53 protein-coding genes (1 of these 53 cut by a window edge) are annotated in these 57,671 nt (G+C 37.2%); 44 read left to right on the top strand and 9 right to left on the bottom strand.

What is annotated here, in order from left to right; all coding sequences use genetic code 11:
• Both AC3WTI_RS19490 and map read right to left on the bottom strand, forming a co-directional pair.
• A partial coding sequence (locus tag AC3WTI_RS19490; RefSeq protein ID WP_492304389.1) for a SpaA isopeptide-forming pilin-related protein occupies positions 1-8,678 on the bottom strand: 8,678 nt, incomplete at its 3' end.
• An 827-nt stretch (positions 8,679-9,505) separates the two neighbouring features.
• Entirely contained in the window at positions 9,506-10,300 is a 795-nt protein-coding gene (gene map, locus AC3WTI_RS19495; RefSeq protein ID WP_142286715.1) for a type I methionyl aminopeptidase, read from the bottom strand.
• A 157-nt stretch (positions 10,301-10,457) separates the two neighbouring features.
• Here map and AC3WTI_RS19500 point away from each other — a divergent pair, with 157 nt between their 5' ends.
• Genes AC3WTI_RS19500 through AC3WTI_RS19515 form a run of 4 tightly spaced genes read left to right on the top strand, consistent with a single transcriptional unit; the run spans position 10,458 to position 13,815 of the window.
• A complete protein-coding gene (locus AC3WTI_RS19500) occupies positions 10,458-11,360 on the top strand; it encodes an ABC transporter ATP-binding protein (RefSeq protein WP_087959156.1) in 903 nt (300 codons plus the stop codon).
• A complete protein-coding gene (locus AC3WTI_RS19505) occupies positions 11,357-12,091 on the top strand; it encodes an ABC transporter permease (protein WP_253621698.1) in 735 nt (244 codons plus the stop codon). Before AC3WTI_RS19500 ends, AC3WTI_RS19505 begins: the two co-directional genes overlap by 4 nt.
• Positions 12,092-13,216, top strand: coding sequence for a sensor histidine kinase (locus tag AC3WTI_RS19510; protein ID WP_087959158.1), 1,125 nt, complete (start codon positions 12,092-12,094; stop codon positions 13,214-13,216).
• Positions 13,213-13,815 (top strand): response regulator transcription factor, encoded by a 603-nt coding sequence (locus tag AC3WTI_RS19515; protein ID WP_000619264.1) that lies wholly within the window; start codon positions 13,213-13,215, stop codon positions 13,813-13,815. Before AC3WTI_RS19510 ends, AC3WTI_RS19515 begins: the two co-directional genes overlap by 4 nt.
• 138 nt (positions 13,816-13,953) lie before the next feature.
• On the opposite strand, the gene AC3WTI_RS19520 is transcribed toward AC3WTI_RS19515, so the two are convergent.
• Positions 13,954-14,271 (bottom strand): bacillolysin, encoded by a 318-nt coding sequence (locus AC3WTI_RS19520; RefSeq protein WP_306298348.1) that lies wholly within the window; start codon positions 14,269-14,271, stop codon positions 13,954-13,956.
• A 546-nt stretch (positions 14,272-14,817) separates the two neighbouring features.
• On the opposite strand from AC3WTI_RS19520, the gene AC3WTI_RS19525 reads away from it, so the two are divergent.
• Together AC3WTI_RS19525 and papR are read left to right on the top strand one after the other, a co-directional pair.
• Positions 14,818-15,681, top strand: a complete 864-nt coding sequence (locus AC3WTI_RS19525; protein WP_087959159.1) for a helix-turn-helix domain-containing protein — start codon at positions 14,818-14,820, stop codon at positions 15,679-15,681.
• 147 nt (positions 15,682-15,828) lie between these two features.
• Positions 15,829-15,975 (top strand): quorum-sensing peptide PapR, encoded by a 147-nt coding sequence (papR, locus tag AC3WTI_RS19530; RefSeq protein ID WP_000734740.1) that lies wholly within the window; start codon positions 15,829-15,831, stop codon positions 15,973-15,975.
• Between the two features lie 17 nt (positions 15,976-15,992).
• On the opposite strand, the gene AC3WTI_RS19535 is transcribed toward papR, so the two are convergent.
• From AC3WTI_RS19535 to cls, 3 genes are all read right to left on the bottom strand, one after another.
• Positions 15,993-18,671 (bottom strand): DUF4084 domain-containing protein, encoded by a 2,679-nt coding sequence (locus tag AC3WTI_RS19535; RefSeq protein ID WP_097840443.1) that lies wholly within the window; start codon positions 18,669-18,671, stop codon positions 15,993-15,995.
• Positions 18,672-18,799: 128 nt separating this feature from the next.
• A complete protein-coding gene (gene uvsE, locus AC3WTI_RS19540; protein WP_142305793.1) occupies positions 18,800-19,753 on the bottom strand; it encodes a UV DNA damage repair endonuclease UvsE in 954 nt (317 codons plus the stop codon).
• A 32-nt stretch (positions 19,754-19,785) separates the two neighbouring features.
• Complete coding sequence (gene cls / locus AC3WTI_RS19545) at positions 19,786-20,979, bottom strand: cardiolipin synthase (protein ID WP_087959161.1); 1,194 nt, start codon at positions 20,977-20,979, stop codon at positions 19,786-19,788.
• Between the two features lie 307 nt (positions 20,980-21,286).
• Here cls and AC3WTI_RS19550 point away from each other — a divergent pair, with 307 nt between their 5' ends.
• From AC3WTI_RS19550 to pyrG, 8 genes are all read left to right on the top strand, one after another.
• Positions 21,287-23,398 (top strand): (Fe-S)-binding protein, encoded by a 2,112-nt coding sequence (locus AC3WTI_RS19550; RefSeq protein ID WP_097840444.1) that lies wholly within the window; start codon positions 21,287-21,289, stop codon positions 23,396-23,398.
• A 9-nt stretch (positions 23,399-23,407) separates the two neighbouring features.
• Positions 23,408-24,691 (top strand): acetyl-CoA C-acetyltransferase, encoded by a 1,284-nt coding sequence (locus AC3WTI_RS19555; protein WP_142286716.1) that lies wholly within the window; start codon positions 23,408-23,410, stop codon positions 24,689-24,691.
• Between the two features lie 52 nt (positions 24,692-24,743).
• Positions 24,744-25,595, top strand: coding sequence for a 3-hydroxybutyryl-CoA dehydrogenase (locus AC3WTI_RS19560; protein ID WP_097840445.1), 852 nt, complete (start codon positions 24,744-24,746; stop codon positions 25,593-25,595).
• Positions 25,596-25,667: 72 nt separating this feature from the next.
• Complete coding sequence (locus AC3WTI_RS19565; RefSeq protein ID WP_048528031.1) at positions 25,668-26,798, top strand: acyl-CoA dehydrogenase; 1,131 nt, start codon at positions 25,668-25,670, stop codon at positions 26,796-26,798.
• 21 nt (positions 26,799-26,819) lie between these two features.
• Positions 26,820-27,959, top strand: a complete 1,140-nt coding sequence (gene acdA, locus AC3WTI_RS19570; protein WP_048528032.1) for an acyl-CoA dehydrogenase AcdA — start codon at positions 26,820-26,822, stop codon at positions 27,957-27,959.
• A gap of 66 nt (positions 27,960-28,025) precedes the next feature.
• Positions 28,026-28,655: a TetR/AcrR family transcriptional regulator gene (locus tag AC3WTI_RS19575; protein WP_000238599.1), complete on the top strand. Its 630-nt coding sequence runs from the start codon at positions 28,026-28,028 to the stop codon at positions 28,653-28,655.
• A gap of 152 nt (positions 28,656-28,807) precedes the next feature.
• Positions 28,808-29,338, top strand: a complete 531-nt coding sequence (gene rpoE / locus AC3WTI_RS19580) for a DNA-directed RNA polymerase subunit delta (RefSeq protein ID WP_087959164.1) — start codon at positions 28,808-28,810, stop codon at positions 29,336-29,338.
• 257 nt (positions 29,339-29,595) lie between these two features.
• Complete coding sequence (gene pyrG / locus AC3WTI_RS19585; protein WP_048528034.1) at positions 29,596-31,203, top strand: CTP synthase; 1,608 nt, start codon at positions 29,596-29,598, stop codon at positions 31,201-31,203.
• 31 nt (positions 31,204-31,234) lie between these two features.
• Here pyrG and AC3WTI_RS19590 read toward each other — a convergent pair whose 3' ends face one another.
• Positions 31,235-31,759, bottom strand: a complete 525-nt coding sequence (locus AC3WTI_RS19590) for a DUF2529 domain-containing protein (protein WP_097840446.1) — start codon at positions 31,757-31,759, stop codon at positions 31,235-31,237.
• 201 nt (positions 31,760-31,960) lie between these two features.
• On the opposite strand from AC3WTI_RS19590, the gene spo0F reads away from it, so the two are divergent.
• The 14 genes from spo0F (at position 31,961) to AC3WTI_RS19660 (ending at position 45,042) form a co-directional block, all read left to right on the top strand.
• Positions 31,961-32,329: a sporulation initiation phosphotransferase Spo0F gene (gene spo0F / locus AC3WTI_RS19595; RefSeq protein WP_000398594.1), complete on the top strand. Its 369-nt coding sequence runs from the start codon at positions 31,961-31,963 to the stop codon at positions 32,327-32,329.
• Between the two features lie 210 nt (positions 32,330-32,539).
• Entirely contained in the window at positions 32,540-33,397 is an 858-nt protein-coding gene (locus tag AC3WTI_RS19600) for a class II fructose-bisphosphate aldolase (RefSeq protein WP_001131852.1), read from the top strand.
• A gap of 331 nt (positions 33,398-33,728) precedes the next feature.
• The gene (gene murA / locus AC3WTI_RS19605; RefSeq protein WP_087959167.1) at positions 33,729-35,018 is read left to right on the top strand and encodes a UDP-N-acetylglucosamine 1-carboxyvinyltransferase; all 1,290 of its coding nucleotides are present in this window, start codon (positions 33,729-33,731) and stop codon (positions 35,016-35,018) included.
• 116 nt (positions 35,019-35,134) lie between these two features.
• Entirely contained in the window at positions 35,135-36,100 is a 966-nt protein-coding gene (glpX, locus tag AC3WTI_RS19610) for a class II fructose-bisphosphatase (protein ID WP_000442336.1), read from the top strand.
• Between the two features lie 266 nt (positions 36,101-36,366).
• Entirely contained in the window at positions 36,367-37,638 is a 1,272-nt protein-coding gene (rho, locus tag AC3WTI_RS19615; RefSeq protein ID WP_001053898.1) for a transcription termination factor Rho, read from the top strand.
• 511 nt (positions 37,639-38,149) lie between these two features.
• Complete coding sequence (locus tag AC3WTI_RS19620; protein ID WP_000643433.1) at positions 38,150-38,395, top strand: type B 50S ribosomal protein L31; 246 nt, start codon at positions 38,150-38,152, stop codon at positions 38,393-38,395.
• Positions 38,396-38,503: 108 nt separating this feature from the next.
• The gene (locus tag AC3WTI_RS19625) at positions 38,504-39,091 is read left to right on the top strand and encodes a thymidine kinase (protein ID WP_000280862.1); all 588 of its coding nucleotides are present in this window, start codon (positions 38,504-38,506) and stop codon (positions 39,089-39,091) included.
• Positions 39,092-39,358: 267 nt separating this feature from the next.
• Positions 39,359-40,426 (top strand): peptide chain release factor 1, encoded by a 1,068-nt coding sequence (gene prfA, locus AC3WTI_RS19630; RefSeq protein ID WP_142286737.1) that lies wholly within the window; start codon positions 39,359-39,361, stop codon positions 40,424-40,426.
• On the top strand, positions 40,426-41,277 hold the full coding sequence (gene prmC, locus AC3WTI_RS19635) for a peptide chain release factor N(5)-glutamine methyltransferase (RefSeq protein WP_097840447.1): 852 nt from the start codon (positions 40,426-40,428) through the stop codon (positions 41,275-41,277). The genes prfA and prmC overlap by 1 nt, the downstream gene beginning before the upstream one ends.
• Before the next feature lie 112 nt (positions 41,278-41,389).
• Entirely contained in the window at positions 41,390-42,253 is an 864-nt protein-coding gene (gene spoIIR / locus AC3WTI_RS19640) for a stage II sporulation protein R (protein ID WP_097840503.1), read from the top strand.
• Positions 42,254-42,302: 49 nt separating this feature from the next.
• Complete coding sequence (locus tag AC3WTI_RS19645) at positions 42,303-42,761, top strand: GNAT family N-acetyltransferase (protein ID WP_144488443.1); 459 nt, start codon at positions 42,303-42,305, stop codon at positions 42,759-42,761.
• A gap of 108 nt (positions 42,762-42,869) precedes the next feature.
• Entirely contained in the window at positions 42,870-43,910 is a 1,041-nt protein-coding gene (locus AC3WTI_RS19650; protein ID WP_087959170.1) for an L-threonylcarbamoyladenylate synthase, read from the top strand.
• Positions 43,911-43,987: 77 nt separating this feature from the next.
• On the top strand, positions 43,988-44,536 hold the full coding sequence (locus AC3WTI_RS19655; protein WP_087959171.1) for a manganese efflux pump MntP: 549 nt from the start codon (positions 43,988-43,990) through the stop codon (positions 44,534-44,536).
• Positions 44,537-44,763: 227 nt separating this feature from the next.
• Positions 44,764-45,042, top strand: coding sequence for a DUF3935 domain-containing protein (locus AC3WTI_RS19660; RefSeq protein WP_087959172.1), 279 nt, complete (start codon positions 44,764-44,766; stop codon positions 45,040-45,042).
• 187 nt (positions 45,043-45,229) lie between these two features.
• On the opposite strand, the gene AC3WTI_RS19665 is transcribed toward AC3WTI_RS19660, so the two are convergent.
• Positions 45,230-45,841 (bottom strand): flavin reductase family protein, encoded by a 612-nt coding sequence (locus AC3WTI_RS19665; RefSeq protein WP_087959173.1) that lies wholly within the window; start codon positions 45,839-45,841, stop codon positions 45,230-45,232.
• Positions 45,842-46,000: 159 nt separating this feature from the next.
• The gene (locus tag AC3WTI_RS19670) at positions 46,001-46,387 is read right to left on the bottom strand and encodes a DoxX family protein (protein WP_029441077.1); all 387 of its coding nucleotides are present in this window, start codon (positions 46,385-46,387) and stop codon (positions 46,001-46,003) included.
• A 387-nt stretch (positions 46,388-46,774) separates the two neighbouring features.
• Between AC3WTI_RS19670 and AC3WTI_RS19675 the strand changes: the two genes are divergently transcribed.
• From AC3WTI_RS19675 to atpD, 16 genes are all read left to right on the top strand, one after another.
• Complete coding sequence (locus AC3WTI_RS19675) at positions 46,775-47,272, top strand: PTS sugar transporter subunit IIA (protein WP_000473666.1); 498 nt, start codon at positions 46,775-46,777, stop codon at positions 47,270-47,272.
• Positions 47,273-47,518: 246 nt separating this feature from the next.
• A complete protein-coding gene (locus AC3WTI_RS19680; RefSeq protein ID WP_087959174.1) occupies positions 47,519-47,959 on the top strand; it encodes a low molecular weight protein arginine phosphatase in 441 nt (146 codons plus the stop codon).
• 96 nt (positions 47,960-48,055) lie between these two features.
• Positions 48,056-48,499 carry a ribose 5-phosphate isomerase B gene (gene rpiB, locus AC3WTI_RS19685; protein WP_000869919.1) on the top strand — a complete coding sequence of 148 codons (444 nt, stop codon included), beginning with the start codon at positions 48,056-48,058 and terminating at the stop codon, positions 48,497-48,499.
• A gap of 66 nt (positions 48,500-48,565) precedes the next feature.
• Positions 48,566-49,138, top strand: a complete 573-nt coding sequence (locus AC3WTI_RS19690) for a TIGR01440 family protein (RefSeq protein WP_087959175.1) — start codon at positions 48,566-48,568, stop codon at positions 49,136-49,138.
• Between the two features lie 216 nt (positions 49,139-49,354).
• The gene (gene glyA, locus AC3WTI_RS19695) at positions 49,355-50,596 is read left to right on the top strand and encodes a serine hydroxymethyltransferase (RefSeq protein WP_142286717.1); all 1,242 of its coding nucleotides are present in this window, start codon (positions 49,355-49,357) and stop codon (positions 50,594-50,596) included.
• Positions 50,597-50,868: 272 nt separating this feature from the next.
• Entirely contained in the window at positions 50,869-51,498 is a 630-nt protein-coding gene (upp, locus tag AC3WTI_RS19700; RefSeq protein ID WP_000517539.1) for a uracil phosphoribosyltransferase, read from the top strand.
• Between the two features lie 372 nt (positions 51,499-51,870).
• On the top strand, positions 51,871-51,984 hold the full coding sequence (locus tag AC3WTI_RS19705; protein WP_000232962.1) for a DUF4024 domain-containing protein: 114 nt from the start codon (positions 51,871-51,873) through the stop codon (positions 51,982-51,984).
• A gap of 26 nt (positions 51,985-52,010) precedes the next feature.
• Positions 52,011-52,235 (top strand): AtpZ/AtpI family protein, encoded by a 225-nt coding sequence (locus AC3WTI_RS19710; RefSeq protein ID WP_001171223.1) that lies wholly within the window; start codon positions 52,011-52,013, stop codon positions 52,233-52,235.
• The gene (locus AC3WTI_RS19715) at positions 52,235-52,627 is read left to right on the top strand and encodes an ATP synthase subunit I (protein ID WP_000567600.1); all 393 of its coding nucleotides are present in this window, start codon (positions 52,235-52,237) and stop codon (positions 52,625-52,627) included. Before AC3WTI_RS19710 ends, AC3WTI_RS19715 begins: the two co-directional genes overlap by 1 nt.
• Positions 52,628-52,634: 7 nt before the next feature.
• Entirely contained in the window at positions 52,635-53,354 is a 720-nt protein-coding gene (gene atpB / locus AC3WTI_RS19720) for a F0F1 ATP synthase subunit A (RefSeq protein ID WP_016085476.1), read from the top strand.
• 56 nt (positions 53,355-53,410) lie between these two features.
• Complete coding sequence (atpE, locus tag AC3WTI_RS19725) at positions 53,411-53,629, top strand: F0F1 ATP synthase subunit C (RefSeq protein WP_000052064.1); 219 nt, start codon at positions 53,411-53,413, stop codon at positions 53,627-53,629.
• 129 nt (positions 53,630-53,758) lie between these two features.
• On the top strand, positions 53,759-54,265 hold the full coding sequence (gene atpF, locus AC3WTI_RS19730; protein ID WP_001142618.1) for a F0F1 ATP synthase subunit B: 507 nt from the start codon (positions 53,759-53,761) through the stop codon (positions 54,263-54,265).
• A complete protein-coding gene (atpH, locus tag AC3WTI_RS19735; RefSeq protein WP_000064683.1) occupies positions 54,262-54,804 on the top strand; it encodes a F0F1 ATP synthase subunit delta in 543 nt (180 codons plus the stop codon). Before atpF ends, atpH begins: the two co-directional genes overlap by 4 nt.
• 11 nt (positions 54,805-54,815) lie before the next feature.
• Positions 54,816-56,324 (top strand): F0F1 ATP synthase subunit alpha, encoded by a 1,509-nt coding sequence (gene atpA / locus AC3WTI_RS19740; RefSeq protein WP_063222514.1) that lies wholly within the window; start codon positions 54,816-54,818, stop codon positions 56,322-56,324.
• Positions 56,325-56,656: 332 nt separating this feature from the next.
• The gene (atpG, locus tag AC3WTI_RS19745) at positions 56,657-57,517 is read left to right on the top strand and encodes a F0F1 ATP synthase subunit gamma (RefSeq protein ID WP_087959177.1); all 861 of its coding nucleotides are present in this window, start codon (positions 56,657-56,659) and stop codon (positions 57,515-57,517) included.
• Positions 57,518-57,634: 117 nt separating this feature from the next.
• Positions 57,635-57,671, top strand: partial view of a F0F1 ATP synthase subunit beta gene (gene atpD, locus AC3WTI_RS19750; RefSeq protein ID WP_087959178.1) — the start only. Its footprint extends 1,373 nt past the window's final position; only the first 37 of its 1,410 coding nucleotides appear in the window; its start codon is at positions 57,635-57,637; its stop codon lies off the right edge, out of view.

A 57,671-nucleotide genomic window follows, 5' to 3' on the forward strand; every position in this document is an offset into this window, starting at 1 on the left:
GTAGTTAAATCAGAACGCACGTCGTTGCCGTTCATATCAACGATTTTAAATACTGCATCTTTAAGAGCGGTACCATCAACATCATCCACTTTAGAAAGTTCAACAGCGCCTTTTGTTAAGCTATTCGTAGCAGTAACGGAAGCGATTTTTTCTTGCCCTTTTTTAACTGTGAACTTAATAGGTGTTTCGTTTAAGTCATAATGAGTAGGAGCTTTTGTTTCGATAAACTCATAGTCTCCTGGTGGTAATTCATCCACAACTAAACGGCCGTTTTTATCAGTAGTTAAATCAGTGCGGACGTCGTGTCCATCCTTATTCACAATTTTAAATACCGCACCCTCAAGTGTTGTGTTTTCTTCAACATCATCTACTTTAATTAACTCCACACTACCTTTCGTTAAGCTGTTCGTAGCTGTAACGAAGACATGTTTTGTTTGACTTCTTTCAATTGTAAACTTAATAGGATCTTCATTTAAGTCATAATGTTTCGGAGCTTTCGTTTCAATAAATTGATAGTCTCCAGGTTGTAAGTCTTTAGCGATGATTTTTCCGTCTTTATTGGTAACTAAATTCGTACGAATATCATTACCGTTCATATCAGTAATTTTAAATACCGCACCTTCTAGCATTTCTTTCGCATCTAAAGAGTCAACTTTCGTTAATTCCACTCCGCCCTTAGTTAAGCCATTTTTAGCAGTAACAGAAACGTGAGTTGTTTGGCTTTTCTCGATAGTGAAAGGAATCGGTGTTTGATTTAAATCATAATGTTTCGGAGCTTTCGTTTCAACGAATTGATAATCTCCTGGTCTTAAATTAGAAGCAGAAACTTTCCCGTCTTTATCAGTAGTTAAATTCGTGCGAACAATTTTACCTTTCGCATCAATGATGTTAAATACTGCATCCGAAAGTTTTGTATCTGGATTTATATCATCCACTTTAATTAATTCAACCGCACCTTCAATTAAGCTATTAGTAGCAGTGACTTGTAGTTTCTCTGCTTGGCTTTTCTTAATTGTAAATTTAAGCGGTGTACTGTCTAATTTGTAGTGTTCAGGAGCTTTTGTTTCAACAAACTGATAGTCTCCTGGACGTAAATCTGGAACAGAGATTTTTCCATCTGCATCTGTCGTAAGATTAATGTGAACATCTTTTCCATTACTTAAATCAATGATATTAAATACTGCGCCTTTAAGGGCAGTGCCATCGACGTCATCCACTTTAGAAAGCTCTACCGCACCTTTTGTTAAACTATTTTTAGCAGTAACAGAAATCGGTTCGGCTTGTCCTTTTTCAATAGTGAAAGGAATTGGTTCTTTATTTAAATCGTAGTGTTTCGGAGCTTTCGTCTCGACGAATTGATAATCACCTGGACGTAAGTTAGAAACGCTAATTTTACCTTGTGAATTTGTCGTAAGGTTCTCGCGAATTACAGTACCTTTCATATCAACAATGCTAAATACTGCGCCTTCAAGTGTAGTACCCTCGACGTCGTCTACTTTAGTAAGTTCCACGCCGCCTTTTGTTAAACTATTTGTCATAGTAACAGTAGCAACATCTTTCTGGCTTTTTTCAACTGTAACTACAATTGGCTTTTTATCTAAATCATAATGTTTAGGAGCCGTTGTTTCGACAAATTGATACGTACCAGGACGTAAGTTTTCAACAATAATTTTTCCTTCACCGTTCGTTTTTAAATCTGTTTTAATTACAGTACCGTTTTGATCTAGTAAATTAAACACAGCATCGGCAAGTTTTGTTTGATCGTTTAAATCATCTACTTTAATTAATTCGATACTACCTTGTTGTAAGCTATTTTTAGCAGTTAAAGAAATAGCTTTCTTCTGTCCTTTTTCAATAGTGAAATGGATTGGTGTTTCATCTAAAACATAATGCTTCGGAGCCTTTGTTTCGATGAATTGATAATCTCCCGGACGTAGGTCATCGATTTCGATTTTCCCTTTACTATTTGTAACAAGATCTTTATGGATTACAGTACCATTCATATCAACAATGTTAAATACTGCACCTTCAAGTTTAGTGCCATCGATGTCATCTACTTTAGAAAGTTCCACTGCACCTTTTGTTAGAGCATTTTTAGCCGTAATATGAAGAGTTTCAGTTTGGCTTTTCTTAATTGTGAATTCGATCGGTTTTTTATCTAAATCGTAATGTTCAGGAGCAATTGTCTCAACGAATTGATACGTACCAGGACGTAGGTTTTCAACAATAATTTTTCCCTCATCATTTGTTTTTAAGCTTTCTTCAACTACTTCTCCGTCTGCATCTAATAAATTAAATACAGCATTAGCGAGCTTCGTATCAGTATCAATATCGTCAATTTTTATTAATTCAACGCTACCTTTTTCTAATGTGTTTTTACCTGTAACAGTAATTTTTTTCGTTTGACTTCGTTCAATTTTAAATGGAATCGGTTCTCCATCTAACACATAATGTTCAGGAGCAGCTGTTTCAATGAACTGATAGTCACCTGGACGTAAATTAGAAACAGAAATTTCACCATTGTCATCTGTAACAAGATTTGTGCGAACTTCTTTACCATCCATATCAACAATTTTAAATACTGCATCTTTCAGCATTGTACGATCGATGTCATCTATTTTTGTTAAAATGACGCCACCTTTCGTTAAGCTGTTAGTAGCGGTAACGTTAATATTTTCTTTTTGACTTTTTCCGATAGTGAACGGAATAGGATCTTTCCTTAAGTCATAGTCTTTTGGAGCTTTTACTTCAATAAATTGATAGTCACCTGGACGTAAGTCAGAAGCAGAAACTTTACCGTGCTCATCGGTAGTTAACCCTTTACGAACTACCTTTTTAGTATCATGAGCATCAACAATTATAAATTCTGCGCCTTCAAGAGTAACGCCATCAATGTCATCAACTTTTGTTAAAGTAACGCCACCTGTAAGTAAACTATTTGTTACAGTGACAGGGACTGGAAGATCATCCTGGCTAACTTTTTTAATCGTGAACTTAATAGGCGTTTGATCTAATTTATAATGTTCAGGAGCTGAGGTTTCAATAAATTGATAATCCCCTGGTGCTAAATCAGGAATAACTATTACTCCGTAATCATCTGTTTTTAAATCTTTCGCAATTTCTTTCCCTGTTGCGTCTTGTAATGTGAACACTGCACCGGCAAGAGCGATACTACTCTCCACATCATCTTCTTTAATAAGTTTAACTTTTCCTTTCGTTAAACTATTTTTAAATGTAAGTGGAAGAAGTTTTTGTTGTCCTTTTTCGATTGTAAATTCAATAGGTTCTACATTTACATCGTAATAAGTTGGAGCCTTTGTTTCGATAAGTTTATAGTTACCAGGACGTAAGTCGTCAACAACTAGCATTCCTTTACTATTCGTAACAAGTTCCGTACGAACATCTTCATTCGTATCTCTATTAACAATTTTAAATACTGCACCTTCAAGTGTTTCCTTTTCATCTGCAGCATTCACTTTTGTTAATTCAATACCGCCTTTTGTTAAGCTGTTTTTAGCAGTAACAGTAGCCGACGTTGTTTGACTTTCTGTAATTGTGAACTTGATTGGATTTGTATTCTTATCGTAATACTTCGGTGCTGTTACTTCGATAAATTTATAATCGCCAGGGCGTAAGCCAGTAGCGATAGCTTTACCATCCGCACCAGTTTTTATATTTTCGCGAATGACTTTCTTTTCATCATTAGCATCGACAATTTTAAATACAGCACCTTCAAGAGCTGTACCATCGATATCATCAACTTTCGTTAATTCAACATCTCCTGGTTTTAAAGCATTTTCAGCTTTCACAAGTAGAGTTTCTTTCTGACTTCTATTGATTGTAAATTCAATAGGTTCTGCTTGTAAAACGTAATGTTCAGGAGCAGCTGTTTCAATAAATTTATACGTACCAGGACGTAGCTTATCAGCTTTTGTTTTTCCATCAGCATCTGTAGTTAGGTCAGTACGAACATCATTATTATTTACATCAACAATTTTAAATACTGCACCTTTTAGAGGCTTTTTATCACCGAATTCATCAACTTTTAATAATTCAACTTCTCCTGTTTTTAAACTGTTTGTTGCCGTAACGGTAGCAAAAGACTGTTGGCTTTTGTCAATTGTAAACTCGATAGGGTTTGTATTTAACGTATAATCCTTAGGAGCTTCTGTTTCAACAAATTTATACGTACCAGGCTCTAAGTCTTTAACAGTTACTTTACCGTCTGCACCAGTTTTTACATTTTCGCGAATGACTTTCTTTTCATCATTAGCATCGACAATTTTAAATACAGCACCTTCAAGAGCTGTACCATCGATATCATCAGTTTTTGTTAAAGTGACGCCACCTTTAATGAGGTGATTCGTCGCAGTAACAGTAACTGCTTTCTTTTGACTTTTTACAATTGTAAACTCAATCGGTTTTTTATCTATGTCGTAATCTTTCGGTGCTTTTTCTTCGACAAATTGATAGTCTCCAGGGCGTAAATCTTTTGCTTCGATTTGTCCTTGATCATTTGTCGTTAATTTTTCATAACCACGAATTACTTTGTTATATCGATCGCGTACACTGAATTCCGCACCTGCTAAAGTTTTTCCATCTTTATCGACTTTTGTTAAAATGGCCGACCCTGGAATCAAACTATTTGTTGCAGTTCGGTTTATTACTGTTGTTTGATCTTCCGCGATTTTAACCTCAATCAGTCGATCATCTAATTTATAATGTTCAGGAGCCTTTGTTTCCTTTAAGTAGTAAGTTCCTGGTTTTAAATTATCTACAGTAATTTGCCCTTTATCATTTGTTGTTAATTTTGCATGTTCTGAAATTATTTTTTTATCTTTATCTAATAGTGTGAAAACGGCACCTTGCAATGTTATGTTTTTGTTCAGGTCATCAGACTTTGTTAAAACAACTTTCCCGACAAACTTCTTATTTGCAAGTTTATATGTTGTAGTTTCTTGTGTACCAAGTTCAACAATTTTTCCTTGTTTTAAATCCCAGCTAATTACATAGCCTTCAGGAGCTTTTGTTTCTTTTAATAAATATTTATCGCGTTTTAAGTTATTAAACTTAGCGATACCGTCTTTGTCTGTTACTATTTTACGAATAATGTTTTTCCCTGTACGATCGTATAAAGTAAACTCTGCCCCGGCCAATGGTGCGTTCTTATTGTCGTTATCTACCTTTATAATTTCAAGGTTTCCACGACCTGTAGTAGCAGATCCTCCGCCTGAACCGGAAGACATTCGTACTTCAATCGTTTCGGTAGTTTCTGTATTTGTTACTGTTAACTTATTGCCTGTGATTTTTGCTTTATTACTTACTTTTTCTTTATCGTCTGCATTAATAAATGAACGATATTCTAAAATATAAGCTCGATCAATTTTCTTCAAGAAGGCAATTTCAAAATGTTGCTTTCCGGTATTATTGTCTGTTGTTATTTTGAGTTTATAGTCTGTTCCTTGTTTTAGTTCATTTGCTGTATCTTTTGTTACATTTCCATAGTAATCGACAGTTGTAGGATATAAGTGGAACGAATCTTCCACAAGTACTTGATTGTCTGTTGGATCGTCTGTTACAACTGCGTCTGCAATGGTCGATTGGCTTTCATTAATTGCAATACTCCAATTAATATAGTTGTCGTCTTGCACAGCTTTTTTTGTAACGAAGCTGCCACCTTTATTAACTTGAGCGTCACCTTTAAGAGTGTTTACAATTTTAGAGCCATCTTTCAACTCTGCCTCATTTTTGTAGGTACCTTGGATGAGTTCACCATCAAGGCTTGTTTTAAAGATAATATAGTAAGGTGAATTAATTGATTGTTTGAAATGAACCTTTAGGGTATTTTTATTTTTCTCTGTAGGTTCTTCAAGTTCATATTGCTCAGTCGGTACAGCATTGCCAGGTCTTGCATTATCTGGACTTCCATTTAAAATCATATCGCGCACTTCAATGGATCCTGGTACTAACTTTTGTTTATCTTGTATTACGTCTATAACATAAGGGTCTTTAATCTCAACATTATTATAATTAAAGCCTATTATCCAAGTGATTTCTTTCGTTTGGGCGTTATAAGAACCATATTTATACCCATTTGCCTTTGTGAAAGTATCAGGATCAAAATTCGCTTCAACTGTATTTGATTGTTTGTTGGAATCTGCATCTATCCAAGATAGGTCACCTGTATTTTTAAATGAAGTTTTACCACTTTCCAATTGGGTATAGTCAAAGTCTGTTGTATATTTTACGATTAATGTTTTTGTCATATTAGACTGATATGTACCTATAAGGGTAACTTTGAAACCTTTGTCTGTTACATCTAAAACATAGTCAGTCCCATCTTGAAGGGTGTAATCTCCGTCTTTAATTTCTAGTTTCTTATCTTTTAATTGTAATCCACCATGATTAAAGGTATCTGTAATGATCGCATTGTTTAATGGATAGTTATTATTATTTACTGTAATTGTCCAGGTTGTTGTTTTGTCTTTATAGTTTGTTTCAGCTTTATTATTAGATTTAATAATATTTTGCTGCTTGAAGCCAACCTCATTTTCTTTACTTGAACCATTATCAGCTGTAACTGTATTTTTTACTTTTCCATCTTTTATGACATTATCAGTTGGCTTTGTTTTATAGGTAATTACATAAGCACTATTAATATCCTCATTAAATTGTAAATCGAATCCATTCTTCTTGTTACTTACAGTGTAATTATTAACAGTATCTCCTGTTACAAGCTGTCCTTTATCATCATAGGAAGCATTTTTCACAACAATAGAATTTGCATCTAGTTCATGTGTATCGTCAAAAATATCTTGTAAAAGTGCATCTGTTTTTTTGATATTTCTTTGATCACCGTTGTAAGTAATTGTCCATTCAATTGTTTGGGTCTTTGGATCATATTTACTTGTTTTGTTTAAATGTGTACCACGAGAGACAGTTACAGTAGCACTTGTGTTTTGTTGTTTTTGATTATCACTCGTTATTGTAACGTTATTTTGGAAGCTTTTTACGTTTTCATCAGTAATTTTTGTGACATATTCGATTTGATATGCTTCTTTAATAGAATCTTTAAAAGCAATCTCCAATTTTGAACCATCTGATGAAATAATTTTGTAATCTGCTGGATCAGCTTCTTTACCACGTGTTGCGTTCCCGTTAACATCAACTTCTAAATAATAAACTTTAATAGAATCCTTATTTAAAATTGTCCCCTGTGGGATGGTATCTTTAAAAACAGCGTTTTTAAGATTTTCTTTCGTTTTGTTCATTTCTACTGTCCAATTAACTTCATTTGTATTAATTGGTCTATCAGGTAACCCCTTTTTATTTGTAGCTGTTTGTACATTAGGCTTAAAGTCAACTGTAATAGAAACATCTTTATCTTTAATTGGGAAAGGAATTTCTTGTGTTGTTGTACCTTTAATTTCAGCTTTATTAAATTCTGTCTTTAATTGTAAGTTACCAACAATATCTGGATGTTCTTCAACATAATCGTTGAATGTCATTGTGACTTTTCCATCCTTTGTAACAGTAAAGTTCCCGATAGGGTGGTTTTCATTATCATATAACGGACTGTTAATTGTATTGTAAATCTTAAAATGTTTAGGAAGATCAAAAATATAGTAATCTCCACTTTTTACATTCATTGATTTTAAAAGTTCCCATGTAAACTCAATGTTGGCAGGGGAATCTGTGCTTGGACGGTTATCCTCTGTAAATGGTTTTCCGTCTTTGTCCGTCAACTTTACACCTGTTAAAATGTTTGTTGTTATTTGCTTTGGACCTGAGTTTATATTCTCAGTAGGGTCGCTTGCTAGCTTTTGTTCTGAGTTGTCAGTAGCAATTTTAGCTGCTGGATTTTGTTCCGGATTGTCAGTAGCAGGTTTAGCTGCTGAATTTTGTTCCGGATTGTCAGTAGCAATTTTAGCTGCTGAATTTTGTTCCGGATTGTCAGTAGCAGGTTTAGCTGCTGAATTTTGTTCCGGATTGTCAGTAGCAGGTTTAGTTGCTGGATTTTGTTCCGGATTATCAGTAGCAGGTTTAGTTGCTGGATTTTGTTCCGGATTATCAGTAGCAGGTTTAGTTGCTGGATCTTGCACTGGTTTATTAGTATCCTGTTCGGTGTTATCTTCTTTAGAATCTTCTACTTGAACAGGAACTGTTATAGGTTGAACCATTGTTCCTAAAGGAAAAGCGATTTGAACTGATTTTTCTCCTGTTTTTAAAGTTGGGTTAAAAACAGTATCAATTTTAATTTTTCCTTTAGCATCTTTCGAATTTTCTACTTGATCATTAAATATTAGTTTTAATTTATTATCTTTAGCTGTTAAAAAATATTGACCAATATTTTTTTGATCTGTTACTAAATCTCCTTGCAAATCTTTAGATATTTTTAATGCAAGTGGTATTTGAATTACTGCTGTATCGTTTGCATGTACAACTCGTTGATCCTTTATTGACCAAGCATATTCTACTTGAATGGTTGATCCTATCTTTATTAAGTTGTTAGGATTTTTTGCTTCGTCAATAATGTGATCCGTTGCATCTTTCATCTCAACAGTGTCAAATAATGAAGTTTCCTGTAAAGTCTCAGCTTTTGCCTGATTGTACGGGAAACTAATAAACTGTGAAAATAGTACAAATACAATTAAACATATATTGAAAAGTTTTTTCATTTTGCCTCCTTTGAACATTCATTTGTTCACTGAGGAATATATTCCACATGAACAAATGGAATATAAAAAAAGTTAATTGTTATAAAGTCTTTGTTGCTACTATCCCTCCGTTTCTATGTACGTTCTCTGACAGAATAGATGTTTAATCAAAGGCATATATAAAGTAACGTAAAAATCTGGAATATACATAATTCGACAAAAAATGTCGAAAGTATGCTGATAAAAGGAACGATATCAGACCTTTATATACAAGAGCATTTTCTTGTGAATGTGTTATGAACTGGATAGTCATAAAGGTAAGTTTTACGATACATGCTAACCAAAGTAATGTATCCCAAGTTAAAAGTTTGTTTTTTGCTTTAAAATTGTGTGGAAAAAATCTGAATAGGGTTGATTTTGGTTAGGTTGAAGACAATATGCACTTTGAAAATATTCATTTATGTAATATGAAATTGAGATAATTGTATCTTAATAATGTCACTTATTACATTTATGAAAATTAACTTTTTGCCTAGAGAGAGTTGTACAATTTGTGGACCGAAGTTAACAGGGTACAGTTCCTTTTCAGATTTAGTGGAATATAAGTTATTTATAATATTCGACTAAATCATTACTGCGGTCATTTTTGAAGCTATTTTACATAATAAAAAAGAAGGTATCCCTTTTGATAATAGTGTTATCTTCTCTAGAAGATGATTATGAATAACCTTCGCTAAAGATTATATACTTAAATGATAAAGAGTTCAACAGCGGTTTAACAAATATTTTCCAAAAATTAAAAATGACCGTTTTAGTAGAAAAATTCTAAAAAACGGTCATTTTTAATTTTATATTTCTGTTAAGATTATTGGTTCGCCGCGTGTTACAACAACTGTATGTTCACATTGTGCAACAAGGCTTTTATCAGGTGTAACGAATGTCCAACCATCATCGCCACGTTCGATAATGTGATCAGCTTTCATCGAAATGAATGGCTCTACAGCGATAACAAGACCGTCTTTTAGAAGTGCACTATCCATTGGGTCAAAGTAGCTTAAAATATGGTTTGGTGCTTCATGTAAACTAAGACCGATACCGTGACCAGTTAAGTTTTGAATCACATTGTATCCATTTTTATGTGCGAAGTTCGAAACAGCACGACCAATTTGGTTTTGTTTTGAACCAGCTTTCACCTTTTTCATTGCTGCCCAAAATGCATCAACAGCCGCTTGGCAAAGCTTTTCTTTTGCTTCATCTTCTCCAAGCACAAATGAAATACCTGTATCTGCATAATAACCACCAAGTGCAGCAGATACGTCGACATTTACTAAGTCGCCTTCTTTTAATACGCGATCTCCTGGAATACCATGAGCAACTTCTTCGTTTACACTAATGCAAGTTACACCAGGGAAATCATATTCTTTTTCAGGTGCAGAAATAGCACCGTGCTCATCTAATACCTTTTTACCGATCAAATCAAGCTCTTTCGTTGTCATACCTGGCTTCGCTTCTTTTTTCATTTCTTCACGTGCAAGCGCAACGATGCGGCCGATTTTTCGTAAGCCTTCTAAATCTTGTTCATTACGAATAATCATGAAAACCACTGTCCTTCCTCGAATATATATCTTACCCGATTGTATCATGTTTATTTTCGTCCTGCTACTCGCTTACGGTATGGGGGCTGATTCCTCTCACAAAGAATACATGACAATTGTCATATTGATGTCATGACGCATCATACTGTTTCCTAAGTTTTCCAACACGTACAATGTAAATATAAGAAACAGCGGGGGTGGAGAGATGGAAAAGATTATTGAAGTAAATGGTGTTTCTAAAACATTTAAACATAAAAGTGCAGTAAATAACGTTTCATTTCATGTAAATAAAGGAGAAATTGTAGCGCTACTTGGACCGAATGGTGCAGGGAAAACAACGACGATGTCAATGATGCTTGGATTAAAGGATCCGACGGAAGGGACTGTTTCTATATTTGGAAAGAATCCAAAGCGTAGAGATGTTCGTAATAGCCTCGGTGCGATGCTACAAGAAGTAAGTGTCATTGATAGCATTACGGTGGAAGAGGCAATAGAGTTATTCCGTAGTTATTATACGAATCCGGTAGCGAAAGAAAAGTTACTACAGTTATCAAATTTAGAATCAGAACGAAAGCAAAGATGTGAGAAATTATCAGGTGGGCAAAAAAGAAGGTTAAACTTTGCGCTTGCACTTGCAGGAAATCCAGATTTGCTATTTTTAGATGAGCCGACAGTGGGTATGGATATTACGTCCCGGAGAACGTTTTGGGAAACAATTCGAAAGTTAGCAAGTGAAGGGAAAACAATTATTTTAACGACGCACTATTTAGAAGAAGCGGATGCATTGGCGAATCGTATTTTATTGTTCGCAAATGGAAAGATTATCGCAGATGGTACGCCAGATGAGATGAAGGCGACGATTTCGCGAAAAACAATTACATTTTATTCGAAGGAAAGTATTCCTACAAAATTATTAAAAGGGTTACCAAGTGTAACAGAAGTACAATCAAACGAAGGTCACTTCACTTTAATAACTGAAGATACAGATGCAACTTTAAAAGCAATTTATGAAAAGAATTTACCTGTAACAAATATTTCAGTTGAACGTGGAAGTCTCGATGAAGCATTTGAACAGTTTGTTGCAAATCAGAAGGAGGGAATCGCATGAGGGCGTTTTTGATGCAATGTAAGATGGAGATATTACGTACGTTTCGCAATAAATTGTTTATCTTTTTCTCATTATTAATGCCAGTTATGTTTTACTATATTTTCACAAATGTTGTTCAAGTTCCACAGAACGGGAATGAGTGGAAAGCTCACTATTTAATTTCTATGACTTCATTCAGTATTATTGGAACAGCGCTTTTCAGCTTTGGTGTTCGTCTTTCTGAGGAAAGACAAAAAGGATGGGCGCAACTTTTGAGAATTACACCTTTGCCAGAAGGGGCATATATTTCCGCAAAAATTGTTTCGCAAACAGTAGTAAATGTATTTTCAATCGTAGTTATTTTTATGGCAGGTATTTTAATTAATGATGTTCAGTTAACGTTCGGTCAATGGATTAGCGCTGGTTTATGGATATTACTAGGTGTAACACCGTTTTTAGCACTTGGATCGATAGTCGGTTCTATTAAAAAAGTTGATGCAGCAGCCGGTTTAGCAAATATTTTAAATATGTGTTTAGCAATTCTTGGCGGTCTATGGATGCCAATCGAAGTATTTCCGAAAATATTAAGATCTATCGGTGAATGGACACCAACATACCACTTCGGAAGCGGTGCATGGGATATTGTAGCTGGAAAATCGATTGGATGGGAAAATATCGCGGTATTAGGAGGTTATTTCCTTATATTTGTTGTAGTATCAATATATATAAGAAAAAGACAGGAAGCGGTATAAATGATAGAGAAGAAGAGGATTGAGATTTTTCCGAAACATATGGGTTTCTTTCCGTATATGTGGCTGGTGTATCTAGTATTTCCGGTTTATGCAATTGTACAACAGGAAGGTTCGAGATTAATGTTTGGTGCTGGTATGTTAATTCTTTTTGTCTTGGCATATCGGCAACTTTATTTTGTTACAAAGATGTTTGCAATGTGGGCTTGTATACAATTAATTATTGCTTTGGTATTTAGTTTTTTTTATAGCCCATACCTTATTTTTTTATGCTTTTTCACATCAAACGCTATAGCGTTCGCACCCACGAAAAAAATATTTCGGATATTATTGGGCCTATTAGTTGTAACGCTTATAACATTTGTATATGGTGCAGGTTTTTCTTTTACAAGCTTTATAAATACTGTCCCAATGTTTATTTTGATGCTTGCTGCGCCTTTCGGTATGCGTAACTTTAATCAAAAAAAGATATTAAGAAATCAATTAAACGAAGCGAATGAACAAATTAAAGACTTAGTCAAACGTGAAGAAAGGCAACGAATTGCAAGAGATCTTCATGATACGTTGGGACATACACTATCTCTTATTACGTTAAAAAGTCAGCTCGTGGAGAAGTTAATTGTAAAAAATCCGGAGCGCGCAAGTGCGGAAGCAAAGGAAATTACGCAAACATCTCGTACGGCATTAAAGCAGCTAAGGGAATTAATTTCTGATATGCGCATGATTACAGTAGAAGAAGAGATCGAGCAAATAAAAGCGATTTTACAAGCTGCCAATATCGAATTAGAAGTGAAGCAGGAAGCAAGTTCGAGTTCGTTATCACCTATTGAACAAAATATTTTAGGGATGTGTTTACGTGAGGCTGTGACGAATGTTGTAAAACATAGTAAGGCGACAAAGTGTACAGTCTCTGTATTAGAATCACAAGGTGAGCTGATTTTGAAAGTAGAAGATAACGGAATCGGTTTAGCAGATCAAAACCACGATGGAAATGGCATTCGTGGTATGAAGGAGCGCATCGCTCTTATTGATGGGTTTGTTGAACTAGGTATGATTAATCCAGGGACACTATTAATAGTAAAAGTACCAGTTGTTATTCGAACAGGAAAAGATGAGGTGAGGGCATGATTCGAATTATTATTGCAGAAGATCAGCGGATGCTTCGTGGTGCATTAGGGGCCTTACTTGATCTAGAAGATGATATTGAAGTAATTGGGCAAGCTGCGAACGGGGAAGAGGCACTAAAACTAATTGAATCGCTACAACCTGATGTAAGTATTATGGATATTGAAATGCCAATTCAAAGCGGATTAGATGTTGCGGAAACGTTAAAGAAAGAAAAATCAGCATGTAAGGTAATGATTTTAACAACATTTGCGCGCCCTGGATATTTTGAGAGAGCAATGAAAGCTGGTGTGCACGGATATTTATTGAAAGATAGTCCAAGTGAAGATTTAGCAGCATCGATTCGTAATGTGATGAAAGGAAAGCGAGAGATTTCTCAAGATTTAATGTTCGGCTTGTGGCAGGAGCAAAATCCGTTATCAGATCGGGAAAAAGAAGTGTTGTTACTTGCGAAAGAAGGAAAGACGGCAAATGAAATTGCGAAGGCACTTTATCTTTCACCTGGTACAGTACGTAATTATATTTCTGAAGTATTAACGAAACTTGATGCGAAAAATAGAATTGAGGCAATTACAATTGCGGAAGAAAAGGGATGGATATGAAAAGAAGTTTACCTATGAATGGTAAACTTCTTTTTTCTTATAAAGTGAAACTTTAATCAGTGGGTGGGGGTTGTTCATCCCCCACCTAACTTCCTTGCTTCCTTCCTCTGAATTTGGGGATGGGGGTCTTACTGCCCGTTAATGCGGGATAAATAAGTGTTTCACTGCAGAATCCGTCTCAGTTGAATTGCTTGAAAGGTGAAGAGTAGTACATAATACAGATTTTACTTCATTTTTCGACAAAAAATTTGTTATAGTTAGATTAGGTTGTTGGTCTGAATTTTGGACAACTTTTCCACTAACAGTTGTAATTACTCCATTTTTATCTACTTTTACAATGAAATCTTGATTATATACTTTATAGTTTTTGTAAGTTTGTGCAAGATGAATTTCGGTTTGATTTTCTTTTGTTTCTTTATTTGTAGGTTGGGAATCTACATTCAGTTCAGTTGTCACTCACTCTTGTTGAGCTTTCGCCTCGTTTATATCATCCTTTAAATACTTTTTTAGCATATTTTTTTGTATCATTTTGAGGTTGTGTTAATTTTTAAATCATTAAACTAGGCTGAGAAATTCCAACTTTTATTTCATTTTTATCTAGTTCTTGGGTGTGAAAAGCTTCTGTTGATAAAGGATAAAGAAGACCGAATGTAATGAAAGCACGGGCGAGTTTTCTATAATTTATCCCGCTTTAATGGGCAGTAAGACCCCACCTCAAAATTCAGCGAAAGCAAAGAATTTAGGTGGGGGACGGGCTGCCCATAAAAGTCCGATTGGTGAGAGCTAATAATCAGTGGGATGAAGAAAACCCCACTGATTAAAGTTTTACTTTATCTATAAAACTACTAATCTATTATTGTATGTGAGATGGATTGTATGAAAAATTTGCCGAATTTTATATATATTATGCATTATTTCATATCAAAAATTGTCGAATTCACATTATTGTAGTGGTATGACAACTTAAAAAATTAGATTGTTATAATGGGATGGTGAGTAAGTATGCACGCAGAAAAATTAGGAAGTGAAATTAAGAAGATTAGGGTAATGAGGGGTTTAACACAAAAACAGCTATCCGAAAATATATGTCATCAATCGGAAGTGAGCCGAATTGAATCGGGCGCGGTATACCCAAGTATGGATATATTGCAAGGTATCGCAGCGAAATTACAAGTTCCTATTATTCACTTTTATGAGGTACTTATTTATTCTGATATTGAAAGAAAAAAGTTATTTAAAGATAAAATTCAAATGTTGAGTAAGAAGAAACAATATGCTGAAATTTATAGCATTGTTTCAAATGAATTAAAAAAAGAAAAGTTTCATCCAGAATTTAATCAGTTTCTTCTTTGGTACTATTACTTATCTGCATATGTTTTACAGAAAATTAATTTTGAATATTGCATTTTAGAGTTGAAAAAAATTGTACATCAATCATACGGAGGAATAGATGTATTTCAAAATTTATATATTGAAAATTCTATTGCAAGTATTTGTGCAGAAAATAATCAATTAGATAGGGCAATAAATTCATTTCGAGCTATTTTAGAACAGTTAGAATCGCTACATAATAATGAGGCATTCACAGTTAAAGTTCGATATAATTATGCAAAAGCTTTATATTTGAGTGATCAGTTTGAAGAGGCATTGTATCAAGTGAATGAAGCGATTGAGGCTTCTCGGTATATGGGAAGTATGGAATTAATCGGTCAATTGTATTATCAAAAGGGCGAGTGCCTTGAGAAATTAGAGTATTCATCAGATGATATTAAAGAAGTGTATAAAAAAGCGTCTTTCTTCTTTGATTTATTAGATTTACATTCTTACAAAGAGACGTTATTAAAAAAAAAGAAGTATTTAAATTAAAATGATTTGGAATATGTATAGTGGTATATTTCGTAAGTTACATCCACAAAAAGCAATGAAATATCCAAAAAATGGGTATGCATAATTGCATAAGTTGTGGATAAATTTTCATGATATATTAAAAGAAAACGATGTGGGTGATGGAATATGAAAAAATTACTTATTGGTAGTCTATTAACGTTAGCAATGGCATGGGGTATTTCATTAACAGATACAGCTTTAGAGAAAAGCCAAGTAATTTCTCATAATGATCAAGAGGTACAATTAGCTTCAGATTTACCATTTGAACATTAAAAAAACAACCGTCTTACTTAGACGGTTGTTTTTTTGTGGAGTAACCTCCAAACGTCTTTACTAGAAACAGGCTTGCTAATAAAGAATCCTTGAATGTGGTCACAGTTTTGTTCATATAAAAACTTCCATTGTTCTTCCGTCTCTACACCTTCTGCAATAACTTCTAAATTTAGTTCTTTTGATAGTGTAATGATGGAAGAGATAATCGCTTCCTCTAAAGGGCTAGTTGTTATGCCGCAAATAAACTCTCGAGCAATTTTTAATGTGTTAATTGGATATTTTGTTAAATAAGCTAAAGAACTATAACCAGTTCCAAAGTCATCGATTGAAATTTGAATACCGAGGTTTTGAAGCTGTTCTAGTTTGGAAATGACAGATTGATTTTGATTAATTGCGATACTTTCTGTAATTTCGATATCTAGCGCTTCCGGTTTTAGTTCGGTTTCTTCTAACACTTTTGAAATAGTATGGATTAAATTTGCATGGTTAAATTGAACAACAGATAAATTCACACCAACTTTCAAGTGAGAAAAACCTTGATTATGCCATCTTTTTGCCTCTAAGCAAGCGGTACGTAAAATCCAATTTCCAAGTTCAATAATAAATCCGGTTTCCTCCGCTAGAGGAATGAATTGGGCAGGAGATACAATACCGAGTTTTGGGTGTTTCCAACGAATTAATGCTTCAAAACCGATAATTTGTTTTGTTTTTGTGCTTACTTGTGGCTGATATTCTAGGAAAAATTCATTTTGTTGTAATGCTTTTGCAAGTTCGCCTTCTAAGAATTGGATTTCATTTTGTGCAATACTTATTTCTTTTGAGAAGAAAACAAATCTGTTTTTTCCATTTGCTTTCGCGCGATACATAGCCATATCAGCATTTTTCATTAATTCAGTAACATCGGCCCCGTAATCAGGATACATGGCAATTCCAATACTCGGTGTAATAGACAGTTCTTCATCTTGAATGAAGAATGGTTTGTTTAAAACGGTTAAAATCTGTTCAGCTATAAAAGCCGCACTTTTTTCTGAGTACATATCCGGTAATAGAATTGTAAACTCATCTCCGCCTTGACGAGCAACGATATCTTTTGAACGCAAGCAACCACGTAATCTTTTTGCTACTTCAATTAATAATAAATCTCCGACGTCGTGTCCGAGTCTATCGTTAATTTTTTTGAATCGATCTAAATCAAGGAACATGACTGCAACATCATTTGCGCTAGTTTGAGCCGTATTTAAAATATTTTTTAAATCTTTTTCAAACTTTCGGCGATTTGGTAATCCAGTAAGTGCATCATGAAAGGCTAAATGTTCTACTTGTTTTTGTTTTTCATATAAAGTTGTAATATCACGTGCTATGCCGAACATCCCAACAACTTCTTTGTTTATGAAAGTAGGGATGAGTGTAATGTGGAGGTAATAGTAATAGCCTTCTTTTTCTTTTGTGCGAACTTCTAAAGTTTGTGGTCGACCTTCTGTTGTCATTTGCAAAGCTTTCTTTAGTAAATCATGGTCTTTTGAGTCAATAAAGTGTAGAAGAGAATAGCTTTCTACTTCACAATAGTAGGCGGTAAATAAGCTTTCACAGGCTGTATTAGATTGTTGGAAAATACCATCCATATTTAAAGAGAAAACGGCATCAGGATGATCTTCGAATAACGATTTATAGCGTTGTTCACTCTTTGATAACGCAAATGCACCTTCTTCTACTTTGCCTTCTAGTTGTGTAGTCAACTGTTCATATGTATCGATTAGTGCTTGATTATCTTTCCACATGTAAAGTTGTCGTAGGAATAACAAGATGAGTGATAATACTAGACCTATTAACATGAACTTATCATCCCAAGGTTGAATAAGAATAAAGGAAAAGGTAATGACTATACTGAAATAGGGTAATATAAAGCGCACATAGTCGAATCGATAGTACTTTGTTTTCGTTTCATGCTGCATTGGTTTATCCAAAATGTATAGTATGGATGACAAACCAATTAATAAAATTGAAGCAGTATGTACTAAGTAAGAGACTTCAGAAGAGGTTTTCATCCCTAAATTTAGTTGGAACAGGTGTATATATCCGTAAACAAGTATGATAGTAAAGCCGATAATTAATGAAATTCTGCTAGATGAATATTGTTCTCGTCTATATAGGCTAATAACAGCGTAAATTACTAATGATTGTGCAATAAAGTATCCGATTAAAACCCATTGATCTGTTGTTAGCGTACGAAAGTTTGAAAGGTCTAAAATAAAAGTTAAGGTAAAATAAATATTCATGATCACAATAAAGATGCTATCGAATGAAAATTGAGCAAGGCCTCTAATAGAGTAATGTTTTATGAATTTGATAGCAAAACCAGAAAAGAGCAAAATATACTGTATGATGAAAAAAGGTAGTGCCTTATATGAGAATATGACTTGATCATATATAGAAAGTGAATGAAGAAATAAAGTTATCTCCATGGTTAGTCCGCATATGCAAGTGCATAGTAATAAAACCCAAAATAATTTATCACTACGCTTCATTTTCTGAATAGCTTTATATAAGCAATAGCAAGAAAAGAGTGCAGCAAAACAAAATAAGAAGAGGATTCCAATCTCTTTTATATTCAAGTCCTTAGGGATAAGAAATATCCAAAGGGAAAATATAGTTATATACATTATGACAAAGTGTACATATTTTTTTTGATTAATCATAGTATGACTCCGTTTCAATAAAGTTGAATCACAGGTGGAAAATGCTAACTCCAATCATAGCATATAAAATAGGGTGTTTTTTACTAAAAAAATTACTTTTTTTGAAAAAAATAGCTCAACATTACAATTTACCATTGTAATGTTGAGCTATTTATTCTTTTAACCCCTCTTATAGAGGATAATTCATGTATGAGTTGCAGCATTGCTAAATCTTTCTGTTTACTTTCAATCATAATATCGAAATCATGATTGATTTTTTTTGCAATGTGTAAGAAAGGTTTAATAAACTCTAAATCAATATATTCAGCGTGAGCCCTAAACTCTTTTTCTGATTTAGGGGAGGAAATGTGAACTTTAGGAAGGATATTTGTATGTGACCAAGTTTCAAAAATTGCAGGAAGTAAATCTTCTAGCGGTTCCTCGCAAAGATTGGCCATGTGATGATGATAATCAAATACGAAAGGGATCTTTTCTTTTTGGCAAATAGATAAAGTTTCAGCAGTTGTATATGTTTTATCGTCGTTTTCAAGTGTCATTTGCTTTTTTATATGTGCAGGAAGTTTTTTTATGTTTTCATGGAAACGTCCAACCGCTTTTTCTTTATTTCCATAGGCACCACCTACATGGATGTTAATATAAGAAGAATCTGCAATTCCTATTGCATCTAATACTTTATAATGATAGGTCATATCTGTAATAGCGTTAGTTGTAATATGTGGCTTATCGCTTGTAAATAGCGTAAATTGATTTGGATGAAAACTTACTCGCAAATTGTGCTCTTTAATTAATGCCCCAATTTTACGCCAAAGCGGTGTGAACAACCCGATGTAATCAAACTCGACTTCGGGATGTGTTGCAAGTGGGACGATGGAAGAAGATAAGCGATATAATGGAATTTCATGCGCTATGTTGTAATGAAGAATACGTATTGTATGCTCCAGATTCTGCCGCGTAACATCGTACAATTTATCTTCTCGTTCTTGTTTACTGAGCTTTTGAAAGCTAGTAAATGTCATCGTTTTAGCCGGAGAACAGTCCCAGAGTGCCATTGCATGTGAGACATATCCGAAACGCATAATCATAAAGAATACATCTCCTTTATCCATTATCTTTCCTATAGAAAGAAAGCAAGTATCGTTCCTACCCATTCTTTTCCCCTATCAATAAGAGAAAGAGGACTAACATCTTTAAAGGAAAGTAATGACGAATTTTCTAGATCTTCATGGAATTTGCTTTTCACTGTTTGTATAAAATGTTTATCGTATAAAAGGCAGTTGATTTCATGGTTAATATATAAACTTCTCATATCAAAGTTTGCAGTTCCGATATCACAAATATAATCATCTACTATAATAACTTTAGCGTGAAAAAAGCCTTGTTGAAATGCGTAAATATTACACCCGGCTTGTATTAACTTTCGGCAATATGGGAATTTCGCTTCGCGCACAAGGGCATGATCCGCTTTTTCTGGAACGAGAATCGTGATTTGAACCCCACGTTTTCGTGCTTTTAATAATGCATCCATAATTTTTTTCCCAGGAATGAAATAGGGTGTACCGATAAAGAGTTCTTTTTCCGCGCTTTCGATTAAATATAAAAATGTATTTTGCAAATAGGCACCGTCAGTAGGGATAAAACGGTGTAGAATGGTTCCTGGTTGTTGCTTAGGAAAATAAAGAGATGAATCTAATAAATTTTGGTCCGTATCGTCGAGCCAATCATGTAAAAATTGCTTTTGTAAATCTTGTATTCCTTCTCCTGTAAGGCGTAAATGATAATCGCGCCATAATCCTAGTTTTTGATTATGCCCTAAATACTCTTCTCCAATATTAAATCCACCAATATAACCAATTTCCCCGTCAATAACTGTAATTTTTCTATGGTTTCTTTGATTTGCAGAAAAGAAAAGAAAAGGAAACTTAACTTTGTGACAAAATGAAAAAGAGACACCATGTTTTTGTAAGGAATGAATGGCCTCGTTTGATAAATGGTGGCTTCCTAATCGATCGAGTAAAAGTCTTACTTCAATTCCTTCCTTTGCCTTATCGATAAGTAATTTTAAAAATTCACGACTGATTTTATCGTTTTTTACAATGAAGAATAAAACGTGCACATGGTGTTTCGCCTGTTTTATATCAGTAAATAGGGCATCATACAAATCTTTTCCATATGTATAAAGGTGAAAATTACTTTGACGTAAAGGGAAAGAACGAGAACGTACACGTTTTAAATGAACAATTCTCCCATAAGAGAGATCGATTACAATCCAGAGAGCGATGCCTATTAACAAGAGAGATAAGAAGAACATGAATAAATTCCCTCCTTCACGGTCTTTTCACCATCAGTTTTTTATTAATCAAACTTTCACCTTATCCCGTTATTTGCGGGCTAATAATGAGTAGGGAATAAATCGCTCTCTACTCATTAAAGTTTCACTTTATAGTTTTACCGAAATAAACAGCTTTATTAAAAAATATGGTGTTGTATAACAAAAAACTGTTGACTGAATGCTCACTCATTATATAATGAAGATAGGGGAAAGAATTCAGAAAATTATATGTTTTTGAAGATTCTAAAAAAGAAAGAAGGCTTACAAAGAGAGGGGTAGCATAAAAATGAATAGTTTACTGATCATTAATTGGCTGGCTGCCATTGCTGTTATTGCTTATGCGGGATATTTGTTTGTGTATCTTATACGAACGAGGATGGCCTACATACAGTTAGGAAAAAAGATTGAATTTGACCGTCGTTTTAAAGAGCGTTGGGATCTTCTTAAGGTCAATGTTTTCGGTCAGAAAAAGCTGCTGAAAGATAAGAAGAGCGGCATTATTCACGTTATGTTCTTTTACGGATTTATTCTTGTCCAATTTGGAGCAATTGACTTCGTTTGGAAAGGACTCGCACCAGGATCACATCTTCCACTTGGACCACTATACCCTGCATTTACATTCTTCCAGGAAATTATCACACTTGTTATTTTAATTGCAGTCTTTTGGGCTTTTCATAGACGTTATGTTGAGAAGCTAGTTCGTTTAAAACGTAATTTCAAATCAGGCCTTGTCCTTATCTTTATCGGTGGCTTAATGATTTCTGTACTACTAGGTAATGGAATGGGAATTATATGGCACGGCGAGGAGCTTTCATGGAGTGAACCAATCGCTTCTGCAATCGCTTACGTTTTCTCGGGAATAAATGAAACCGCAGCCATTTCTGTGTTCTATTTCTCTTGGTGGGTGCATTTACTAATTTTGTTAACATTTTTAGTTTATGTTCCACAATCAAAACACGCGCATTTAATTGCGGGACCAGCCAACGTTTTCTTCGGTCGTCTTTCAAATCCAGGGAAACTTGAAAAGATTGACTTTGAAGATGAAACACAAGAAACGTTTGGTGTTGGTAAAATCGAAGACTTTAGACAAAATCAGCTTATCGATTTATACGCTTGCGTAGAGTGTGGTCGTTGTACAAATATGTGTCCGGCAACAGGAACAGGAAAAATGTTATCGCCGATGGATTTAATTTTAAAACTTCGCGATCATTTAACTGATAAAGGAGCAGCAGTGACATCGAAAGCACCTTGGGTTCCAGTAGTCGCTTTTAATAATACACAAGGAAATCAGTTAGCGATGATGGCAGCTGGGAAAGGGCAACAGGAATCTGCAGCTACAGCACTCGCTTACGATCCGAGTTTAATTGGAGATGTCATTACAGAAGAAGAGATTTGGGCTTGTACAACGTGTCGTAACTGTGAAGATCAGTGTCCGGTTATGAATGAGCATGTTGACAAAATTATTGATTTACGCCGCTATCTCGTTTTAACAGAAGGAAAGATGGACGCGGAAGCGCAGCGTGCGATGACAAACATCGAGCGTCAAGGGAATCCGTGGGGTCTGAACCGTAAAGAGCGTGAAACATGGCGTCAAGGTGATGATGAAGTAACAGTTCCAACTGTGAAAGAAAAATCGAAAGCTGGCGAGGAGTTCGAATATTTATTCTGGGTTGGTTCAATGGGATCATATGATAATCGTAGTCAGAAGATTGCGATCTCGTTTGCGAAGTTGATGAACGAAGCAGGCATTTCATTTGCGATACTTGGTAATAAAGAGAAGAACTCTGGAGATACACCGCGCCGACTTGGAAATGAATTTGTGTTCCAAGAGATGGCGACAAAGAATATCGAAGAATTTGAAAAGGCAGGAGTGAAGAAAATCGTTACGATTGACCCTCATGCTTATAACACATTTAAAAATGAGTATCCAGACTTTGGCTTGCAAGCAGAAGTCTATCATCATACAGAATTGTTAGCTCAATGGGTGAAAGAAGGACGCTTAAAACCTGTTCACGCTATTGAAGAAACAGTTACGTACCATGATTCCTGTTATTTAGGAAGATACAACGAAGTATACGAAGCGCCACGCGACATTTTGAAAGCGATTCCTGGTGTGAACCTTGTAGAAATGGCACGTAACCGTGAAACGGGAATGTGCTGTGGCGCAGGTGGTGGCTTAATGTGGATGGAAGAGACAGCAGGTTCGCGTATTAACGTTGCTCGTACAGAACAAGCACTAGCTGTGCAGCCATCCATTATCGGTACAGGTTGTCCATATTGCTTAACAATGATTAGCGATGGGACGAAAGCGAAAGAAGTAGAAGAGAACGTTCAAACGCTTGATGTAACAGAGATTTTAGAACGCTCTGTTATCGGACAGAAGAAAGAAGCGATGTAATCTGCAAGCATGAATACAATTTCAGAGAGAGGTGCAATCATTGCACCTCTTCTCAACGTAACAATGCCGAGCGAGCGCTCGGTGCTAAAAAAAGAAATGGGGGAAAGAAAAATGAATAAAACAGTTATTTTAAGTGCTGCAAGAACACCGGTTGGGAAATTTGGAGGGTCTTTAAAAGACGTAAAAGCAACAGAACTTGGAGGAATTGCAATTAAAGCGGCGCTTGAAAGAGCAAATGTTTCTGCTAGTGATGTCGAGGAAGTTATATTTGGAACGGTTATTCAAGGTGGACAGGGACAAATTCCATCGCGCCAAGCTGCGAGAGCTGCTGGAATCCCTTGGGAAGTGCAGACGGAAACAGTGAATAAAGTTTGTGCATCAGGTCTTCGTGCGGTTACGTTAGCGGATCAAATTATTCGTACTGGCGATCAATCATTGATTGTAGCTGGCGGTATGGAGTCGATGAGTAACAGTCCTTACATTTTACGCGGAGCAAGATGGGGATACAGAATGGGCAACAACGAAGTTATTGATTTAAATGTTGCTGACGGTTTAACATGTGCATTTTCAGGCATACACATGGGTGTTTATGGCGGAGAAGTTGCAAAGGAAGACGGAATCTCTCGTGAAGCACAAGATGAATGGGCATATCGTAGTCATCAACGTGCAGTTTCAGCACATAAAGAAGGACGTTTTGAAGAGGAAATCGTGCCAGTAACGATTCCGCAAAGAAAAGGTGATCCGATTGTCGTTGCAAAAGATGAGGCGCCACGCGAGGATACAACGGTTGAAAAGTTAGCAAAATTAAAACCTGTATTTGATAAAACAGCGGCAGTGACAGCTGGTAATGCGCCAGGCCTAAACGACGGTGGTGCTGCACTTGTATTAATGAGCGAAGACAGAGCGAAGCAAGAAGGAAGAAAGCCATTAGCGACAATTTTGGCGCATACAGCAATTGCAGTGGAATCTAAAGATTTCCCGAGAACGCCAGGTTATGCAATTAATGCATTGTTAGAAAAAACAGGAAAGACAATTGAAGACATTGATTTATTTGAGATTAATGAAGCATTTGCAGCGGTAGCAATTGCAAGTACAGAGATTGCGGGAATTGACCCAGAAAAATTGAATGTAAATGGCGGAGCAGTAGCGATGGGACACCCGATTGGAGCAAGTGGAGCGCGCATTATCGTTACATTAATCCATGCCCTTAAGCAACGCGGCGGCGGAATTGGAATTGCTTCGATTTGTAGCGGTGGTGGTCAAGGCGATGCAGTGATGATTGAGGTTCATTAATTTACGGTGAGAAAATGATTTATTACAGACTTATATTAAGGGGGAAGAAGAAATGAGTGTACAAAAAATTGTTGTAATTGGTGCGGGACAAATGGGTTCAGGAATTGCACAAGTATGTGCAATGGCAGGATATGATGTGAAGGTACAAGATTTGAAACAGGAGCAATTAGATAGAGGATTGGCTATTATTACGAAAAACTTAGCACGCCAAGTAGAAAAAGGGCGCATGAAGGAAGAAGAGAAGGAAGCTACGCTAAATCGTCTTACAGTAACGCTTGATTTAGATTGTGTGAAGGAAGCGGACCTTATTATTGAAGCGGCTGTTGAGAAAATGGATATTAAAAAGAAAATTTTTGCGAATTTAGATGAAATCGCTCCAGAACACGCAATTTTAGCGACGAATACGTCATCTCTACCAATTACAGAAATTGCAGCGGTAACGAAGCGTCCAGAAAAAGTAATCGGTATGCATTTTATGAATCCAGTTCCGGTTATGAAACTTGTTGAAATTATTCGTGGATTGGCTACAGGTGATGCGGTCTATGAAACGATTGAAGATATTACGAAGAAAATTGGGAAAGTACCAGTTGAAGTAAACGATTTCCCAGGGTTTGTATCAAACCGTATTTTATTACCGATGATTAACGAAGCAATCTATACGTTATATGAAGGTGTAGCGACGAAAGAAGCAATTGATGAAGTAATGAAACTTGGGATGAATCATCCAATGGGCCCTTTAACGCTCGCTGATTTTATCGGTTTAGATACATGTTTATACATTATGGAAGTGTTGCATGAAGGTTTAGGTGATAGTAAATATCGCCCATGTCCATTACTACGTAAGTATGTAAATGCAGGATGGTTAGGACGTAAAACAGGTCGTGGTTTCTACGTTTACGAATAAATCCCCCTTTGTTACAAAATAGTGGTCTTACCAAATTGTTAAAAGGATATATAGCAAATGGAGGCGGAGTATATGAACTTTCGTTTTAATGAAGAACAGCAAATGATGAGGAAGATGGTTCGAGATTTTGCGCAGAAGGAAATAGCTCCCTTTGTTCCGAGTATGGAACAAGGGGTGTTCCCAAAAGAGATTTTGCAGAAGATGGGTGAGCTTGGATTAATGGGAATTCCAGCGCCTGCAAAATACGGCGGTGCAGAAATGGATTTTATTTCTTACATTTTAGCAATTGAAGAAATTTCAAAGGTAAGCGCAACAGTTGGTGTAATTTTAGCTGTACATACGTCAGTTGGGATGAACCCTATTTTATATTTCGGAACAGAAGAACAGAAAGAGAAATATGTTTCTAAACTTGCGACTGGTGAATATTTAGGAGCATTTGCATTAACAGAACCAAATGCAGGATCAGATGCAGGGAGTTTGAAATCAAGAGCTGTAAAGAAAGGCGATCACTACATTATTAATGGATCGAAAGTATTTATTACAAATGGTGGTGAAGCAAATACATACATTGTATTCGCTTCTACAAATCCAGAGGCAGGAAAGAGCGGGATTTCTGCATTTATAGTAGAGAAAGATACACCGGGCTTAATTATCGGCAAAGACGAGCATAAAATGGGGCTTCTCGGTTCTCGCACAGTACAACTTACGTTCGAGGATATGAAAGTGCCAGCTGAGAATTTACTTGGTGAAGAAGGACAAGGATTTAAGGTAGCGATGGCGAATTTAGATGTTGGACGAATTGGAATTGGAGCGCAAGCATTAGGAATTGCAGAAGCGGCGCTTGCATGTGCGATTGATTATGCGAAAGAACGTGAGCAATTCGGAAAGCCAATTGCGGCGCAGCAAGGGATTGGCTTCAAACTTGCGGATATGGCTACTAGTGTAGAAGCGGCGCGATTACTCGTATATAGAGCGGCATCGCTAAGAGCACAAGGATTACCATGTGGTAAAGAGGCATCTATTGCGAAACTATTCGCTTCTAAGACGGCTGTTGAAGTTGCGATTGAAGCGGTGCAAGTATTTGGTGGTTACGGTTATACGAAAGACTATCCAGTAGAAAGATTTTTCCGTGATGCGAAAATCACGCAAATATATGAAGGAACGAGTGAGATACAGAAACTCGTTATTAGCCGAGCTTTATAAAAGCACAAGGGGGAGACGGGCATGCATTTTAAACTATCAGAAGAACATGAAATGATAAGAAAAATGGTTCGAGATTTTGCTAAGAACGAAGTAGCACCGACGGCAGCTGAGCGTGATGAAGAAGAGAGATTTGATCGTGCAATATTTGATCAAATGGCAGAGCTTGGTTTAACCGGCATTCCGTGGCCTGAAGAATACGGTGGAATTGGAAGCGATTACTTAGCTTATGTAATTGCCGTTGAAGAATTATCCCGTGTATGTGCTTCTACAGGTGTAACATTATCTGCACATACTTCGCTTGCTGGTTGGCCCATTTTTAAATTTGGAACGGAAGAGCAAAAACAAACGTTTTTACGACCGATGGCAGAAGGGAAGAAAATTGGCGCGTACGGCTTAACGGAGCCGGGATCTGGATCGGATGCTGGTGGAATGAAGACGATTGCTAAAAGAGATGGAGACCATTATGTATTAAATGGATCAAAAATCTTTATCACTAATGGCGGTATTGCTGATATTTATGTTGTCTTTGCGTTAACTGATCCTGAATCGAAGCAGCGCGGCACGAGCGCATTTATTGTGGAAAGTGATACACCAGGATTTTCAGTTGGGAAGAAGGAAAGTAAGTTAGGGATTCGCTCTTCACCAACAACTGAAATTATGTTCGAAGATTGCCGCATTCCTGTAGAGAATTTACTAGGGGAAGAAGGACAAGGATTTAAGATAGCGATGCAAACATTAGATGGTGGCCGTAACGGTATTGCGGCGCAAGCGGTTGGTATTGCGCAAGGGGCTTTAGACGCTTCTGTAGAATATGCAAGAGAGCGTCATCAGTTTGGGAAGCCGATTGCGGCGCAACAAGGAATTGGCTTTAAACTTGCAGATATGGCAACGGATGTGGAGGCGGCGCGTCTTCTAACATACCAAGCGGCTTGGCTTGAATCGGAAGGGCTTCCGTACGGGAAAGAGTCGGCGATGTCAAAAGTATTTGCAGGCGATGCAGCGATGAAGGTGACGACTGAAGCGGTACAAGTATTTGGTGGTTACGGTTATACGAAAGATTATCCAGTAGAGCGTTATATGCGAGATGCAAAGATTACACAGATTTATGAAGGAACACAAGAGATTCAAAGGTTAGTAATTTCTCGTATGTTAACGAAGTAGGATGAAAGGCGTAGGTATTTTCCTACGCTTTTTCCTTCCAAAAAATAAGGGGAAGAGGTGAAGGGGATGGTTAAACATAATGTACATGCGTCCGTGAAAGATGAAAAATTAGTCGCGTTAAGACGTGAACAAATGATTAAAGGTGCGGTGCAGTTGTTTAAGCAAAAAGGGTTTCCGCGTACAACAACGAGAGAGATTGCAAAGGCAGCTGGATTTAGTATTGGTACGCTTTATGAATACATTCGTACAAAAGATGATGTTTTGTATTTAGTTTGTGATAGTATTTATGAACATGTAAAGGAAAGATTAGAGGAAGTAGTTTGTACAGAAAAAGGGAGTATAGAAAGTTTAAAGATAGCAATAACGAATTACTTTAAAGTAATGGATGAATTGCAGGAAGAAGTATTAATCATGTATCAAGAGGTACGTTTTTTGCCGAAAGAATCACTCCCGTACGTATTAGAAAAGGAGTTTCAAATGGTAGGAATGTTCGAGAATATTTTAGAACAGTGTACGGAAAATGGAACTTTTACATTAAATAAAAAAGAAATACAGCTTCTCGCACATAATATTTTTATACAAGGCCAGATGTGGGGATTTAGGCGTTGGGCCCTGCAAAAACTATATACGCTCGAAGAATATACAGAGATGCAAATTAGGTATGTGCTGCAAGGGGCCCATATGCTCCCGAAATAAGGGCTGGATAAATTATAATTTTATTGGCATTAAAGTTTCCCGTTTTTTTTGTAGCATATTTGTGCGACTTTTGTTTATAATGAATAGTATGGATTTTTTTAAGCAGACCGTTATATATAAGGTTATATTTGATGAAAGGAAGTGCCGCATAAGTGAATTTTAAGCAATATTCACCAGAAGAGCTAAAAGAATGTTCAATGATTGAAGTTGTACATAGCGTTTTAGGGGATAAAAGACAAGCAACGACATTCAACGAGTTGGTTCAAGAAATCGCTCAAGTGCTGGGACTATCTCAAGAGCAAGTTAATGCGAAACTCGCACAATTTTATACAGACTTAAACATCGATGGACGTTTCATTAATTTAGGAGAAAATCGTTGGGGGCTACGCAGCTGGTACCCATATGAGCAAATTGATGAAGAAATCTTACCTCAGCCAAAACCGAAGAAGAAACGTAAAGTTGAAGAAGACGGTTTTGACGACTACATTGAAGAAGATGAAGACTTCGAAGATGCAGACGGAAATGAAGACGAAGATGATGATGTAGAAGATTTGGACAAGGTTCTTGAAGAAGAAGACGGAGATGACGATGATCTTGATGATTTAGATGAAGATGATGACGATGACTTCGCTGAAGAAGAACTTGAGTATGATGAAACTGAAGAAGAAGAGGAAGAACTGTAGTTCTTGACTTTTCATTATCGTCCATGTAGAATCATTTTTGGGCTCTTTAAAAAAGGACGATAATACTTTTAAAGTGTAAATATAAAAGAAAATTGCTCCCTACTTATTACTTTTTGTGATGAGGGGAGCAATTTTCTTTTTTGTTTTTTGTTTAGAAAATAAAAAGAGTCTAACAATAAGATGGATACAGTGTTATCTACATACGTTGCGCTTTGCAACGGTGATTATATAACAGCAAAGTAGAAGGGAGCTTTTTCATGACTAAGTATATTTTTGTAACAGGCGGTGTAGTATCGTCTTTAGGAAAAGGTATTACAGCAGCATCTCTAGGAAGACTTTTAAAAAATCGTGGTTTAAACGTAACGATTCAAAAGTTTGATCCATACATTAACGTAGACCCAGGGACTATGAGCCCATACCAACACGGTGAGGTATTCGTAACAGATGATGGTGCAGAAACTGACTTAGACCTTGGTCACTATGAGCGTTTCATCGACATCAACTTAAACAAATACAGCAACGTAACAACAGGTAAAATTTACTCTTCAGTTCTTCAAAAAGAGCGTCGTGGTGAATACCTAGGAGGAACAGTTCAAGTTATTCCTCACATTACTAACGAAATTAAAGAGCGCGTATACCGTTCTGGTCGCGAAACAAACGCGGACGTTGTTATTACAGAAATTGGTGGAACTGTTGGTGACATCGAATCTCTACCATTCTTAGAAGCAATCCGTCAAATTAAGAGCGACATCGGTCGTGACAATGTAATGTACATTCACTGTACGTTAATCCCGTACTTAAAAGCAGCGGGTGAAATGAAAACAAAACCAACGCAACATAGCGTTAAAGAGCTTCGCAGCTTAGGTATTCAACCAAATATTATCGTTGTTCGTACAGAATTGCCTGTTTCTCAAGATATGAAAGACAAGCTTGCATTATTCTGTGACATCGATACAAAAGCAGTTATCGAAGCGCGCGATGCAGATACTTTATATGCGGTTCCATTATCTCTTCAAGAGCAAAATATGGACCAAATCGTTTGTGATCACTTAAAATTAGACAATCCAGCTGCAGATATGACAGAGTGGACAGCGCTAGTTGAAAAAGTGCGTAACCTTTCTAAGAAAACAAAAATCGCTCTTGTTGGTAAATACGTAGAGCTTCAAGATGCATATATTTCTGTTGTAGAAGCACTTCGTCATGCAGGTTACTCTTTCGACACAGATGTAGAAGTGAAATGGGTAAATGCTGAGCACGTAACACCAGAGAACGTACAAGAATTAGTAGGAGACACAGATGGTATCCTTGTACCAGGTGGCTTCGGCGATCGTGGTGTAGAAGGTAAAATCGTTGCAATTCAATACGCTCGTGAAAACAAAGTTCCATTCCTAGGAATTTGCTTAGGTATGCAACTTGCATCAATCGAATTCGCACGTAACGTATTAGGATTAGAAGGAGCTAACTCTTCTGAAATTAATCCTGACACACCTTATGCAATCATCGACTTATTACCAGAACAAAAAGATGTAGAAGACTTAGGTGGTACACTTCGTCTTGGTCTATATCCATGTAAGCTTGCTGAAGAAACAAATGCATACAATGCTTACAATGAGCCGGTTGTATATGAGCGTCATCGTCATCGTTATGAGTTCAACAATCAATTCCGTCCGGATATGGAAAAAGAAGGATTTGTATTCTCTGGTACAAGCCCAGATGGCCGTCTAGTTGAAATCATTGAATTAAAAGATCATCCTTGGTTCGTGGCAGCGCAGTTCCACCCAGAACTAGTTTCTCGTCCAAACCGTCCACAACCGTTGTTCCATGACTTCGTAAGAGCTTCTATTACGAATAAAGAGAGCAAGTAATAAAAAAAGCGCCTGAAATAGGGCGCTTTTTTTAATATTCATTTAACATTTCATCGATTGTAAATTTAATCCCGTGATATGCAAATAAAGCTACAATTAAGCTTGGGAATCCGTAACGATTACCTTCATCGTCTGGAATAAGACCTTTTAACAGCTTTGTATCAATATGTACATCTGTATATTGTTCTAGTGATTCAGTACCTTCTTGCATAGCCGAGATGCCGACAATAGAGTGTCCATCTGCTTGCAGTCTTTTTGCTATTGCTACAACTTCTTCATCTGTTGAAAAACGGCTAATAAGAAGTACACGATCTGCAGAAGTTACTTCTACTTCTTTACCATTTTCAAATAATCGTTTTGCTTGCTTCATTGGTTCAGCACCGAATAGTGCTTCAGCAACGACGCCCTCCATTTCATTTGTACCATGTAAATAAATGAAACCTTCGCCAATTAATGCTTGAGCAAGTAGACGGGCGCTATCTTCTATATTCATTTCCTCTTTTTGAGAAACTCTGGAGAAATAACCACTTAATTGAGTTGAAAAAATTTTTAACATAATGTTACTCCCTTCGTACGTGTTTACCGGCTTTCATTATAGTGTATTTTTTTAGAAAGGTGAAATCGAAGGGTAGCATAACAAAATAGGAAACGGTAAAATAAGAAAGAATAGGAAGGAATTTGCCAAAGAATAGCGAAAATTAATCGTTAAGATATAAGAAGCTTTAAATCTTGTACTTACACAGAAAGGTTGGGAGTTATGGAAGGGAAAATTTTAATCGTTGATGATCAATATGGCATTCGTGTGTTATTACATGAAGTGTTCCAAAAAGAAGGTTATCAGACATTCCAAGCAGCAAATGGATTTCAAGCTTTAGATATCGTGAAAAAAGATAATCCAGATTTAGTTGTGTTAGATATGAAAATTCCAGGTATGGATGGTATAGAGATTTTAAAGCATGTAAAGGAAATTGATGAGAGTATTAAAGTAATTTTAATGACTGCTTATGGAGAGCTTGATATGATCCAAGAAGCAAAAGATTTAGGAGCTTTAATGCACTTTGCTAAACCATTTGATATTGATGAAATTCGTCAAGCGGTGAGAAATGAGCTCGCTGTAGAGGCGTAAAAATGAATTTTTTATAAAAAATATGGAAAAAAGCGTTTACATGGACTATTGTGCAGGTGAATACGGTTGAGTTTTTGAGTACAAGTTGTTATCCTATTGAGTGTAGAAAAAAGTCCGGTATGTAGATATACATATTTTACCTTATTCTGGTCATACTACCAGCGATAAGAACTTATCGGATACAAAAAACGTTTTTTAGGAGGATTCACCATGCCTTTAGTTTCTATGAAAGAAATGCTAAACAAAGCACTAGAAGGAAAATACGCAGTTGGTCAATTCAACATGAACAACTTAGAGTGGACTCAAGCTATCTTAGCTGCTGCGGAAGAAGAAAAATCTCCTGTAATCCTAGGTGTATCTGAGGGTGCAGCTCGTCATATGACTGGTTTCAAAACAGTTGTAGCTATGGTTAAAGCTTTAATCGAAGAAATGAACATCACTGTTCCTGTAGCGATTCACCTTGACCATGGTTCAAGCTTCGAAAAATGTAAAGAAGCAATCGATGCAGGTTTCACATCTGTAATGATCGACGCTTCTCACCACCCATTCGAAGAAAACGTTGAAACTACTAAAAAAGTAGTAGAATATGCACACGCTCGTAACGTATCTGTTGAAGCTGAGCTTGGAACAGTTGGCGGACAAGAAGACGACGTAATCGCTGAAGGCGTAATTTACGCTGACCCAGCAGAGTGTAAGCACCTTGTTGAAGCAACAGGTATCGATTGCCTAGCTCCAGCTTTAGGTTCTGTACACGGTCCTTACAAAGGTGAGCCTAACTTAGGATTCGCTGAAATGGAACAAGTTCGTGACTTCACTGGTGTACCTTTAGTATTACACGGTGGTACTGGTATCCCAACTGCTGATATCGTAAAAGCTATCTCTTTAGGTACTTCAAAAATCAACGTAAACACTGAGAACCAAATCGAGTTTACAAAAGCTGTTCGTGAAGTATTAAACAAGGACCAAGAAGTTTACGATCCTCGTAAATTTATCGGACCTGGCCGCGACGCTATTAAAGCAACTGTTGCTGGTAAAATGCGTGAATTCGGTTCTAACGGTAAAGCGTAAGAATAAAATTCCGTTTTGGAAACCGTCTAGTCTTTTAGACGGTTTCCTTTCGTTGTATAATGAAAGCGTGAACAAATCTAAAGATTTTATCATTTTGTTTTTGAAATAGAAAATAATGTGCATTGTCCTATTAATAAATGTGATAACGTATCTAGATTGATAAAGTGAATTCGATGAATAGTTAATCTTTATCTATTCGTACTACAGGAGAAATGAAGATAATGGTTTCCTATTTATTGAGTGTTAGGGTGGAAAGAGTGATTGAGATTCTTAAGGGGAGCTTTCTATAAAAATATAGAAAGTAAATACATTCACAAGAAGGGAGCTCAATATGGAAAAATTGCTAATTGAAGGCGGAAGAGCTTTAAATGGAACAATTCGCGTAAGTGGTGCAAAGAACAGCGCCGTTGCACTAATTCCAGCAACAATTTTAGCAGATACTCCAGTAACTATTGGTGGTGTCCCTAATATTTCGGACGTGAAAATGTTAGGAGACTTACTAGAGGAAATTGGAGGAAGAGTAACTTATGGACAGGAGGAAGAGATGGTAGTCGATCCTTCTAACATGGTTGCAATGCCTTTACCAAATGGAAAAGTGAAAAAATTGCGTGCTTCTTATTATTTAATGGGTGCGATGCTTGGCCGTTTTAAAAAAGCTGTTATTGGGCTTCCAGGTGGATGTCATTTAGGACCGAGGCCGATTGATCAACACATTAAAGGATTTGAAGCGTTAGGTGCACATGTTACGAATGAACAAGGTGCTATCTATTTAAGAGCAGATGAACTACGCGGGGCACGTATTTATTTAGATGTTGTTAGTGTAGGGGCTACGATTAATATTATGCTAGCAGCTGTACGAGCGAAAGGTAGAACTGTTATTGAAAACGCAGCGAAAGAACCAGAGATTATTGATGTTGCTACATTGTTAACAAGCATGGGTGCACGTATTAAAGGTGCTGGTACAGATGTAATCCGAATTGATGGTGTGGATTCACTGCATGGTTGTCACCATACGATCATTCCGGACCGCATTGAAGCGGGTACGTATATGATTTTAGGAGCTGCATCAGGAGGAGAAGTAACAGTTGATAATGTTATTCCTCAGCATTTAGAGTCAGTTACGGCGAAGTTAAGGGAAGCTGGTGTTCAAGTTGAAACGAATGATGACCAAATTACAGTGAACGGTAATGGAAGGTTAAAAGTAGTTGATATAAAAACGCTTGTATATCCAGGTTTCCCAACAGACTTACAACAGCCGTTTACAACACTTTTAACCAAGGCCCATGGAACGGGTGTTGTAACGGATACGATTTACGGCGCGCGTTTTAAACACATTGATGAATTACGTCGTATGAATGCACAAATTAAAGTAGAAGGTCGTTCGGCGATTGTAACTGGTCCTGTTTTATTGCAAGGTGCAAAAGTGAAAGCGAGTGATTTACGAGCTGGAGCGGCCCTTGTTATTGCCGGGTTAATGGCGGATGGAATTACAGAAGTAACTGGACTTGAGCATATCGATCGAGGTTATGAAAATATAGTAGACAAGCTTAAAGGGCTTGGCGCAAACATTTGGCGAGAACAAATGACAAACCAAGAAATTGAAGAGATGAAGAACGCATAAGTGATACTTCCGCAAGGGGGAAGCGAAGCATCACTACTTGCGGAAGTACACTTTATAGAAAAACACGGTTCACACAATACGGCAGAAATATAAAGGCTTAAAGGAGAGGGATTATCGTGGAAAGAAGTTTATCTATGGAGTTAGTACGTGTAACAGAGGCTGCAGCTTTATCATCAGCGCGTTGGATGGGACGCGGGAAAAAGGATGAGGCAGACGGTGCAGCAACATCAGCTATGCGTGATGTATTTGATACAATTCCGATGAAAGGGACAGTTGTAATTGGTGAGGGTGAAATGGATGAAGCACCAATGCTATATATCGGAGAAAAATTAGGTACAGGATATGGTCCACGTGTAGACGTTGCAGTTGATCCTTTAGAAGGGACAAACATCGTGGCAGCTGGTGGATGGAATGCTCTTGCTGTTATTGCAATTGCAGATCACGGCAATTTGTTACATGCTCCTGACATGTACATGGATAAAATCGCGGTTGGCCCAGAAGCAGTTGGGGCGGTCGATATTGATGCGCCTATTATCGATAACTTACGTGCAGTTGCGAAAGCGAAAAATAAAGATATTGAAGATGTTGTAGCGACAGTTTTAAACCGTCCACGTCATCAAGCAATTATTGAAGAAATTCGTAAAGCTGGTGCTCGCATTAAATTAATTAATGATGGAGATGTAGCTGGCGCAATTAACACTGCATTTGATCGTACAGGTGTAGATATTTTATTCGGCTCTGGTGGTGCGCCTGAGGGTGTATTAGCAGCGGTTGCATTAAAATGTTTAGGCGGGGAGATTCACGGAAAACTATTACCGCAAAACGAAGCTGAATTGGCGCGTTGCAAAAAGATGGGCATAGAAGACATCAATCGCATTCTTCGCATGGAGGACTTAGTAAAAGGTGACGATGCAATCTTCGCAGCAACAGGCGTAACAGACGGAGAACTATTACGCGGCGTTCAATTTAAAGGAAGCGTAGGAACAACACAATCTCTAGTTATGCGTGCAAAATCAGGCACAGTACGCTTCGTAGACGGACGTCACAGCTTGAATAAAAAACCGAACTTGGTTATTAAGTAAAAAGCGGAGGTGGCTCGTTCAGAAGGGGTGAAATGGCTGACCCTTCTAGCCACCAGAGCTGGATTAAATAAAAAGCGAAGACAAATTTTCTTGTCTTCGCTTCTTGTATTTGTGTTCCAACGTATTGATTAAAACTAGATAAAAGGGTTACAATAGTGAATATTACCCTACTTGAACTTATTGCCTTTCATTATTAATTATTTGCCTTCCGTATTTTTTCCCTTTACCCATGTGAAAAGAGAATAATGTTAAAGTGTGGTGTCTGAATGAATTTGTCAATTGCAGCATTAGAAAACATGAAATTAAAAGAGTTATACGAGCTTGCGAAGGAATTTAAGATTTCGTATTATAGCAAATTAACGAAAAAAGAGTTAATTTTCGCCATTTTAAAAGCTCGAGCAGAAAAAGAAGGCTTCTTCTTCATGGAAGGCGTATTAGAAATTATTCAATCAGAAGGATTTGGATTCCTACGTCCTATCAACTACTCTCCAAGCTCAGAAGATATTTATATCTCAGCTTCGCAAATTCGTCGTTTCGATTTACGTAATGGAGACAAGGTTTCTGGTAAAGTACGACCTCCGAAAGAAAATGAACGCTATTTTGGATTATTACAAGTTGAAGCTGTAAACGGAGATGATCCAGAGTCAGCAAAAGAGCGTGTGCATTTCCCTGCATTAACACCATTATACCCAGATCGCCAAATGAAATTGGAAACGGAACCGAAAAAGTTACCGACACGCATCATGGATTTAATCGCACCAGTTGGATTTGGACAACGTGGTTTAATTGTCGCGCCTCCAAAGGCTGGTAAAACTAGTCTATTAAAAGAAATCGCACACAGTGTTACAACAAATCATCCGGAAGCTGAATTAATTGTACTTTTAATTGATGAGCGTCCAGAGGAAGTAACAGACATTGAACGTTCTGTTAAAGGAGATGTTGTAAGTTCTACTTTTGATGAAGTACCAGAAAATCATATTAAAGTAGCGGAACTTGTGTTAGAACGTGCAATGCGTCTTGTAGAGCACAAGAAAGATGTTATCATTTTAATGGATAGTATTACCCGTTTAGCGCGAGCTTACAACCTTGTTATTCCGCCAAGTGGTAGAACATTATCGGGTGGTATCGACCCAGCTGCCTTCCATAGACCGAAGCGTTTCTTTGGAGCTGCTCGTAATATTGAAGAAGGCGGTAGCTTAACGATTTTAGCAACAGCGCTTGTCGATACAGGATCTCGTATGGACGATGTAATTTACGAGGAATTTAAAGGAACTGGAAATATGGAACTTCACTTAGATCGTTCATTAGCTGAGCGTCGTATCTTCCCGGCAATTGATATTCGCCGTTCTGGTACACGTAAAGAAGATCTATTAATTCCGAAAGAACATTTAGACAAGCTATGGGGTATTCGTAAAACAATGCGCGATACACCAGACTTTGTTGAAGGTTTCTTACGTAAACTTCGTCAAACAAAGACAAATGAAGAATTTTTACAAAACATTGTTGCAGATTCAAAAAGATATGTAACAACGAAGTAAAGGGAAAAGATTGGGACTCGCTTATTTTGTGGTAAGCGAGTTTTTTATATTTTTTAGGTGATGTTAAAGAGAGATGCGAGGAAGAATATTAGTTGATTCTAATCGGATGAGTTGGCTCTGATTTAAGTTGATAGCGGCTAGAATCTCTAATCATTTCACGCTCTCGCATGGAGCAAAAAGCGCTTCAAGGTCGAGAGCTTGAAGTGTCCTGGATTCTAAACGAGCCGCTTCTGCTTTTAAAATGTATCCAGTTCCGACGTCTAGCTCTTCGTGTCTAAGAACCTCCCGCATTAAAGGTAAAAAGCACCTTTTATGCGAGAGAACCTTAGCCAGTGAGAGCTAAACAAGCCGTCTCCACTTTAAATTTAAAAAGACAAAAACAGGTAGTTGCAAAATGAAGTTAGCCTTGTTATAATTTCATCATATGTGTTTCATCAATATAGTTGTGTATGCAGCTGAAGATGAAAAACTCTGTTTCGAAAATGATTCAGGGCGGAAGGAGATGAAAAGAATGAAAGCAGGAATTCACCCAGATTACAAGAAAGTTGTATTCATGGACACAAACACAGGCTTCAAATTCTTAAGCGGATCTACTAAAGGATCTAACGAAACTGTTGAGTGGGAAGATGGTAACACTTATCCATTACTAAAAGTTGAGATCAGTTCTGATTCTCACCCATTCTACACTGGACGTCAGAAGTTTGCTACTGCAGACGGACGCGTTGACCGCTTCAATAAGAAATACGGTCTTAAGTAATAAAAACATAAAACAGGCAAGTGTATCTATTCGCTTGTCTGTTTTTTTTGCGAAAATATTATACCTTTACCCTACTTTTAATTAAAAAGTAGATGAAAGGAGAGCTTCATGTACTTAATAAATCAAAACGGTTGGATCGAAGTGATTTGCGGTAGTATGTTTTCTGGTAAATCAGAAGAGCTTATCCGCCGTGTGCGTCGTACGCAATTTGCGAAACAACATGCAATTGTATTTAAACCATGTATTGATAATCGCTATAGTGAAGAAGACGTTGTATCACATAACGGATTAAAGGTAAAAGCAGTTCCTGTTTCAGCTTCAAAAGATATATTTGAACATATCACTGAAGAAATGGATGTAATTGCAATCGATGAGGTGCAATTCTTTGATGGGGACATTGTGGAAGTGGTGCAAGTATTGGCAAATCGTGGCTATCGTGTCATTGTAGCTGGTTTAGACCAAGATTTCCGTGGTCTACCATTTGGACAAGTTCCTCAGCTGATGGCGATTGCTGAACATGTAACAAAACTACAAGCAGTATGTTCTGCATGTGGATCTCCGGCAAGTCGTACACAACGATTAATTGATGGAGAACCAGCGGCATTTGATGATCCAATTATTTTAGTTGGAGCTTCAGAATCGTATGAACCACGCTGTCGTCATTGTCATGCAGTTCCTACAAACAAAGATAAGTAAAACTCGCTGCGCAAGGCGGGTTTTTTTCAGAATAGAGAGTGTGAGCGTTATAAGCCGCTTGTGCTTTTAAATAATATCTAGTTCCGGTGGCTAGCTCTTCGCATCTAAGAACCTTCCGCCCGAAAGGTAAAAAGCACCTTTAGGTCGAAAGAACCTTAGCTGGTCAGAGCTGGGCAAGCCACCTCCACTTTTAAATATAATTTGCGTTTTTTTGAGTAAGTACCATATACTATTTGTATTAGATACTAGGATGTAGAGGTGAATGATGTGTTAGATCGTTTGCAAGCTGTAGAAAATCGTTATGAGAAGTTAAATGAATTGCTAAGCGACCCAGAGGTTATTAGCGATACAAATAAGCTTCGTGAATATTCAAAGGAACAGTCTGATATACAGGAAACGGTAGAGGTGTATCGTGAGTATAAGGATGTTCGTGAGCAATTAAAAGATGCGAAAGCAATGTTAGAAGATAAGTTAGACGCAGAAATGCGTGAAATGGTAAAAGAAGAGGTTTCTGAATTAGAGTCACAAGATAAAGAGTTATCAGAGCGTCTGAAAATCTTACTTGTACCAAAAGACCCTAACGATGATAAGAACGTTATCGTTGAGGTTCGTGGAGCTGCTGGTGGCGACGAGGCTGCTTTATTTGCTGGTGATTTATACCGTATGTATAGCCGTTACGCTGAGGTACAAGGTTGGAAAACGGAGATTATCGAGGCTAGCTACACAGAATTAGGTGGATATAAAGAGATTATCTTTATGATTAACGGTAAAGGTGCTTTCGCGAAGCTGAAATTCGAGAATGGTGCTCACCGTGTACAACGTGTTCCTGAAACGGAATCTGGTGGACGTATTCATACATCTACAGCAACTGTAGCTGTATTACCAGAGGCAGAAGAAGTAGAAATTGACATCCATGAGAAAGATGTTCGTGTTGATACATTCGCTTCTAGTGGACCTGGTGGACAGAGCGTTAATACAACGATGTCAGCGGTACGTTTAACGCATTTACCGACTGGTGTAGTTGTATCGTGTCAGGATGAGAAATCACAAATTAAGAATAAAGAAAAAGCGATGAAAGTATTACGCGCACGTGTTTATGATAAGTTTAGACAAGAAGCACAAGCTGAGTATGATCAAAACCGTAAACAAGCTGTTGGTACGGGTGATCGTTCAGAGCGTATTCGTACGTATAACTTCCCGCAAAACCGTGTTACAGACCATCGAATCGGCTTAACGATTCAAAAGCTAGATCAAATCTTACAAGGTAAGTTAGATGATTTCATCAATGCCTTAGTGATGGAAGATCAGGCTCAAAAGATGGAGGCAGCTGAGTAATGCGTGTCTATGAAGCCCTGAAATGGGCTTCTTCTTTTTTACAGGAAAATGGACGAGATGAAAATGCGGGAGAAATTGTCCTTTGTCATGTATTAAAGGTGAATAGAACTGGATTGTTGATGAATATGCGTGAGGAAATAACTGCGGAACAAGAAACAAGTTTTACAGGGTTTATCCACAAGCATGTAGAAGGTATTCCTATTCAATATATGATGGGTTATGAAATGTTTTATGGCCGATCATTCTTTGTGAATGAAGAAGTATTAATACCAAGACCGGAAACAGAAGAGCTTATAGTGGGAGTATTAGAAAGAATCGAGCGCCATTTTGGTGATGAGAAACTACATGTAGCAGATATCGGTACAGGTAGCGGAGCGATTTCGATTACACTTGCTTTAGAAAATAAAAATCTTCATGTGTATACGGTAGATATTGCGCAGGAGTCGATTGAGGTTGCAAAAGAAAATGCAAAAGCTTTGGGCGCAGAAGTAACGTTCTATCACGGTGATTTATTATCGCCATTTTATGAAACGGGTCAAAAGTTAGATGTTGTGGTTTCAAATCCTCCATATATACCGGAAGAAGATTGGCGTGGCCTTTCTCCTGTGGTGAAAGAGCATGAGCCAAAGAGAGCGCTTGTTGGCGGTGAAGACGGATTAGATTTCTATCGCCGCTTTATGGAAGAGTTGCCGAATGTATTGCAGAAGAAAGCAATTGTGGCATTTGAAATTGGAGTAGGGCAAGGTGAGGACGTGAAAGGGCTGTTACAACAAGCTTTTCCACATGCTCAGGTTGAGGTTGTTTTTGATATTAATGGAAAAGACCGTATGGTATTTGCAGAAATGGAGTAAGGTTCACACCTTACTCTATTTTTTTGTGGAAAAATTCATATAGATTTCGAATTTAATAGTTTAGAAAGATGAAAGTCTGTCCACACTGTTTGTAGAAGGGACGGTGGAGGAAATGAAAAAACAAGTTATTGCTTATCTTCTTCTATTATTAATTGGTGCACAGTTGCTTGTGCAGTTTGGATATATGAAAGCTGATGCGAAAGGGCCTTCAGTTATTCCGAAAGAGGCCGTTCGATTACGGATTTTAGCAAATAGTGATTCAGATAAAGATCAGGCGTTAAAGCGCAAAGTACGTGATGAAGTAAAAGCACAAATTGATGGATGGGTAGCGGATTTAACTTCATTTGAAGAGGCGCGTAAAGTCATTCAAAGTCATATTCCAGAAATAGAAAAAACAGTGGCAAATACGTTGAAAAAAGAAGGTAGTAAAGATTCGTTTCAAGTGAAATTCAGTAAGAATGTAAAGTTTCCGACAAAGGTATATGGGAATTTTATTTACCCAGCAGGGGAGTATGAGGCGGTATTGATTACAATTGGTGAAGGTGAAGGGACAAACTGGTGGTGTGTATTATTTCCGCCGATGTGTTTCTTAGATTTTTCAAGCGGTACAGCTGTAAAGAAAGAAGAACATGTTGTGAAGGCTGAATCTCCCGAAGAGGAGCAGGTAAAATCATTAGATGAAGAAGTAGTAAATACAGAAGAGAAAAAAGAGGATGAGGTGAAAGAAAAGAAAGTTGTAAAGCAGGAAGTCGTAAAAAAAGTAACAACTTCTGAAAAGAAAGTAGTAAAAAATGAAACGAAAGTAGAAGAACAGCCTGTAAATAAAGAAGAAACAAAAACTGTGGAAAAAGTGGAGAAACCTGTGGAACAAAAACAAGAAAAACAAAATGAGTATGTAAAAGTAGAGGAGGAAGAAGAAAAGCCAGAAGTTAAGTTATTTATTGTAGAAGCTTTTACATCTTTATTCTCTAAATAGTACTATTCGTAAATCCCTTCTCATATATAAAAAAGAGGAGGGATTTACTATGAAGAAGGTATATTTTGCGACGAAAGCAGATGTGGAAAGATTACATTCTTTTTTCGGACAAGCTAATAAAAAAGATGATAAAATAAATGAGTTGTACGCGCAATTTATGATTTTGGAAGAGGCGGAAGAAATACGAGCTGTCATCGGATATGAACAAAGTGAAGAAAACGCACTGATTCGTTCTTGTTTATTCACACCTAATGTGGATATGCAGACTTTCTTATATTTTTTTGAAATGTTTTTGCAGTATATGAAAGAAAAAAATATTCGACAATTGTACTTATTAACAAATCATCCACAATCTATAACAATCTTTCAGTTTTTTGACTTTGTTACTATAGAGAAAGAAAACGTACCAGAGGGAATTCGACAGTTAGAACACTTTTGTAAAAATATAAAAGAACCAAATGCAATAATACTAAATTGTCAGCTATTCACAAAGTTATCCACGGATTAATTAGGTTTATCCACATTTTGTGGATAAACCTTGTTTGTCTTTTGGACAAATCTCATAGTAAACTAAAAATAGACAAGTATTTCAGGGTAGAAAAGGACGTGGGAAAAAATGCATACAAATATGTGGGTTGTGGATAATGTTGTGGAAAGAAAAAAATATTATCCACAGTTACAAGAAGCAGCAAAATTATTAAGGGAAAACGAGGCGATTGCCTTCCCTACCGAAACGGTATATGGACTAGGCGCAAATGCAATGAATGATGAAGCGATTGCGAAAATTTTTGAAGCAAAAGGAAGACCGAGTGATAATCCACTGATTGTCCACATCGGTGCAAAATCACAGTTAGATGAGATTGTGACAGAAATTCCGCCAGTTGCAGAGAAGTTAATGGAACATTTTTGGCCAGGACCGTTAACGATTATTTTACCTAGAAAAGAAGGAATTTCAGAGAAGGTGACGGCAGGACTTAATACGGTTGGGGTAAGAATGCCTGATCATCCAGTAGCACTTGCTCTTATTGAAGAGGCAAATGTACCTGTTGCAGCGCCGAGTGCGAATCGTTCAGGTCGCCCGAGTCCGACGCTAGCGTCTCACGTATATGAAGATTTGAATGAGAAAATCGCAGGTATTGTAGATGGTGGTGCAACAGGCGTAGGTGTTGAATCGACTGTAATTGATTGTACGAGCCCTGTTCCAACGATATTACGCCCAGGTGGGATTACGAAAGAACAATTGGAAGCGGTAATCGGCACGGTTTCTATAGATCCAGCTTTAAAGGATGAGAAGGAAAAACCGAAATCACCTGGAATGAAATATACGCATTATGCACCGAAAGCGCCACTGAGTATTGTTGAAGGTTCACGTGAATTTATTCAACATCTTGTGGATGAGAAGAAGGAAGCAGGATTCAAAGTAGGTGTATTAACGACAGAAGAGTATCAGCACGTATATAGCGCGGATGTTGTATTGTCTTGTGGGGTAAGAAGTGATTTAGCTAGCGTTGCGACTAAATTATATGATGTACTTAGAACGTTTGATGCAAGTGAAGTAGATGTTATTTTTAGTGAATCCTTCCCGAATGAAGGTATAGGTAATGCCATTATGAATCGCTTAACAAAAGCGGCAGGACATCAAATTATTACTGAATGATAAGGTGCGATTAGCAAACAGAATATTTCTCCTCGGATAAGCATATTTTGAAGTAGCACGTCCGAGGAGGGACATGAATGACGTTTGAACAGCTAATACCTTTAATAATTATGGCATTCGCCTTAGGGATGGATGCGTTCTCGGTGAGTCTTGGTATGGGAATGATGACCTTAAAGGTGAAACAAATCCTGTATATAGGTGTGACGATAGGAATATTTCATATTATCATGCCATTTATAGGGATGGTATTAGGTCGTTTTTTATCAGAGAAGTATGGAGATATCGCACATTTTGCAGGTGCTATTTTATTAATTGGATTAGGATTCTATATTGTATATTCCTCTATTTTGGAGAATGAAGAGACTAGAACGGCCCCTATTGGAATAAGTTTATTTGTATTTGCATTTGGCGTTAGTATAGATAGTTTTTCAGTAGGGCTTAGTCTTGGTATTTACGGAGCACAGACGATTATTACAATATTACTTTTTGGATTTGTTAGTATGTTATTAGCGTGGGTTGGTTTACTCATTGGGAGACATGCGAAAGGTATGCTCGGTACATATGGCGAGATAGTAGGTGGTATCATTTTGGTTGGATTTGGATTATATCTCCTTTTTCCTATATAATTTTAAGGCGGAGGGTGTTATGAACAAGTTATTAGAGTGGTATATTCGCTTTGTAACTTTCTTTCCGAGATGGTTACGACTGCTTGTTATTTGGGGTATTATTTTGCAAATTTCAATATTGGATTAAGTTGGTTCGCGAATGGTAAGGTAGCTCCTTTCTGTGCATAGTTTTATTTATACTATACTGATTACGCTAAAAAATTACACATATAGAAAGGATGAGATGAATGACGAGATTGAAGCAAGTTTTTGGTATTATTATTAGTTTTTTTGTTTTTTGGTTTAGTATGCTTGGTGTACAAATGTTTGCTGAGTTTTTAGATATTGAGTCATTGAAGTTTGTTGCGGGAAAAACGGAGGCAGCGCGTGCTTTTTATTCTCCATACCCGTTTTTAATTGTTTTTCTAATTACATTGCTTTCCCTTTACTTCTTCGTAATTAAGCTTGGGAAACCGAAAAAAGAGAAAGTACCTACTTTAGAGGAAAAGAAAGAAGAATTACAATGATAAAATCCCCTGCTATTTAGCAGGGGATTTTATGTTTGATGGACGTAATTGATTTCATTCTGTATTTAGATATATCCAGCTCCAGCGGCTAGAATGGTCGGTGGCTTCGCGTCTTCCTACGAGGCAAAAAGCACCTTTTGTGCGAAAGAACCTTAGCTGGTCAGAGCTGAGCGAGTCGCTTCCCCCTTTAAACAGGCCTCACCAATTCAAATTGTTCTCCTAGTTTTGCGTAGTTGTGTCCTGCTAGGCGGCTTACTGGTTTTAGTCCTTCTGCGTGAATGCGACCTTTTTCGTATAGGTGTTCTGCGACGTGGAAACGAACGACGCGTCCAATTAGTAGATCGCAGGCTGGTGAGTCTTCTGTTCCGCCAAGAGGGATTGCGCGTTCTAGTACGCATTCCATTCGAATGTTTGCTTCTTTTACACCTGGAACAGAGATGACATCACTTTCAATTGGTGTTAGTTTTGCTAGTTCAATTTCACTTTCATTTGGCGGGAGGTTAGCTGCTGTTTCGTTAATTGCTTCTACGTAAGATTCATCAGAAATATGTACGACAAACTCACCTTTTTCAATTGCATTTCGAGAAGTGTCCTTTCTTTCTCCTGCTTTTCGTTGTACAGAAACTGAGATAAGTGGTGGATTAGCAGCGACAATATTGAAATAACTATATGGTGCGCCGTTTAATACGCCGTCTTTTGTTACAGATGTAACGAATGCGACAGGGCGTGGAATGATACTTCCTGTTAATAATTTGTAATTCTCTTTTTCCGATTGTTCATTTGGATTAATGGATAACATGCTTGAAATCCCCTTTCTAAATATGACGACTTATTGTTTGTTTACAAGATGATAGTGGAAAACTCCTGCTGAAAATAATATTTTTATTACATAAAAAGAACTTACTTCAACCAACATGAAGTAAGTTCCGTCTGAATAATCTCGAATTCAAGATAAAAATTATAGTAAAACGTATGCGCCAGGTCCGATTAAAGCTACACCGATAGCAACAGCGATTAACATTAAGTTATATTCATATCCATTTTGGGTTACCCAGTAACCGTTTTTTCCATGAACAGTGAAGATTGCCATTAACATTGTTCCAACGATAAATAATGAACCGATTGCAGTGAAAATACCTGATGCGAATAAGAAACCACCTAATACTTCAGTTGCGCCAGCCATAAATGCCATGAATACACCAGGGCGTAAACCAATTGATTCCATCCAGCCACCTGTTCCTTTTAAACCGTAACCGCCGAACCAACCAAATAATTTTTGAGCACCATGGCCCATGAATGTAATACCTATAATAAGACGAATAATAAGAAGACCGAAATCCATCATTTTTAAAAACCTCCTAAAAGTTATTAACTTACCTTATGTAAGTAATAATAAAGTAGTTACTTACTTTAGTCAAGTGGATTTCTAAAAAAGTTTGAATTAAATTTTACAAATTAACAACAAAAAATAAAATGTAGTAAAGACCTCTAGACAAGTTGGGTAAAAAAAGAGAAAATATAAGTAGAAGTTAACTTCTTATTGTTATTCAGACAATCAGAATTGACTGGAATTTTGTGAGACGCTACAATAAGAGTCTAATAGTAATGACGTAATTTATTTCGAAAGCGTTTTTACAGTATAATATTCGAAGTATGAGGTCTTACGTTTATTCAGATCTTTAATAGAGATTGCCCTATAAACTTTTAGGTAAATTATAAGGAGGACTATCCTATGTTTAAAAAATTATTCGGTCTTGGTTCAAAAACAAATGAAGAAACAATCGTAGCTCCATTAACTGGAGCAGTGAAAAATATTGAAGAAGTACCAGATCCAGTATTCGCTGGTCGTATGATGGGTGACGGTGTTGCAATCGATCCTACTGAAGGTGTAGTTGTATCTCCAGTTGATGGTGAAATCGTACAATTATTCCACACGAAACATGCGATTGGAATTAAAGCGAAAAACGGTACAGAAATTTTAATCCACGTTGGATTAGAAACTGTAAAAATGGAAGGTGAAGGTTTCGAAGCTCACGTTTCTGAAGGACAAGCTGTAAAAGCTGGAGATAAATTAATCTCATTCGACTTAGAATTAATTCGTGAAAAAGCGAAAAGCACAATTACTCCAATCGTTATTACAAACACAGATGCAGCTGAGTCTATTAAGACAACTGTAGGTGTAACTGCTACAAAAGGTTCTACAGAAGTAATGAAAGTTACAATGAAATAAGTATCAAATGAAAGGAATCCGTTTCGTATGAAATGGATTCCTTATTTTGTTTTGTAGTCTGTTCCTTATGTATGGTAAAATACTTTGGGCACTTGGAAATAGGGTTTCACATATATGTGGATAAGGCGCATTTTTCTTAGAAAAAATATAAGAGAAATGCGCCTTTCGTATATTCACATTTCTTTTGTTCTATTCTAATGTACGCTATGATAAAGGATAGGAAATAGAGAAAAGGGGTGGGTTTAGATGAAACGAGTGTTATTTGTTTGCACTGGAAATACATGCCGTAGTCCGATGGCTGAGGCGTTACTTCGTCATCATGGAGAAGGTAAGTTTGAAGTGCAATCTGCTGGTGTTTTCGCCTATCCTGGAAGTGATGCGTCGGTACATGCAAAGGAAGCTTTAGCTGAAAAGGGAATTGCAATCGATCATGCCGCGCAGCAGGTAAACGAAACCTTGATTGGTTGGGCAGATATTATAGTAACAATGACGGAAAACCATAAGCAAATTGTTCTTGGGCATTATCCGAGTGTTGGAGAGAAAGTAGATACATTATACGGAGTAACTGAGGGAATAAGTAAGGATATTTCAGATCCATTTGGCGGATCTCTCTCTACTTATAAAGAAACGCTAGAAGAGATGGAAAAACTTGTACAAACTTTACTGAAAAAACATTCAGAAGGTTGATGTTTCGTGTATAATACGATATTGGAGATCACTTCGTCCCGTTAAAGGATCGAGTGAGAAATGAAGATAATTGATTGAAATTCTGGAGGGGTAAAAATGAAAGTAGTAGTAGCATCTGATCACGGCGGTATGAATATCCGTAAAGAACTTGTAAGTTTATTAGAAGAGTTAAATATTGAATATATTGATCTAGGTTGTGAATGTGAAGCTGGTTCTGTTGATTACCCTGATTTTGCGTTTCCAGCAGCGGAAATGGTAGCGAATGGCGAAGTAGACCGTGGTATTTTAGTTTGTGGGACAGGCATCGGTATGTCAATTGCTGCAAACAAAGTAAATGGTATTCGTTGTGCGTTAGTTCATGATACTTTCAGTGCGAGAGCAACGAGAGAGCATAACGATACAAACATGTTAGCAATGGGCGAGCGTGTAATTGGTGCTGGTTTAGCACGTGACATCGCAAAAATTTGGTTAACAACTGAATTTGAAGGTGGCCGTCACGAAAATCGTGTAGGAAAAATTAAAACATACGAAGCAAAGTAATAGATTCTAACTAGAAGTACTAGGAAATATAATTTGGTGAACCAACCTGTGAAAGGAAGAGGCGTAATGACAGAAATCGTAAAGGTAAGAGAACAGTTACAAATGTCGCTTTCTGATTTCCAAGAACAAGCTTCATTACAAAGTGGTCAAATTTTTGTAGTGGGGTGTAGTACGAGCGAAGTGCTAGGAGAAAGAATTGGAACATCAGGAACGATGGAAGTAGCGGAGGCGATTTTTTCTGAGTTAAAACAATTTCAAGAGCAAACAGGTATTGAGTTGGCGTTTCAATGTTGTGAGCATTTAAACCGTGCTTTAGTAGTTGAGAGAGAGTTGGCGATGAAATATCAATTTGAAATTGTAACAGTTACGCCTGTTAGATCAGCAGGTGGTGCATTAGCAACATACGCTTATCAAAATTTGAAAGATCCGGTAGTAATTGAGTTTATTAAAGCAGATGCAGGGATGGATATCGGTGATACATTTATCGGTATGCATTTAAAGCACGTAGCTGTTCCGGTTCGTACTAGTGTGAAGGAAATTGGAAGTGCACATGTAACGATGGCAACAACACGTGGAAAGCTAATTGGTGGAGCACGTGCTGTTTATGCGGCGAAGGAAGAGACTATTACTTGCCGTTAAAGTTACGAATAAGGTATGTTGTCTGACTTTAACATAGAAGAAAGAAAAGACCGATTTTCGGTCTTTTTTTTCTTTTATGATAAAGAAAGTCATGTTAGAATGTAGTTGAAAACATGAAGGTTCGAAAGAATTACAACCTGAATTTTCGTTTTTTCTGAATAAATGAGAAAAAACTATTGGGAATCGATGTAATTCGTTCAGAAAAGGGGGATTTTGGTGGATCATTTAAAACGTCAAGATGAAAAGGTATTTGCTGCAATTGAGGCAGAACTAGGAAGACAGCGTTCAAAGATTGAGCTAATTGCTTCAGAAAACTTCGTAAGTGAAGCAGTAATGGAGGCGCAAGGTTCTGTTTTAACGAATAAGTATGCTGAAGGATATCCTGGGAAACGTTACTATGGTGGTTGTGAACACGTAGACGTAGTAGAAGATATCGCTCGTGATCGCGCGAAAGAAATTTTCGGTGCAGAGCACGTAAATGTTCAACCACATTCTGGTGCACAAGCGAACATGGCAGTATACTTCACGATTTTAGAGCAAGGCGATACAGTACTTGGTATGAATTTATCTCATGGTGGTCACTTAACACACGGAAGCCCTGTTAACTTTAGTGGAGTACAATATAATTTCGTAGAATATGGCGTGGATGCTGAATCTCACCGTATTAATTACGATGATGTATTAGCAAAAGCGAAAGAACATAAACCAAAATTAATCGTTGCGGGTGCAAGTGCATACCCTCGTGTTATCGATTTCAAACGATTCCGTGAGATTGCAGATGAAGTGGGTGCATACTTTATGGTTGATATGGCACATATCGCTGGTTTAGTAGCTGCTGGTTTACATCCAAACCCAGTACCACATGCGCATTTCGTTACAACGACAACACATAAAACATTACGTGGCCCACGTGGTGGTATGATTTTATGTGAAGAGAAATTTGCAAAACAAATTGATAAATCAATCTTCCCTGGTATTCAAGGTGGTCCACTTATGCACGTAATCGCTGCAAAAGCTGTTGCATTTGGTGAGACACTACAAGATGAGTTTAAAACATATGCACAAAATATCATTAATAATGCAAACCGCTTAGCTGAAGGTCTTCAAAAAGAAGGACTGACACTTGTTTCTGGAGGAACAGACAATCACTTAATCCTGATTGACGTTCGTAACTTAGAAATCACAGGTAAAGTAGCGGAGCACGTATTAGATGAAGTTGGTATTACAGTGAACAAAAATACAATTCCATTCGAAACAGCAAGCCCATTTGTAACGAGCGGTGTACGTATCGGTACGGCAGCTGTAACATCTCGTGGTTTCGGTTTAGAAGATATGGATGAAATTGCGTCACTTATTGCTTACACATTAAAAAATCATGAAAACGAAGCTGCATTAGAAGAAGCACGTAAGCGTGTAGAAACGTTAACGAGCAAATTCCCAATGTACACAGATCTATAATAGATTGAAGAAGACTGCTGAAACGTAATTGTTTTAGCAGTCTTTTTTTTGGACATATATTGTTCTTTAAGTATGTATACAAATGATGAATAAATTTTGGCGATATAATGAAGGATACAGCTCCCATAATTGGTAAAGATACTAAATAGATTCATCGTAAAATAATGATTTTGCCAAATTTGCCCTTGAATATTAGTAGCGTTTTCTTTACAATCGTAAATAGTGTAAAAAAGCGTGCAAACGCATGAATATCATCTAAAGGAGAGATTCACATGGGAAAACTGTATGTATTTGATCACCCGTTAATTCAACATAAGATTACATATATTCGCGATAAGAATACAGGTACGAAAGATTTTCGTGAATTAGTGGACGAAGTAGCGAGCTTAATGGCTTTCGAAATTACTCGTGATCTTCCACTTAAAGACATTGAAATTGAGACGCCTGTAAGCAAAGCGACAACAAAAGTGATCGCTGGTAAAAAACTTGGTTTAATTCCGATTTTACGTGCAGGTTTAGGAATGGTTGATGGAATTCTGAAATTAATTCCAGCAGCAAAAGTAGGACACGTTGGTTTATACCGTGACCCTAAAACATTGCAACCGGTAGAATACTATGTGAAACTTCCAACGGATGTAGAAGAGCGTGACTTTATCGTACTAGATCCGATGCTAGCAACAGGTGGTTCTGCAGCTGAAGCGATTAACTCTCTGAAAAAGCGCGGTGCAAAGCAAATTAAATTAATGTGTATCGTTGCAGCTCCAGAAGGAGTAAAAGTAGTACAAGAAGAACATCCTGATGTTGATATTTATGTAGCGGCATTAGATGAGAAATTAAATGACCACGGATATGTAGTACCAGGTCTTGGTGATGCTGGTGACCGTTTATTCGGAACGAAGTAAGACAACTGACGAGAGGGGATTCCCCTCTCGTTTTTTTGTACCTTGATGAGGTAGGGGAGGGGGGATAAATATACACAGTATATACAACATAAGTTGCATACACATCACATATAATATAGAAGTCTTACGTCTAAGGAGCACTATATTATGGAAGGAAAGCGTTATATCGTAAAAATATAATGGTGACAAACTTGTGAACATTTCCTTCTATTATAATGAGAAAACTGTTAGAAATTTCATATCTCTAACCAGTATTTAGAAGGGGAACGTTTTCATTTTTGGGAGGAAATGACTAATACTCAAATTTTTTGATTTTTTACGATTTCTCGTTGACACTGTTAATACCCTATTGTATGCTAACAACGGGGATAGATGGTAGGGCTTTCAGTGACAAAATTACATCTATTCCGTGACGAAAATGTAAACTTTTTGTTTTGTATAGGATTTATGCAAAAAAATGAGTTATTATTAACACATCGTGAATGAGGGTTACATATTGGAGGGATGAATCCTTGCAAAAAAACGATCGCAGCCATATAAAAGCTTATGCTTTAATGTCAGGTATTCTTGCTCAATTAGTCGGTTCTATTCTTGTTGGAATCTTTGGTGGGCAGTGGATTGATAATAAGGTTGGAACGTTTCCATTGTTTCTTATTATAGGGTTATTACTCGGATTAGGAACAGGGGTATACGCAATGATTCGACTCATTCGACATTACTATTCGGGAGAGCAATGATGATAGACGTACATGGACTTGTCCAAAGACAAAAGAAATATATGTACTACTTGCTTGCGCTTCTAGTGCTAGGATGGGGATTCACCTCTTACAAGGATGTGTTTCTTGGACTGATTATCGGAACGATTTTCAGTTTTCTTAGTTTGCGCATCATTGCACGTAGAACAGACAAGCTGTTGGATCGCGTAACAAATGGAGAAAACGTGAAGTTTAAGGCAACAGCGGTAAGTACATATTCGAGATTCGCCACGATTGGGTTATTAATTTTATTTGCAGCCAAATATCAAGAGTTAATTGCGATGTGGGGCTTAGGTGTGGGATTGCTGACAGGATACCTTGTCATGATCATAGATTTTCTTTATTTAGAGTATAAGAGCAGGGAAGAGAGGTGAATTACTAGTGGAACACGGTAGATTAGTTGAATTTCTAGGTTTAACGTTCGATTTGTCATCAGTTATGATGGTTACTGTAGCAGCAGTTATTGTTTTCTTAATCGCTGTTATCGGAACTCGCAGCTTAGCTCTTCGCCCAACAGGAATGCAAAATTTCATGGAATGGGTGTTTGACTTCGTGAAAGGGATTATCAATAGTACGATGGACTGGAAAACAGGTGGACGTTTCTTAACGCTTGGCGTTACGCTTATCATGTTTATCATCGTATCGAACTTCCTTGGTTTACCATTCATGTATTCAACAGTTGAGGCTGGCGAACATATTGCATGGTGGAGATCACCAACGTCTGATCCAGCAGTTACATTAACATTAGCCGTGATGGTAGTTACCCTCACCCATTATTATGGAATTAAGATGAAGGGTACGAAAGAATACGTTAAAGGTTATTTCCAACCGATGAAATTCTTATTCCCATTAAAGGTTATTGAGGAGTTTGCTAACACATTAACGTTAGGTCTTCGTTTATTTGGTAACATTTATGCAGGTGAGATCTTATTAGGATTACTTGCTAAGTTAGGCGGGGCATCATTCCTTGGAGCATTAGGTGCGCTTGTACCAATGTTAGCATGGATGGGATTCAGCGTATTCGTTGGATCAATCCAGTCATTTATTTTCGTTATGTTAACGATGGTTTATATGGCTCATAAAGTAAGCCATGACCATTAATATAATTTAAGTAAGAAAAAATTTATTTTTTTATAATACAAAGGAGGACAAATTAAATGAGTTTAGGTGTAATCGCAGCTGCAATTGCAATTGGTTTATCAGCATTAGGTGCAGGTATTGGTAACGGTCTTATCGTATCACGTACAATCGAAGGTGTTGCTCGTCAACCAGAATTAAAAGGCGCACTTCAAACAATTATGTTCATCGGGGTTGCTTTAGTTGAGGCACTTCCAATCATCGGTGTAGTTATTGCATTCATCGTAATGAACAAATAAGGGAGACTCCCCTTACATAGATGGCGAAGAGTGTTTTTCCGAACTTTCTTCGCCATTGCTTTATGAACGAAACGTATGTCTTTTTTTTTCATATGATCAATTTAGATATTTTGAAGGGAGTGAATCCTTGTGCCAACTTTATTATTAGGGGCTGCCATTCCATTTGGAACGATTGCTTATACATTGTTCATTTTCTTACTTCTATTAGTAATGCTGCGCAAATTTGCGTGGGGTCCTTTAATGGGAATTATGAAAGAACGTGAGGAACATGTTACTAATGAAATCGACGCTGCAGAAAGAAGCAATGCTGAAGCGAAGAAGTTAGTAGAAGAACAACGTGAAATGTTAAAACAATCACGTGTTGAAGCACAAGAGTTAATCGAAAGAGCGAAAAAACAAGCTGTAGATCAAAAAGATGTTATTGTTGCTGCTGCGAAAGAAGAAGCAGAATCAATTAAAGCATCTGCTGTACAAGAAATTCAACGCGAAAAAGAGCAAGCAATTGCTGCTTTACAAGAACAAGTTGCTTCTTTATCTGTTCAAATTGCTTCTAAAGTAATTGAAAAAGAATTAAAAGAAGAAGATCAAGTGAAGTTAATTCGCGATTATATTAAAGAAGTAGGAGAAGCGCGATGAGCAATGGGATTGTAGCAAAACGTTATGCTGTCGCTCTTTTTAAAATTGCTAAAGAAAAACACGTATTAGAAATGTTTGAAGAGGAATTACGCCTTGTACAAAACGTTTATGTAAAGAACGGAGAACTACATAGCTTTTTAACGCAACCGAACATTTCAAAGGAACAAAAGAAAACGTTTCTTGCAAACGTATTCGGATCTGTTTCTGAATCTATTTTAAATACGTTATATATTTTAATTGATAACAAACGTATTGATATCTTACCTGAAATTGCAGATGAATATGTTGTTCTTGCTAATGAAGAACGTAACGTAGCGGACGCAACTGTATATTCTACTCGTCTTCTATCAGAAGAAGAGAAGCTTAACATTGCAGAAGCATTTGCAAAGAGAACAGGAAAAGATGCAATTCGCGTAAAAAATGTTGTAGATGAAGATTTACTAGGCGGCATTAAAGTACGTATTGGAAATCGCATTTATGATGGAAGTTTACAAGGAAAATTAGCACGTATTCAGCGTGAATTAATGAAGAATAGATAGGGGTGAAGCACATGAGCATCAGAGCTGAAGAAATTAGCGCACTGATAAAGCAACAAATCGAGAACTATCAGTCTGAAATCGAAGTTAGTGATGTTGGTACAGTTATCCAAGTTGGTGACGGTATCGCGCGTGCTCATGGTCTTGATAACGTTATGGCTGGTGAACTTGTAGAGTTCTCTAACGGCGTTATGGGACTAGCACAAAACTTAGAGGAAAATAACGTAGGTATTATCATTTTAGGACCTTACACGGAAATCCGTGAAGGTGACGAAGTTCGTCGTACTGGTCGCATCATGCAAGTACCAGTAGGAAAAGAACTAATTGGTCGTGTTGTAAACCCATTAGGTCAACCAGTTGATGGTTTAGGCCCAATCAATACAACAAACACTCGTCCAATCGAAAGTCCAGCACCAGGTGTAATGGATCGTAAATCTGTTCATGAGCCACTTCAAACAGGTATTAAAGCGATTGACGCTCTTGTACCAATTGGCCGTGGTCAACGTGAGTTAATCATCGGTGACCGTCAAACAGGTAAAACAGCAGTTGCACTTGATACAATCATTAACCAAAAAGATGAAGATATGATTTGTATCTATGTAGCTATCGGACAAAAAGAATCAACTGTACGTAACGTAGTAGAAACACTACGTAAGCACGGTGCATTAGATTACACAATCGTTGTAACTGCATCTGCTTCTCAACCAGCTCCATTATTATACTTAGCTCCTTATGCTGGTGTAACAATGGGTGAAGAGTTCATGTACAATGGTAAACACGTATTAGTAGTATATGATGACTTATCAAAACAAGCAGCGGCTTACCGTGAGCTGTCATTACTATTACGTCGTCCTCCAGGTCGTGAAGCTTATCCAGGGGATGTATTCTACTTACATTCTCGCTTATTAGAGCGTGCAGCAAAATTAAGTGATGCAAGAGGCGGCGGTTCTTTAACTGCACTACCTTTCATCGAAACACAAGCAGGGGACGTATCAGCATACATCCCAACAAACGTAATCTCTATTACGGATGGACAAATCTTCTTACAATCTGACCTATTCTTCTCTGGCGTACGTCCAGCGATCGATGCGGGTACTTCTGTATCTCGTGTAGGTGGATCTGCTCAGATTAAAGCAATGAGTAAAGTATCAGGTACACTTCGTCTTGACCTTGCATCTTACCGTGAGTTAGAAGCGTTCGCTCAGTTCGGTTCTGACCTTGATAAAGCAACTCAAGCGAAACTAAACCGTGGTGCTCGTACAGTTGAGGTATTAAAACAAGGATTACACAAACCGTTACGTGTAGAGAAACAAGTTATCATTCTTTACGCTTTAACACGTGGATTCCTAGATGATATCCCAGTAGTAGATATCACTCGTTTCGAAGAAGAATTCCATGCTTGGTTAGATTCTAATGCGACTGACTTATTAGAAGAAATCCGCACAACTAAGAAACTTGCGGATGACGACAAATTTGCAGCAGCAATTAACGGATTTAAAAAAGTATTCGTAGCTTCTGAATAATAAAAAGTGAAGCCGACTGTTTAGCCCCATCGGCTAAGGTTCTTTCCCACAGAAGGTGATTTTTACCTTCTCGTGGGGAAGGTTCTTAGACGAAAGGGGCTAGGAGGCGGAACTAGATTAATAAAAGCTTCGGCGGCTCGTACAAGCCGCCGAAGCTAGATAATATATAAAAGGCATCTCAGACTTTGAGATTGCTGACGGTTATGTAAAGGAAAAGAGTAGGTGCACCTATTCTTTTCCTTCAATCATGAGCAAGAATATCTTGCAACGTAGATTAGGAAGAGGATTCTTACTAATCGTGCCAACTTCCGGAAAAAAGGTGGTGAAAACCTGTGGCATCTTTACGCGATATAAAAGCGAAGATTACCTCGACAAAGAAAACGAGTCAAATTACGAAAGCGATGGAGATGGTATCTGCATCTAAGTTAAACCGTGCAGAGCAAAATGCTAAATCTTTCGTTCCGTATATGGAAAAGATTCAAGAAGTAGTAGCGAGCATTGCGCAAGGAAGTAAAGGAATTAATCATCCGATGCTAAATGCGCGTCCTGTAAAGCGTACAGGATACATCGTTATTACATCTGATCGCGGACTAGCAGGTGGTTATAACAGTAACGTATTACGTACAGTGAGTAACGTAATTCGTGAACGTCATAATATGGACTCAAACCAATATTCAATTATTGTGCTTGGCCGACTAGGACGTGATTATTTAAAACGTCGCGGCTTTAACATCATTGATGAAGTAGTTGGATTATCTGACCACCCATCATTTACTGATATTAAAGACCTTGCTTCTCGAGCAATTGCGATGTTCGCAGATGGTGCTTATGATGAGCTGTATATTTACTACAACCATTACGTAAGTAAAATTTCACAAGAAGTAACGGAAAATAAAATTTTACCGCTTACTGATGTGACGTCTGATAAACCGACGACAGCTTATGAATTCGAACCTTCTGAAGAAGAAATTTTAAAAGTACTATTGCCACAATACGCAGAAAGCTTAGTGTACGGTGCATTACTAGACGGTAAAGCAAGTGAACACGCAGCGCGTATGACAGCAATGAAGAGTGCTACAGACAACGCAATGGAAGTTATCGATTCACTTACACTTTCATTCAACCGTGCGCGTCAGGCAGCGATTACGCAAGAAATTACGGAAATCGTTGGTGGAGCAGCAGCGTTAGAATAGTATTAAAAAGCGTAGACGGCTCTGTCAAAAGAGTTGCATAAGCTAAACTAATAAAAAATTAAAAGCTAACTGCTCGTAGCAAGTTAGCTAATTAAAAGAAAGCTAGGAGGGAACCCGATGAATAAAGGGCGCGTTACGCAAATCATGGGTCCGG

Source organism: Bacillus sp. EB106-02-03-XG38 (assembly GCF_058792175.1).

Coding starts and splice junctions, on each gene's coding strand:
- map (WP_142286715.1), bottom strand. CDS start 10,300: ATGATACAATCGGGTAAGATATATATTCGAGGAAGGACAGTGGTTTTC.
- AC3WTI_RS19500 (WP_087959156.1), top strand. CDS start 10,458: ATGGAAAAGATTATTGAAGTAAATGGTGTTTCTAAAACATTTAAACAT.
- AC3WTI_RS19505 (WP_253621698.1), top strand. CDS start 11,357: ATGAGGGCGTTTTTGATGCAATGTAAGATGGAGATATTACGTACGTTT.
- AC3WTI_RS19510 (WP_087959158.1), top strand. CDS start 12,092: ATGATAGAGAAGAAGAGGATTGAGATTTTTCCGAAACATATGGGTTTC.
- AC3WTI_RS19515 (WP_000619264.1), top strand. CDS start 13,213: ATGATTCGAATTATTATTGCAGAAGATCAGCGGATGCTTCGTGGTGCA.
- AC3WTI_RS19525 (WP_087959159.1), top strand. CDS start 14,818: ATGCACGCAGAAAAATTAGGAAGTGAAATTAAGAAGATTAGGGTAATG.
- papR (WP_000734740.1), top strand. CDS start 15,829: ATGAAAAAATTACTTATTGGTAGTCTATTAACGTTAGCAATGGCATGG.
- AC3WTI_RS19535 (WP_097840443.1), bottom strand. CDS start 18,671: ATGATTAATCAAAAAAAATATGTACACTTTGTCATAATGTATATAACT.
- uvsE (WP_142305793.1), bottom strand. CDS start 19,753: ATGATTATGCGTTTCGGATATGTCTCACATGCAATGGCACTCTGGGAC.
- cls (WP_087959161.1), bottom strand. CDS start 20,979: ATGTTCTTCTTATCTCTCTTGTTAATAGGCATCGCTCTCTGGATTGTA.
- AC3WTI_RS19550 (WP_097840444.1), top strand. CDS start 21,287: ATGAATAGTTTACTGATCATTAATTGGCTGGCTGCCATTGCTGTTATT.
- AC3WTI_RS19555 (WP_142286716.1), top strand. CDS start 23,408: ATGAATACAATTTCAGAGAGAGGTGCAATCATTGCACCTCTTCTCAAC.
- AC3WTI_RS19560 (WP_097840445.1), top strand. CDS start 24,744: ATGAGTGTACAAAAAATTGTTGTAATTGGTGCGGGACAAATGGGTTCA.
- AC3WTI_RS19565 (WP_048528031.1), top strand. CDS start 25,668: ATGAACTTTCGTTTTAATGAAGAACAGCAAATGATGAGGAAGATGGTT.
- acdA (WP_048528032.1), top strand. CDS start 26,820: ATGCATTTTAAACTATCAGAAGAACATGAAATGATAAGAAAAATGGTT.
- AC3WTI_RS19575 (WP_000238599.1), top strand. CDS start 28,026: ATGGTTAAACATAATGTACATGCGTCCGTGAAAGATGAAAAATTAGTC.
- pyrG (WP_048528034.1), top strand. CDS start 29,596: ATGACTAAGTATATTTTTGTAACAGGCGGTGTAGTATCGTCTTTAGGA.
- AC3WTI_RS19590 (WP_097840446.1), bottom strand. CDS start 31,759: ATGTTAAAAATTTTTTCAACTCAATTAAGTGGTTATTTCTCCAGAGTT.
- spo0F (WP_000398594.1), top strand. CDS start 31,961: ATGGAAGGGAAAATTTTAATCGTTGATGATCAATATGGCATTCGTGTG.
- AC3WTI_RS19600 (WP_001131852.1), top strand. CDS start 32,540: ATGCCTTTAGTTTCTATGAAAGAAATGCTAAACAAAGCACTAGAAGGA.
- murA (WP_087959167.1), top strand. CDS start 33,729: ATGGAAAAATTGCTAATTGAAGGCGGAAGAGCTTTAAATGGAACAATT.
- rho (WP_001053898.1), top strand. CDS start 36,367: ATGAATTTGTCAATTGCAGCATTAGAAAACATGAAATTAAAAGAGTTA.
- AC3WTI_RS19620 (WP_000643433.1), top strand. CDS start 38,150: ATGAAAGCAGGAATTCACCCAGATTACAAGAAAGTTGTATTCATGGAC.
- AC3WTI_RS19625 (WP_000280862.1), top strand. CDS start 38,504: ATGTACTTAATAAATCAAAACGGTTGGATCGAAGTGATTTGCGGTAGT.
- prmC (WP_097840447.1), top strand. CDS start 40,426: ATGCGTGTCTATGAAGCCCTGAAATGGGCTTCTTCTTTTTTACAGGAA.
- spoIIR (WP_097840503.1), top strand. CDS start 41,390: ATGAAAAAACAAGTTATTGCTTATCTTCTTCTATTATTAATTGGTGCA.
- AC3WTI_RS19645 (WP_144488443.1), top strand. CDS start 42,303: ATGAAGAAGGTATATTTTGCGACGAAAGCAGATGTGGAAAGATTACAT.
- AC3WTI_RS19650 (WP_087959170.1), top strand. CDS start 42,870: ATGCATACAAATATGTGGGTTGTGGATAATGTTGTGGAAAGAAAAAAA.
- AC3WTI_RS19655 (WP_087959171.1), top strand. CDS start 43,988: ATGACGTTTGAACAGCTAATACCTTTAATAATTATGGCATTCGCCTTA.
- AC3WTI_RS19660 (WP_087959172.1), top strand. CDS start 44,764: ATGACGAGATTGAAGCAAGTTTTTGGTATTATTATTAGTTTTTTTGTT.
- AC3WTI_RS19665 (WP_087959173.1), bottom strand. CDS start 45,841: ATGTTATCCATTAATCCAAATGAACAATCGGAAAAAGAGAATTACAAA.
- AC3WTI_RS19670 (WP_029441077.1), bottom strand. CDS start 46,387: ATGATGGATTTCGGTCTTCTTATTATTCGTCTTATTATAGGTATTACA.
- AC3WTI_RS19675 (WP_000473666.1), top strand. CDS start 46,775: ATGTTTAAAAAATTATTCGGTCTTGGTTCAAAAACAAATGAAGAAACA.
- AC3WTI_RS19680 (WP_087959174.1), top strand. CDS start 47,519: ATGAAACGAGTGTTATTTGTTTGCACTGGAAATACATGCCGTAGTCCG.
- rpiB (WP_000869919.1), top strand. CDS start 48,056: ATGAAAGTAGTAGTAGCATCTGATCACGGCGGTATGAATATCCGTAAA.
- AC3WTI_RS19690 (WP_087959175.1), top strand. CDS start 48,566: ATGACAGAAATCGTAAAGGTAAGAGAACAGTTACAAATGTCGCTTTCT.
- upp (WP_000517539.1), top strand. CDS start 50,869: ATGGGAAAACTGTATGTATTTGATCACCCGTTAATTCAACATAAGATT.
- AC3WTI_RS19705 (WP_000232962.1), top strand. CDS start 51,871: ATGGTAGGGCTTTCAGTGACAAAATTACATCTATTCCGTGACGAAAAT.
- AC3WTI_RS19715 (WP_000567600.1), top strand. CDS start 52,235: ATGATAGACGTACATGGACTTGTCCAAAGACAAAAGAAATATATGTAC.
- atpE (WP_000052064.1), top strand. CDS start 53,411: ATGAGTTTAGGTGTAATCGCAGCTGCAATTGCAATTGGTTTATCAGCA.
- atpH (WP_000064683.1), top strand. CDS start 54,262: ATGAGCAATGGGATTGTAGCAAAACGTTATGCTGTCGCTCTTTTTAAA.
- atpA (WP_063222514.1), top strand. CDS start 54,816: ATGAGCATCAGAGCTGAAGAAATTAGCGCACTGATAAAGCAACAAATC.